Origin of the sequence: Enterobacter sp. A103 (genome assembly GCF_034427535.1) — a bacterium.
Classification (GTDB): domain Bacteria; phylum Pseudomonadota; class Gammaproteobacteria; order Enterobacterales; family Enterobacteriaceae; genus Enterobacter; species Enterobacter asburiae_B.
This window is the reverse complement of the sequence record NZ_JAXQPQ010000010.1, coordinates 1-57,671: the sequence shown is the minus strand read 5'-3', so window position 1 is coordinate 57,671 and position 57,671 is coordinate 1. Positions and strand designations below refer to the sequence as shown.

Annotated in this window: 51 protein-coding genes and 1 rRNA gene (1 of these 52 running past the window's edge); 15 read left to right on the top strand and 37 right to left on the bottom strand. The window is 57.3% G+C overall.

The window, feature by feature from the left end; translation table 11 throughout:
* Positions 1-1,330 carry the 5' portion of a gamma-glutamyltransferase gene (gene ggt / locus SPH27_RS19665; RefSeq protein WP_182072263.1) on the bottom strand. It extends 416 nt beyond the left edge of the window, so only the first 1,330 of its 1,746 coding nucleotides appear in the window; its start codon is at positions 1,328-1,330; its stop codon lies beyond the left edge, outside the window.
* Between the two features lie 123 nt (positions 1,331-1,453).
* Between ggt and SPH27_RS19660 the strand changes: the two genes are divergently transcribed.
* Positions 1,454-1,831 carry a DUF2756 family protein gene (locus SPH27_RS19660; RefSeq protein ID WP_033144399.1) on the top strand — a complete coding sequence of 126 codons (378 nt, stop codon included), beginning with the start codon at positions 1,454-1,456 and terminating at the stop codon, positions 1,829-1,831.
* Here SPH27_RS19660 and ugpQ read toward each other — a convergent pair.
* From ugpQ to livK, 10 genes are all read right to left on the bottom strand, one after another.
* Complete coding sequence (gene ugpQ / locus SPH27_RS19655) at positions 1,815-2,561, bottom strand: glycerophosphodiester phosphodiesterase (RefSeq protein WP_045888354.1); 747 nt, start codon at positions 2,559-2,561, stop codon at positions 1,815-1,817. The two genes, SPH27_RS19660 and ugpQ, sit on opposite strands and share 17 nt — an antisense overlap.
* Complete coding sequence (locus tag SPH27_RS19650) at positions 2,558-3,628, bottom strand: sn-glycerol-3-phosphate import ATP-binding protein UgpC (RefSeq protein ID WP_182072261.1); 1,071 nt, start codon at positions 3,626-3,628, stop codon at positions 2,558-2,560. Before SPH27_RS19650 ends, ugpQ begins: the two co-directional genes overlap by 4 nt.
* A gap of 1 nt (position 3,629) precedes the next feature.
* Positions 3,630-4,475, bottom strand: a complete 846-nt coding sequence (gene ugpE / locus SPH27_RS19645; protein WP_033144397.1) for a sn-glycerol-3-phosphate ABC transporter permease UgpE — start codon at positions 4,473-4,475, stop codon at positions 3,630-3,632.
* Positions 4,472-5,359, bottom strand: coding sequence for a sn-glycerol-3-phosphate ABC transporter permease UgpA (gene ugpA / locus SPH27_RS19640; protein ID WP_023310026.1), 888 nt, complete (start codon positions 5,357-5,359; stop codon positions 4,472-4,474). Before ugpA ends, ugpE begins: the two co-directional genes overlap by 4 nt.
* Before the next feature lie 125 nt (positions 5,360-5,484).
* Positions 5,485-6,801, bottom strand: a complete 1,317-nt coding sequence (gene ugpB, locus SPH27_RS19635; protein ID WP_023310025.1) for a sn-glycerol-3-phosphate ABC transporter substrate-binding protein UgpB — start codon at positions 6,799-6,801, stop codon at positions 5,485-5,487.
* Positions 6,802-7,152: 351 nt separating this feature from the next.
* Positions 7,153-7,866: a high-affinity branched-chain amino acid ABC transporter ATP-binding protein LivF gene (gene livF / locus SPH27_RS19630; protein WP_008500102.1), complete on the bottom strand. Its 714-nt coding sequence runs from the start codon at positions 7,864-7,866 to the stop codon at positions 7,153-7,155.
* 1 nt (position 7,867) lies between these two features.
* Complete coding sequence (gene livG / locus SPH27_RS19625) at positions 7,868-8,635, bottom strand: high-affinity branched-chain amino acid ABC transporter ATP-binding protein LivG (protein WP_023310024.1); 768 nt, start codon at positions 8,633-8,635, stop codon at positions 7,868-7,870.
* Positions 8,632-9,909 carry a branched chain amino acid ABC transporter permease LivM gene (gene livM / locus SPH27_RS19620; protein ID WP_023310023.1) on the bottom strand — a complete coding sequence of 426 codons (1,278 nt, stop codon included), beginning with the start codon at positions 9,907-9,909 and terminating at the stop codon, positions 8,632-8,634. The genes livG and livM overlap by 4 nt, the downstream gene beginning before the upstream one ends.
* A complete protein-coding gene (gene livH, locus SPH27_RS19615; RefSeq protein ID WP_008500099.1) occupies positions 9,906-10,832 on the bottom strand; it encodes a high-affinity branched-chain amino acid ABC transporter permease LivH in 927 nt (308 codons plus the stop codon). Before livH ends, livM begins: the two co-directional genes overlap by 4 nt.
* 46 nt (positions 10,833-10,878) lie before the next feature.
* Positions 10,879-11,988: a high-affinity branched-chain amino acid ABC transporter substrate-binding protein LivK gene (gene livK / locus SPH27_RS19610; protein ID WP_182072259.1), complete on the bottom strand. Its 1,110-nt coding sequence runs from the start codon at positions 11,986-11,988 to the stop codon at positions 10,879-10,881.
* A gap of 424 nt (positions 11,989-12,412) precedes the next feature.
* Here livK and panM point away from each other — a divergent pair, with 424 nt between their 5' ends.
* Entirely contained in the window at positions 12,413-12,796 is a 384-nt protein-coding gene (gene panM / locus SPH27_RS19605; RefSeq protein WP_033144393.1) for an aspartate 1-decarboxylase autocleavage activator PanM, read from the top strand.
* Between the two features lie 177 nt (positions 12,797-12,973).
* Here panM and livJ read toward each other — a convergent pair whose 3' ends face one another.
* From livJ to ftsY, 6 genes are all read right to left on the bottom strand, one after another.
* On the bottom strand, positions 12,974-14,074 hold the full coding sequence (gene livJ, locus SPH27_RS19600) for a branched chain amino acid ABC transporter substrate-binding protein LivJ (protein WP_072163886.1): 1,101 nt from the start codon (positions 14,072-14,074) through the stop codon (positions 12,974-12,976).
* 197 nt (positions 14,075-14,271) lie between these two features.
* On the bottom strand, positions 14,272-15,537 hold the full coding sequence (locus SPH27_RS19595; RefSeq protein ID WP_182072257.1) for a 4-aminobutyrate--2-oxoglutarate transaminase: 1,266 nt from the start codon (positions 15,535-15,537) through the stop codon (positions 14,272-14,274).
* Positions 15,538-15,673: 136 nt separating this feature from the next.
* The gene (rpoH, locus tag SPH27_RS19590) at positions 15,674-16,531 is read right to left on the bottom strand and encodes an RNA polymerase sigma factor RpoH (protein ID WP_033144392.1); all 858 of its coding nucleotides are present in this window, start codon (positions 16,529-16,531) and stop codon (positions 15,674-15,676) included.
* 251 nt (positions 16,532-16,782) lie between these two features.
* Positions 16,783-17,838, bottom strand: coding sequence for a permease-like cell division protein FtsX (ftsX, locus tag SPH27_RS19585; RefSeq protein WP_032662628.1), 1,056 nt, complete (start codon positions 17,836-17,838; stop codon positions 16,783-16,785).
* Positions 17,831-18,496, bottom strand: coding sequence for a cell division ATP-binding protein FtsE (ftsE, locus tag SPH27_RS19580; protein WP_025758973.1), 666 nt, complete (start codon positions 18,494-18,496; stop codon positions 17,831-17,833). Before ftsE ends, ftsX begins: the two co-directional genes overlap by 8 nt.
* Before the next feature lie 2 nt (positions 18,497-18,498).
* A complete protein-coding gene (gene ftsY / locus SPH27_RS19575; RefSeq protein ID WP_096150240.1) occupies positions 18,499-19,959 on the bottom strand; it encodes a signal recognition particle-docking protein FtsY in 1,461 nt (486 codons plus the stop codon).
* Positions 19,960-20,086: 127 nt separating this feature from the next.
* Here ftsY and rsmD point away from each other — a divergent pair, with 127 nt between their 5' ends.
* Entirely contained in the window at positions 20,087-20,689 is a 603-nt protein-coding gene (gene rsmD, locus SPH27_RS19570) for a 16S rRNA (guanine(966)-N(2))-methyltransferase (RefSeq protein WP_047059431.1), read from the top strand.
* Positions 20,673-20,954, top strand: a complete 282-nt coding sequence (locus SPH27_RS19565; RefSeq protein WP_010436509.1) for a DUF1145 family protein — start codon at positions 20,673-20,675, stop codon at positions 20,952-20,954. Before rsmD ends, SPH27_RS19565 begins: the two co-directional genes overlap by 17 nt.
* A 60-nt stretch (positions 20,955-21,014) precedes the next feature.
* Here the strand turns inward: SPH27_RS19565 and SPH27_RS19560 are convergent, their stop codons facing one another.
* Entirely contained in the window at positions 21,015-21,371 is a 357-nt protein-coding gene (locus tag SPH27_RS19560; RefSeq protein ID WP_182072255.1) for a DUF2500 domain-containing protein, read from the bottom strand.
* A 129-nt stretch (positions 21,372-21,500) separates the two neighbouring features.
* Here SPH27_RS19560 and SPH27_RS19555 point away from each other — a divergent pair, with 129 nt between their 5' ends.
* Together SPH27_RS19555 and zntA are read left to right on the top strand one after the other, a co-directional pair.
* Positions 21,501-22,127, top strand: coding sequence for a lysoplasmalogenase (locus SPH27_RS19555; protein ID WP_029741976.1), 627 nt, complete (start codon positions 21,501-21,503; stop codon positions 22,125-22,127).
* Between the two features lie 76 nt (positions 22,128-22,203).
* A complete protein-coding gene (gene zntA / locus SPH27_RS19550) occupies positions 22,204-24,375 on the top strand; it encodes a Zn(II)/Cd(II)/Pb(II) translocating P-type ATPase ZntA (RefSeq protein ID WP_182072253.1) in 2,172 nt (723 codons plus the stop codon).
* 87 nt (positions 24,376-24,462) lie between these two features.
* On the opposite strand, the gene ubiA is transcribed toward zntA, so the two are convergent.
* The 5 genes from ubiA to malK form a co-directional block, all read right to left on the bottom strand.
* On the bottom strand, positions 24,463-25,332 hold the full coding sequence (gene ubiA, locus SPH27_RS19545; RefSeq protein WP_032662636.1) for a 4-hydroxybenzoate octaprenyltransferase: 870 nt from the start codon (positions 25,330-25,332) through the stop codon (positions 24,463-24,465).
* A 12-nt stretch (positions 25,333-25,344) separates the two neighbouring features.
* Entirely contained in the window at positions 25,345-25,842 is a 498-nt protein-coding gene (gene ubiC / locus SPH27_RS19540; protein WP_023334136.1) for a chorismate lyase, read from the bottom strand.
* A 180-nt stretch (positions 25,843-26,022) separates the two neighbouring features.
* Complete coding sequence (gene malM, locus SPH27_RS19535; protein WP_048979406.1) at positions 26,023-26,976, bottom strand: maltose operon protein MalM; 954 nt, start codon at positions 26,974-26,976, stop codon at positions 26,023-26,025.
* A 113-nt stretch (positions 26,977-27,089) separates the two neighbouring features.
* Positions 27,090-28,427: a maltoporin gene (locus SPH27_RS19530; RefSeq protein WP_072210885.1), complete on the bottom strand. Its 1,338-nt coding sequence runs from the start codon at positions 28,425-28,427 to the stop codon at positions 27,090-27,092.
* 71 nt (positions 28,428-28,498) lie between these two features.
* Complete coding sequence (gene malK / locus SPH27_RS19525) at positions 28,499-29,608, bottom strand: maltose/maltodextrin ABC transporter ATP-binding protein MalK (protein WP_023310005.1); 1,110 nt, start codon at positions 29,606-29,608, stop codon at positions 28,499-28,501.
* A 370-nt stretch (positions 29,609-29,978) separates the two neighbouring features.
* Between malK and malE the strand changes: the two genes are divergently transcribed.
* From malE to malG, 3 genes are all read left to right on the top strand, one after another.
* On the top strand, positions 29,979-31,169 hold the full coding sequence (gene malE, locus SPH27_RS19520; protein WP_033144384.1) for a maltose/maltodextrin ABC transporter substrate-binding protein MalE: 1,191 nt from the start codon (positions 29,979-29,981) through the stop codon (positions 31,167-31,169).
* 125 nt (positions 31,170-31,294) lie between these two features.
* A complete protein-coding gene (gene malF / locus SPH27_RS19515) occupies positions 31,295-32,839 on the top strand; it encodes a maltose ABC transporter permease MalF (RefSeq protein ID WP_029740622.1) in 1,545 nt (514 codons plus the stop codon).
* 14 nt (positions 32,840-32,853) lie between these two features.
* Positions 32,854-33,744, top strand: a complete 891-nt coding sequence (malG, locus tag SPH27_RS19510; RefSeq protein WP_023310002.1) for a maltose ABC transporter permease MalG — start codon at positions 32,854-32,856, stop codon at positions 33,742-33,744.
* A gap of 98 nt (positions 33,745-33,842) precedes the next feature.
* Here malG and psiE read toward each other — a convergent pair whose 3' ends face one another.
* The 6 genes from psiE to pgi all read right to left on the bottom strand — a co-directional run bounded on the left by psiE (position 33,843) and on the right by pgi (position 40,174).
* Positions 33,843-34,253 (bottom strand): phosphate-starvation-inducible protein PsiE, encoded by a 411-nt coding sequence (gene psiE, locus SPH27_RS19505; RefSeq protein ID WP_000202963.1) that lies wholly within the window; start codon positions 34,251-34,253, stop codon positions 33,843-33,845.
* Between the two features lie 129 nt (positions 34,254-34,382).
* Positions 34,383-36,479 (bottom strand): YjbH domain-containing protein, encoded by a 2,097-nt coding sequence (locus SPH27_RS19500; protein ID WP_039264160.1) that lies wholly within the window; start codon positions 36,477-36,479, stop codon positions 34,383-34,385.
* Positions 36,479-37,216: a capsule biosynthesis GfcC D2 domain-containing protein gene (locus SPH27_RS19495; protein WP_182072251.1), complete on the bottom strand. Its 738-nt coding sequence runs from the start codon at positions 37,214-37,216 to the stop codon at positions 36,479-36,481. The genes SPH27_RS19500 and SPH27_RS19495 overlap by 1 nt, the downstream gene beginning before the upstream one ends.
* Positions 37,213-37,851, bottom strand: coding sequence for a YjbF family lipoprotein (locus SPH27_RS19490; RefSeq protein ID WP_047059420.1), 639 nt, complete (start codon positions 37,849-37,851; stop codon positions 37,213-37,215). The genes SPH27_RS19495 and SPH27_RS19490 overlap by 4 nt, the downstream gene beginning before the upstream one ends.
* A gap of 63 nt (positions 37,852-37,914) precedes the next feature.
* Entirely contained in the window at positions 37,915-38,157 is a 243-nt protein-coding gene (yjbE, locus tag SPH27_RS19485; protein ID WP_008503423.1) for an exopolysaccharide production protein YjbE, read from the bottom strand.
* Between the two features lie 367 nt (positions 38,158-38,524).
* Entirely contained in the window at positions 38,525-40,174 is a 1,650-nt protein-coding gene (gene pgi, locus SPH27_RS19480; protein ID WP_048977787.1) for a glucose-6-phosphate isomerase, read from the bottom strand.
* Positions 40,175-40,548: 374 nt separating this feature from the next.
* On the opposite strand from pgi, the gene lysC reads away from it, so the two are divergent.
* The 3 genes from lysC (at position 40,549) to SPH27_RS19465 (ending at position 43,259) form a co-directional block, all read left to right on the top strand.
* Positions 40,549-41,898: a lysine-sensitive aspartokinase 3 gene (gene lysC, locus SPH27_RS19475; protein WP_023309996.1), complete on the top strand. Its 1,350-nt coding sequence runs from the start codon at positions 40,549-40,551 to the stop codon at positions 41,896-41,898.
* Between the two features lie 93 nt (positions 41,899-41,991).
* Positions 41,992-42,936 (top strand): ketopantoate/pantoate/pantothenate transporter PanS, encoded by a 945-nt coding sequence (gene panS / locus SPH27_RS19470; protein WP_096151294.1) that lies wholly within the window; start codon positions 41,992-41,994, stop codon positions 42,934-42,936.
* 50 nt (positions 42,937-42,986) lie between these two features.
* On the top strand, positions 42,987-43,259 hold the full coding sequence (locus tag SPH27_RS19465; protein ID WP_023309994.1) for a DUF3811 domain-containing protein: 273 nt from the start codon (positions 42,987-42,989) through the stop codon (positions 43,257-43,259).
* Here the strand turns inward: SPH27_RS19465 and rluF are convergent, their stop codons facing one another.
* Positions 43,260-44,132, bottom strand: a complete 873-nt coding sequence (gene rluF, locus SPH27_RS19460; RefSeq protein WP_033144377.1) for a 23S rRNA pseudouridine(2604) synthase RluF — start codon at positions 44,130-44,132, stop codon at positions 43,260-43,262.
* Between the two features lie 197 nt (positions 44,133-44,329).
* On the opposite strand from rluF, the gene SPH27_RS19455 reads away from it, so the two are divergent.
* Together SPH27_RS19455 and SPH27_RS19450 are read left to right on the top strand one after the other, a co-directional pair.
* Entirely contained in the window at positions 44,330-44,632 is a 303-nt protein-coding gene (locus SPH27_RS19455; RefSeq protein ID WP_182072249.1) for a type II toxin-antitoxin system RelE/ParE family toxin, read from the top strand.
* Between the two features lie 2 nt (positions 44,633-44,634).
* Complete coding sequence (locus SPH27_RS19450; protein WP_096151293.1) at positions 44,635-44,922, top strand: addiction module antidote protein; 288 nt, start codon at positions 44,635-44,637, stop codon at positions 44,920-44,922.
* On the opposite strand, the gene SPH27_RS19445 is transcribed toward SPH27_RS19450, so the two are convergent.
* Positions 44,919-46,550: a Na/Pi cotransporter family protein gene (locus tag SPH27_RS19445; RefSeq protein ID WP_033144374.1), complete on the bottom strand. Its 1,632-nt coding sequence runs from the start codon at positions 46,548-46,550 to the stop codon at positions 44,919-44,921. The two genes, SPH27_RS19450 and SPH27_RS19445, sit on opposite strands and share 4 nt — an antisense overlap.
* Positions 46,551-46,666: 116 nt before the next feature.
* A complete protein-coding gene (gene metH, locus SPH27_RS19440) occupies positions 46,667-50,350 on the bottom strand; it encodes a methionine synthase (RefSeq protein ID WP_048979395.1) in 3,684 nt (1,227 codons plus the stop codon).
* A gap of 193 nt (positions 50,351-50,543) precedes the next feature.
* Here metH and iclR point away from each other — a divergent pair, with 193 nt between their 5' ends.
* Positions 50,544-51,374 carry a glyoxylate bypass operon transcriptional repressor IclR gene (gene iclR, locus SPH27_RS19435; RefSeq protein ID WP_045888359.1) on the top strand — a complete coding sequence of 277 codons (831 nt, stop codon included), beginning with the start codon at positions 50,544-50,546 and terminating at the stop codon, positions 51,372-51,374.
* 68 nt (positions 51,375-51,442) lie between these two features.
* On the opposite strand, the gene aceK is transcribed toward iclR, so the two are convergent.
* From aceK to rrf, 5 genes are all read right to left on the bottom strand, one after another.
* Complete coding sequence (aceK, locus tag SPH27_RS19430) at positions 51,443-53,182, bottom strand: bifunctional isocitrate dehydrogenase kinase/phosphatase (protein ID WP_207167910.1); 1,740 nt, start codon at positions 53,180-53,182, stop codon at positions 51,443-51,445.
* A 51-nt stretch (positions 53,183-53,233) separates the two neighbouring features.
* The gene (gene aceA / locus SPH27_RS19425) at positions 53,234-54,538 is read right to left on the bottom strand and encodes an isocitrate lyase (protein WP_023309986.1); all 1,305 of its coding nucleotides are present in this window, start codon (positions 54,536-54,538) and stop codon (positions 53,234-53,236) included.
* Positions 54,539-54,569: 31 nt separating this feature from the next.
* A complete protein-coding gene (gene aceB / locus SPH27_RS19420) occupies positions 54,570-56,171 on the bottom strand; it encodes a malate synthase A (protein WP_039264171.1) in 1,602 nt (533 codons plus the stop codon).
* Positions 56,172-56,441: 270 nt separating this feature from the next.
* Positions 56,442-57,371, bottom strand: coding sequence for a homoserine O-acetyltransferase MetA (gene metA / locus SPH27_RS19415; protein WP_024906663.1), 930 nt, complete (start codon positions 57,369-57,371; stop codon positions 56,442-56,444).
* Positions 57,372-57,550: 179 nt separating this feature from the next.
* Positions 57,551-57,666: ribosomal RNA gene (rrf, locus tag SPH27_RS19410) — 5S ribosomal RNA — on the bottom strand.
* Positions 57,667-57,671 lie beyond the last annotated feature (5 nt).

Sequence of the window (57,671 nt, the reverse complement as noted above, 5' to 3'; positions counted from 1 at the left end):
CGTTCGGCACGCCAGGCTTGGCAGAGAAGTCATCCATCTCGTTGTTCAGCAGAATACCGCTGTTGCCCGCCACAATCCCGGTGCCGAAGGTGGTGTTGAGCGTGTACGTCACCGCCACCGCGTTACCGTCTTTATCCACCACCGAGAAGTGGGTGGTCTGGTTGCTTTCGTACGGCGCCAGCTTGCCGGGGCGGATCTCGCTCGACGGTTTGGCCTTGTTGATGTCAATCTGATCGGCAATGGATTTGGCATATGCCTTGTTGGTCAGCGCCTGCCACGGCACCTTCACGAAGTCCGGATCGCCGAGATATTCCGACCGGTCGGCGTAGGCGCGTTTTTCCGCTTCCGCCATCACCTGCATGGCGTCCGCGCTGCCGAAGCCGAACTTGTGCATATCGAAGTTTTCGAGAATATTGAGGATCTGCACGATGTGGATCCCACCGGAAGACGGCGGCGGCATGGAGAAGACCTCGTATCCGCGATAGGTACCGCTAATCGGCTCGCGCTCCACCGCCTTGTATTCCGCAAGATCCGCTTTGGTGATGAGCCCGCCGTTCTTTTGCATCTCTTCCGCAATCTGGTCGGCAATTGCCCCTTTGTAGAAGGCGTCCGGACCGTGCTCCGCAATCAGCTCCAGGCTTTTGGCGAGGTTCTTCTGCACCAGCCTATCGCCCTTCTTCAGGGGCTCACCGTCTTTCCAGAAGATGGCCTTGCTGTTTTCGTGATTCGGAATGACCTCGCTGCCGTAGGTCTTGAGATCGTCCGCCAGCGCATCGTTTACCACAAAGCCGTCGCGCGCCAGCTTGATGGCAGGCTGCACCACCTTGTTCAGCGGCATCGTGCCGTATTTTTCCAGCGCCAGCCAGAAGCCCGCAACGGTGCCCGGCGTGCCGGTGGCGAGGTGCGAAGTCAGGGATTTTTTGCTGTCAGGGTTACCCTGATCGTCGAGGAACATATCGCGGGACGCCTGAGAAGGCGCCATTTCGCGGAAATCGATGGCGGTGGTTTTGCCGTCTTTGGTACGCAGCATCATAAAGCCGCCGCCGCCCAGGTTCCCCGCCTGCGGATGCGTCACCGCCAGCGCATAGCCGACGGCGACCGCTGCATCCACCGCGTTACCGCCCTGCCTGAGAATATCGACGCCCACTTTGGTTGCCAGCGCATCCACCGACGCCACCATGCCATGGGTTGCCCGCACGGGATGAAAAACATCTTCCTCCACGCCGTAAGAGACCGGAGGCGCCGCTGGCGGGTTGGCCGCCACGCTAAATGTACCGCCAGCCATCAGCGCGGCGATGGCGACCCAGCGCAAAAACGTTGGTTTCATCATTATTGTTCTCCAGGTGAAGGGATCCATATTCCCCGCTTAAGCCTGGTTCACAACTCCTAAAAAATCATCGTCATGGTGAAATCGGGGTAAACTTAAGAGAGACCTCAAAAGGAGGAAATGACAATGAAACGCTTATGGATCCTTACGGCGCTGATCCCGTTTGCCGCGCTCGCACAGCCACTCAACACCATGAACAACCCGAACCAGCAGGGTTACGTTATCCCGAGCCAGCAGCGTATGCAGACGGAGATGATGAGCCAGCAACAGCAGCAGAAAGGAATGCTTAATCAGCAGCTTAAAACGCAGACCCAGATGCAGCAGCAAAGCCTGCAAAATCAGATGAACGCCAACACCCAGCGCGTGCAGCAGGGGCAGGTGCGCGAGCAGCCGCTGCCGAATAAAAACGGCGGGATGTTAGGAGGAATGACGTCGTCAGGCAGCGGACAGCAGCACATGCTGCCGCCGCAGTCGAATGGCAGTATGCTTAATCCGCAGAACTAAAGTCCGGGCCGATCAGGTCGATTGCATCGGTACAGATGCTGTCCACGCCCCAGCGCAGCAGTTCGGCTGCGCGCTGGGGTTTGTTAACCGTGTAGACCAGAATATGCAGGCCCGCGTCCTTCAGCATCTTCACCCGCGCCTCATCCAGCAGCCTGTGGTTGAGATGGATAGAAACGCACGCTAAGCGTGTCGTCAGCTCGCGCCAGTCCTCGCGCCACTCGTCAAGCAGCAGCCCGCGCGGCAGCTCCGGTACGGCCGCCTGTGCGGCCTCCAGCGCATCGATTTCAAATGATGACAGCAGCGGTGCGGTCATCCCTTCCCACAGCTCGCGCGCGGCCAGGGCAATGACTTTGCCCGTCAGCGGCCCGGTGCCGGTGGTCGGTTTGATTTCGATATTGGCCATCATGCCGTGCTGGCGACAGCGATCGGCCACTTCCGCCAGCAGCGGCAGCGGTTCACCTTTGAATTCGCCGCTGTACCAGCTTCCGGCGTCCACCTTCAGCAGATCGCGCCACGGCAGCTCGCCCGCCACGCCCCAGCCGTTGCTGGTGCGTTCGAGGTTATCGTCATGCAGCAGGAAAATTTCGCCGTCTTTCGACAGCTTGGCGTCGAACTCGATCATCGTGTGACCGTAGCGCGCGCCAACGTCAATCGCCGCCAGGGTGTTCTCCGGCGCCAGCTTACCGCCGCCCCGGTGGGCGACGACGTGGGGATAAGGCCAGTTGCTCATACTCGTTGTCCTGTTTCACCGTCAAACAGGTGCAGATGGTTTTCCGGCAGGTGCAGCCACAGCGTGCTGCCTGCTTTCGGACGCTCCTGATGCGCCAGGCGCATCACCATTTTTTGTTCGCCCCAGCGCCCGTGCGCCAGGTTATCTGCACCCAACATCTCCAGCGTGTCCATCACCAGCGGCACGCCGCCGTCCGCCTGAGAGGTTAAAACGATATGCTCGGGGCGGATACCGAGCGTCATCTTACGCCCGGCGTAGCCACGATAGTACCAGTTGATCGGCAACGCCATCCCGCTTTCCAGCTCAAAATGCGTGCCCGCGCTGCTGATACGCCCTTCCAGCAAGTTCATTGCCGGGCTGCCGATAAAGCTCGCCACAAAGCGGGTGGCCGGTTTCTCATACACCTCCACCGGGGTGCCAATCTGCTCGGCGATGCCTTTGTTCATCACCATCACGCGCTGGGCGAGGGTCATGGCTTCGACCTGATCGTGGGTCACGTACAGGGAGGTAGTGTTCAGGCGACGGTGCAGCTGCTGCAGCTCAAGACGCATCTGCACGCGCAGCTTGGCGTCGAGGTTAGACAGCGGCTCGTCGAACAGGAATACCGCCGGATCGCGCACGATGGCGCGCCCCATCGCCACGCGCTGGCGCTGGCCGCCGGAAAGCTCGCGCGGGCGGCGCTTCAGCAGTCCGTCCAGCTCGAGAATGCGCGCCGCTTCTTTCACGCGCTCGTCGATATGGCCTTTGCCCATGCCGCGGATTTTCAGCCCCCAGGCCATGTTCTCTTCCACGCTCATGTGCGGATAGAGAGCGTAGTTCTGGAACACCATCGCAATGCCTCTGTCTTTCGGCTCCATTTCGGTGACTCGCTGACGATCAATCCAGATATCCCCGGAGGTCACGCGCTCCAGCCCCGCCACCATGCGCAGCAGGGTGGATTTGCCGCAGCCGGACGGGCCGACCATCACGATGAATTCCCCGTCCGCCACGTCGAGCGTCAGCGGCTGAATCACCTGGGTTTTACCGTCCCAGCTTTTGGTTACTGCCTGAAGTTTTAAACCTGCCATCTTATTTCTCGCTATCGACCAGGCCGCGGACAAACGCGCGCTGCATGGCTAAAACAATGACTACGGGTGGGATAAGGGTGAGCAGCATCGCCGCCATCACCTGGTTCCAGAGGGTGGTGCCTTCGCCAGTGGCGATCATGCCTTTGATGCCCGCCACGGCGGTGCCGAGGTTAACGTCCTGAATAATCAGCAGCGGCCACAGGTACTGGTTCCAGCCGTAGATAAAGGTGATCACAAACAGCGCCGCGAGGTTGGTTTTCGACAGCGGCAGCACGATGTCGCGGAAGAAGCGCATCGGCGACGCGCCGTCGATACGCGCCGCTTCAATCAGCTCGTCCGGCAGGGTCATAAAGAACTGGCGGAACAGGAAGGTGGCGGTCGCCGAGGCCATCAGCGGCAGGGTTAAGCCCGCGTAGCTGTCGAGCAGCTTCAGGTTGGCAATCACTTCTACCGTCGGGAAGATACGCACCTCTACCGGTAGCATCAGGGTGATAAAAATCATCCAGAAGAAGAGGTTACGCAGCGGAAAGCGGAACCAGACGATGGCGAAGGCCGAAAGCATCGACACCGTAATTTTGCCGACCGTAATGCCAAACGCCATGATGAAGCTGTTGAGCATCATCAGCCAGAACGGTGCGCTGTTGGCGCCCACGCCCTGAGTCCAGATGGTCTTCATGTTCTCGAACAGATGCCCGCCGGGGATCAGCGTCATCGGCGTGTCGAACACCGCTTTGGTGTCCAGCGTGGCGGCGACAAACGCCACGTACAGCGGGAAGAGGATGACGATAATCCCTAAAATCAGCATGGTATGGCTGAAAATCGTCAGCCCGCGACGGTTCTCAATCATTGGTAGCGCACCTTGCTTTCGACATAGCGGAACTGCACCACCGTGAGGATGATAACGAGGAACATCAGCACAACCGACTGCGCGGCGGAGGCGGAGAGATCCAGCCCCGCAAAGCCTTCGCGGTAGATTTTGTAAATCAGCGTGGTGGTCGCCTGCACCGGGCCGCCTGCGGTCGCCGCGTCGATCACCGGGAAGGTGTCGAAGAAGGCGTACACGAGGTTAACCACCAGCAGGAAGAAACTCACCGGGGCGATCAGCGGCAGCGACAGCCTGAAGAAGCGACGAATAGGCCCTGCCCCGTCAATCGCCGCGGCTTCCACCAGCGAGCGCGGAATGGACTGCAGCGCGGCAAAGAAGAACAGGAAGTTGTAGCTGATCTGCTTCCACACCGAGGCGAACACCACCAGGAACATCGCCTGACCGCTGTTCTGGGCATGGTTCCAGTCGTAGCCCAGTTCGGCCAGGAAATGGGTAATCAACCCGCGCCCCGGGTTAAACAGAAAGATCCACAGTACGGCGGCGACGGCGGGAGCCACGGCGTAAGGCAGCAGCATCAGGGTTTGATAAATACGGCTGCCGCGCACCACGTAGTCCACCAGCGCGGCGAAAAACAGCGAGGCAACCAGACCGCTGACGGTCACCAGCGCGCTGAACTTCATCGTCGTCCAGAAGGAGTCCAGGTAGTAGCTGTCGTGGAACAGTGCGGTAAAGTTGTCCAGGCCAACAAACTGGCTGGAAAGCCCGAACGGGTCGACGCTTTGTACCGAGTACCACAGCGCTTCGCCCGCAGGCCAGATAAAGAAGATAACGGTAATGACCAGCTGCGGCGCGACCAGAAGATAGGGCAGCCAGCGGGAACGGAACACCGGACGGGATGATGACATAGGTTTGCTCTGTAGGTATTCCCCCTCACCCCGGCCCTCTCCCCAAAGGGGCGAGGGAGAAAAGACGGCTCCGCGCAGTCCCCTCTCCCCTATGGGAGAGGGTTAGGGTGAGGGGCAGGTTTGAATTACGATTTGGTCGACTGCTCAAAGCGGCGCAGCAGCTGATTCCCGCGCTCTACCGCAGAGTCCAGCGCCTGCTGTGGCGTTTTCTTACCGGTCCACACGCTTTCCAGCTCTTCATCCACGATGGTGCGGATCTGCGGCATGTTGCCCAGACGCAGGCCTTTGGTGAACGGCAACGGCGGCTTGTTCAGCATCTGACGCGTCGCAATGTCCGCGCCCGGGTTCTTGCTGTAGAAGCCCTGCTCGCGGGTCAGGTCGTACGCGGCTTTGGTGATCGGCAGGTAGCCGGTCTTCTGGTGCCATTCGGCGGCGTTTTCAGGCTTCGCCAGGAAGTCGAGGAATTCGGCTACGCCTTTGTAGGTGCCCTTGTCTTTACCCTGCATCACCCACAGGCTCGCTCCGCCGATGATGGCGTTCTGCGGTGCGCCCTTCACGTCAGCATCGTACGGCATCATGCCCACGCCGTAGTTGAATTTGGCGTAGTGGCGGATATCCGCCAGCGAACCGGACGAGGCGGTGGTAATGGCGCAGTCGCCGTTGTAGAACTTCTCGGTGGATTCGTCTTTACGTCCGAAGTAGCTGAAGTCGCCCTTCTTGTTCAGATCGGCAAGCAGCGCGATATGCTTCACCTGCTCAGGCTTGTTGAACTCCAGGACCGCGTCGGTGCCGTCGAAGCCGTTGTTTTTGGTCGCAACCGGCAGGCCGTGCCAGGCGCTGAAGTTTTCAATCTGGATCCAGCCCTGCCAGCCGCTGGCGTAGCCGCACTTCATCCCCGCCGCTTTCAGCTTCGCGGTGTACTCCGCCAGGTCCTGCCAGGTTTTAGGCGGCTGCTCCGGGTCTAAACCGGCTTTTTTGAAGGCGTCTTTGTTGTAGTACAGCACCGGCGTGGAGCTGTTAAACGGCTGAGACAGCAGGTGGCCGGTTTTGGAATCGGTGTAGTAACCCGCTACGGTCGGCACGAACTGCGACTCATCGAAGTTGATGCCCGCTTCTTTGAACACTTCATAGACCGGTTTGATGGCTTTGGAGGCCATCATGGTGGCGGTACCCACTTCATAAACCTGCAACAGCGCAGGTGCGTTACCGGTACGGAAGGCGGCGATGCCCGCGCTCAGGCTCTGCTCGTAGTTGCCTTTGTACACCGGCACAATTTTGTAATCCGGATGGGTGTCGTTGAAACGCTGCGCCAGGGAGTCAACTTCTTTACCCAACTCCCCTTCCATGGAATGCCAGAACGGAATGGTGGTGACAGCCATTGCGTTCGTCGCAAAAGCCAGACCCAGTGCCAGACCCAAAGCTGTGTGTCGTAACGATGTCATTGTCATCTCTCTTATTGTGCCGGATGCGCGATATCACGCGTTTTATGCTCGCGAGGTAACATGACATGCTCGAATGACAGAAAAATAACTGTTTGTTTACAGATAAGTGACAGCCAGGCGTCAGGGGGATGATGGTTGTGTGAAAGGGGCTGGGGGGGTGGTTTAGGTGCTGTCTGGTGCCCTCACCCCGCCCCTCTCCCACGGGGAGAGGGAGAAAACATTAAAAAAGGCAACTTGCGTTGCCTTTTTGCTTTTACCTCGTGCGGTCTGGTGCCCTCACCCCGACCCTCTCCCACGGGGAGAGGGAGAAAACATTAAAAAAGGCAACTTGCGTTGCCTTTTTGCTTTTACCTATCCGCCCAGATACGCGCTCCGCACCGCCTCGTTCGCCAGCAGCGCGTCGCCGGTATCCTCCAGCACCACGCGGCCGTTCTCCAGCACGTAGCCACGATCGGCGAGCTTCAGCGCCTGGTTGGCGTTCTGCTCGACGAGGAAGATGGTCATCCCCTCTTTGCGCAGCTGCTCGATGGTGTCGAAGATCTGCTGAATGATGATCGGCGCCAGACCGAGCGACGGTTCATCCAGCAGCAGCAGGCGGGGCTGGCTCATCAGCGCGCGGCCAATCGCCAGCATCTGCTGCTCACCGCCGGACATGGTGCCCGCACGCTGGATGCGGCGCTCCCACAGGCGCGGGAAGAGTTCGTACACCCACTTGATGCGGGTCTGGTATTCATCGCGGTGAGCGAAGAAACCGCCCATCGCCAGGTTCTCTTCCACCGTCATGCGGGAGAAGACGCGGCGCCCTTCCGGAACAATCGCCACCGCCTCGCGCATGATCCTGGCAGTCTGCCAGTCGGTAATGTCTTTACCATCGAACACAATCCGCCCGCTGGTGGCGCGCGGGTCGCCGCACAGGGTGCCGAGCAGCGTGGTTTTGCCCGCGCCGTTGGCGCCAATCAGGGTCACGATTTCACCCTGATTGATGTGCAGGCTGACGTCGTGCAGCGCCTGGATCTTGCCGTAGTGCGCGTTGACCTTGTCGAACGTTAACATCGCTTTTTCCATCTTATGCCTCACCAAGGTATGCGCGGATCACGTCCGGGTTATTGCGGATCTCTTCCGGCGTGCCGTTTGCCAGCGGCGTGCCCTGGTTTACCACGTAGATACGGTCCGAAATGCCCATCACCAGCTTCATGTCGTGCTCAATCAGCAGGATGGTGGTGTCGTGACTGTCGCGCAGCTCGGCAATCAGCTCGTCCAGCTCTTTGGTCTCTTTCGGGTTGAGCCCTGCCGCCGGTTCGTCGAGCATCAGGATTTCCGGCTGCGTCACCATGCAGCGCACGATCTCCAGGCGACGCTGATCGCCGTAGGCCAGGTTGCTCGCCTGACGGTTGGCGTGCTGCAGCAAGCCAATTCGGTCAAGCCAGGTGGCGGCGCGGTCAAGCGCTTCATCCTGCGCGCGGCGGAAGGCCGGGGTTTTCAGCAGGCCGGAGAACAGCCCGGTTTTTAGCTGCTGATGCTGTGCCACCAGCAGGTTCTCAATCACCGTCATCTCGCGGAACAAACGCACGTGCTGGAAGGTACGCACCACGCCCATGCGGGCGATCTGCTGGCCCGGCAGCCCTTCCAGGTGCTGGTCGCGCAGCATGATGGTACCGCCCGTCGGCTTGTAGAAGCCGGTCAGACAGTTAAAGACCGTGGTTTTCCCGGCGCCGTTCGGGCCAATCAGGGAGACAATCTCTTTCTTGTGCAGATCCAGATTCACGTTGTTGACCGCCAGCAGGCCGCCAAAACGCATCATCAGGCCGTTAACGGATAATAATGGCTGACTCATGCCTGCTCTCCTTTCGCTTGCCCGTTCTTCAGCTTCAGCTGTGGACGGGTCATCGGCAGCAGACCCTGCGGACGCCAGATCATCATCAGCACCATCAAACCACCCAGCATCAGCATGCTGTATTCGTTAAAGTCGCGCATCAGCTCGCGGGAGACCACCAGCAGGATGGCCGCGAGGATAACGGCGAACTGCGAGCCCATCCCGCCGAGCACCACAATCGCCAGCACAAAGGCGGATTCGGCGAAGGTGAACGATTCCGGGCTAACGAAGCCCTGACGTGCGGCAAACAGCGTTCCGGCGAAACCGGCAAACGCGGCGCTGATGGTGAACGCGGTCAGCTTGATGCGGGTCGGGTTCAGGCCCAGGGAGCGGCAGGCGATCTCATCCTCGCGCAGCGCTTCCCACGCGCGGCCCAGCGGCATGCGCAGCAGGCGGTTGATCACGAACAGGGTAATCACCACCAGCAGCAGCGCCACCAGATAGAGCCAGATCACGCGGTCGGACGGGTCATACTTCACGCCGAAGAAGTTGCTGAAGGTATCCCAGCCGCCTTCGCGGGCGGTACGGCTGAATTCCAGGCCGAAGAAGGTCGGTTTCGGGATCTGGCTGATGCCGTTCGGGCCGCCGGTCACTTCGGTGTTGTTGAGCAGCAGGATACGGACGATTTCGCCGAAGCCTAAGGTCACAATCGCCAGGTAGTCACCGCGCAGGCGCAGTACCGGGAAGCCCAGCAGGAAGCCTGCTGCGGCAGAGACCAGCCCCGCCAGCGGCAGGCAGGTCCAGAAGCCGAGACCGTAATAGTGGTTCAGCAGCGCGAAGGTATAGGCGCCGATGGCGTAGAAGCCGCCGTAGCCCAGCACCAGCAGGCCCGAGAGCCCCACGACCACGTTCAGACCGAGGCCGAGAATCACGTAGATCATGGTCAGGGTGGCGATATCCACGGTGCCACGTGACACCACGAACGGCCATGCCACGGCGGCCACCAGCAGCGCCACGAGGAACAGCTTCTGCTTAACCGTAGAACCGTCGATTGCCGGCAGGACGAATTTCGGCCCGGAGACGTTTTTCAGCGTCTTCTGGAACAGCGGACGCAGCAGCTGGAACAGGAACACCACGGCCGTACCGATAAATACCCACTGCCAGCGGATGTCAGCAGCGGTATCGACAACCAGTTTGGTGCCATTCAGCTCAAGCTGGACGCCCATAAAGACGCTGGCCAGCACGAAGAACATGGCGGCAGAGAGCAGCGCCATTGCAAAATGCATCGGTTTCATACTTTCTCTACCTCCGGACGGCCCAGAATACCGGTAGGCATCACCAGCAGAACCAGAATCAGCAGGGCAAACGACACCACGTCTTTATACTCCGTGCTCAGGTACGCCGAGGAGAGCGCTTCGGCCACGCCCAGGATCAGGCCGCCGATCATCGCGCCCGGAATACTGCCGATACCGCCCAGAACCGCCGCGGTGAAGGCTTTCATCCCGGCCATGAAGCCGATGTACGGATTGATCACGCCGTAGAACTGGCCGAGCAGGACGCCCGCCACCGCCGCCATCGCGGCGCCAATCACGAAGGTCAGGGCAATCACGCGGTCGGTGTTGATGCCGAGCAGGCTCGCCATCTTCAGGTCTTCCGCGCAGGCGCGGCAGGCGCGTCCCATACGCGAGTAGCGGATGAACAGCGTCAGGGCGAGCATCGCTATAAAGGTCACGACCCAGATAACCAGCTGCATGGTGGTGATAGAGGCCGCGAAGTTTTCGCTGGCCCCCACAATCCACTGGCCGTTAAACAGGCTTGGCAGCGCCACGTCGCGCGAGCCTTCGGTCAGGCTGACGTAGTTTTGCAGGAAGATCGACATCCCGATCGCGGAAATAAGCGCAATCAAACGCTTGGAGCTGCGCACCGGCCGGTAGGCCACGCGTTCAATGCTCCAGCCGTAGGCGCTGGCAATCACGATCGCGCCGACAAACCCGGCGGCGACCAGCAGCCAGCTGCTGTCGATGCCCATCATCATCAGGGCGGCGATAATCATAAAGGAGACGTAGCTACCGATCATGTACACCTCGCCGTGGGCGAAGTTGATCATGCCGATAATGCCGTAAACCATCGTATAGCCGATGGCGATCAGCGCGTAGGTGCTTCCCAGCGTAACGCCGTTAAACATCTGCTGCAGGAAATAGAGAAACTGCTCGGACATATGCAAACCTTTTTATACCCGCCCGTCATGCCGGGCGGTGGGATAATTATTTGGCGACCGAGGATGAACCGTCGGCGTGCCACTTAAAGACACCAAACTCAAATCCCTTCAGATCGCCTTTCTCATCCCAGTTCAGCGGCCCAATCACGGTGTTCGCCCCGTGTGCTTTTAAATCTTTCACCAGATCCAGCGGTTCTTTGCTGCCGGAGCGATCCAGCGCGGTGGCCAGAGACTGTACGGCCGCGTAGGTGATCCAGACGTACGGACCACTCGGATCTTTCTTCTGCGCCTTGAGCGCATCCACGATAGCCTTGTTGGCCGGATCCTGGTCATAGCGTTTTGGCATCGTCACCAGCATGCCTTCGGCAGAATCCCCCGCGATGTTTGACAGGGAGGCATTGCCCACGCCCTCTGGCCCCATAAACTGGGTTTTCAGACCGGTGGCGCGCGCCTGACGCAGCATCTGGCCCATCTCCGGGTAATAGCCGCCGTAGTAAACGAAGTCGATATTCTCTTTTTGCAGACGGGCAATCAGCGCGGAGAAGTCTTTCTCACCGGCGGTAATGCCGTCGAAGAAGACGATGTTCGCGCCGCCTTTTTTCAGGCCGTCCTGCACGGAGCGCGCCAGGCCTTCGCCGTACTGCTGTTTGTCATGAATAATGGCAATGCGCTGTGGCTTAACGGTCTCGAGGATATATTTGGCGGCGGTGGGGCCCTGCGAGGAGTCCAGACCGGCGGTACGCATGATGTGCTGATAGCCGCGCTGGGTCAGTTCCGGGTTCGTTGCGCCTGGGGTGATCATCAGAATGCCTTCGTCTTCGTAGATATCAGACGCCGGCTGCGTGGAGGATGAGCACAGGTGGCCGATCACATACTGAATACCGTCGTTGACGATTTTGTTGGCGACCGCGACGGCCTGTTTCGGATCGCAGGCGTCGTCATATTCCACGCCCACCAGCTTGTCGCCTTTGATACCGCCCTTGGCGTTGATGTCTTTGATGGCCTGGCGCGCGCCGTTGAACTCCATGTCACCCCACTGGGCAACAGGGCCGGACATCGCGCCCACTACCGCAACTTTAATGTCGTCTGCCATAGCGGCATGCGAGATCGACAGTGCGACCATCCCCGCGATTAACGTCTTCGCGTTCCTTTTCATCTCTGAATCCCCATTCGTGATGTCGTGTTTATATTTTGTTTTATTATGGTTAAAAAGCATTCTGTACTTTTAATGAACAACGCTATTTTTACCAGTGCCTTTAATGGTTTAGCGCAGTTTTTTGTCAAAAACCAGACTAAAATCTCTATTTTTCAGGCGATTAAGCAAAGATAATATTCTGAAATCAGGCAGAGATAAACAAATAAAAGTGCAGTTTGCAGCATAAAATAACGGTACAAAGCGCCGAATAAATCACTACCGTTCAGGTTAAAATTCTGCTTATTTTTCGATCCATGTGTTTTCAAACTGCACATCGCGTTGCCAAAAAACTAATCACCTGGTTAATGAGAATAAAAAGAGGAAGCCGCTGAGTGAATAAATTGAGTACACTGCCCCTACTCAATCTGATTTGGACAAGTGGCTAATGAAACTGACTATCGTGCGTCTGGTGACCTTTAGCGACCAGGATCATATCGACCTGGGCAAGATCTGGCCGGAATATTCCCCTTCGTCGCTGCGCGTTGATGAGACCCACCGCATTTATGCCGCGCGTTTTAACGAACGCCTGCTGGCAGCGGTTCGCGTAACCCTGAGCGGTACAGAGGGAGCGCTGGACTCGCTGCGCGTGCGTGACGTCACCCGTCGTCGCGGTGTGGGACAGTATTTAATTGAAGAAGTGATCCGCGAAAACCCGAGCGTGACCTCATGGTGGATGGCTGACGTGGGCGTGGAAGACCGCGGCGTGATGGCGGCGTTTATGCAGGCGTTAGGGTTTACGGCGCAGGATAGCGGGTGGGAGAAGCGCTAAAAGAAAGCCGGGTGGCGGCTGCGCCTTACCCGGCCTACATTCTCCACTGTATTTTCCCAAGCATTTCGTGTTGCAGGAAGGCGGCAAGTTATGAAATCCCCGGGAGCTTACATAAGTAAGTGACCGGGGTTGAATAACGCAGCCAACGCACCTGCGGCGCGAAAGGCGACGGGAAAATTATTTGGCGTCTGTCGCCGTACCGTTAGCATGCCAGTCAAACACGCCGAACTCGAAGCCTTTCAGGTCGCCCTTCGCGTCCCAGGAGAGTGGTCCCATGACGGTCTCGACGGTATTCGCTTTCAGCCAGGTGGCAATCTCAGCCGGATCGGCTGACTGGTTCAGGCCCGCCTGCAGAGACTGCAGCGCCGCGTAGGTGGTCCAGACGAACGCGCCGCTTGGATCCTGTTTCTTCGCCTTGATGGCATCTACGATAGGTTTGTTCGCAGGAACCTGGTCGTAGTTCTTCGGTTTGGTCACCAGCAGGCCTTCGGCTGATTCACCCGCAATGTTAGACAGGGAAACGTTCGCCACGCCTTCCGGGCCCATAAACTGGGTTTTCAGGCCCGCAGCGCGCGCCTGGCGCAGGATCTGGCCCATTTCCGGGTGGTAGCCACCGTAGTAAACGAAATCAATATTCTCTTTCTTCAGACGCGCCACCAGGGTGGAGAAGTCTTTCTCACCGGCGGTGATCCCGTCGAAGAACACCACGTCGGCATTCGCTTTCTTGAGGTTATCCTGCACTGAACGCGCCAGACCTTCACCGTACTGCTGCTTGTCATGAACGATGGCAATGCGCTTCGGCTTCACTTTTTCAACGATGTATTTCGCCGCGGTTGGGCCCTGGTCAGAGTCCAGACCGGTGGTGCGCAGGGTCAGCTTGTAGCCGCGCGCGGTCAGCTCCGGTGCGGTCGCTGCCGGGGTGATCATCAGAATACCTTCGTCTTCGTAGATGTCAGACGCAGGCTGAGTCGAGGAAGAGCACAGGTGACCGATAACGTATTTGATCCCGTCGTTCACCACTTTGTTCGCGACCGCGACCGCTTGTTTCGGGTCACAGGCATCATCATATTTTACGATCTGCAGTTTTTCGCCTTTGATACCGCCCTTGGCATTAATGTCTGCAACCGCCTGCTCAGCGCCGGTAAATTCCTGGTCGCCGTACTGTGCTACCGGACCGGACATTGCGCCAACTACAGCCACCTTGATGTCTGCCTGTGCCATGGTGCTGAATGCCAACGCGATACATCCTGCCAGTAACGCTTTACCCTTCATGTTCATCCTGAGATTCCCCATTATTATGGTTATTACGATTGTTGTGATGTTGTTGTGCAGCGCTTTATGTCAATTATAGGTGTGCTGTCCGCGCTTTTTCAGCATACTCTGCTAAAACATACCCGATTTTTATGATTTTGGAATAGCTAATTTGAAATGAATATATGATAAGCCCGGCAGGGATTTTCGCCGGGCATATGGCTTTAACGTGTCAGCGACGCGGAGATAATGTCCAGCGCTTTACGGAATTGCGCTTCAGGAATAGTCAGCGGATAGAGGAAACGAATGACGTTGCCGTAGACGCCGCAGCTCAGCAGCAGCAGCCCTTCCTGCAACGCGCGCTCCTGCACCTGGCGGGTAAATTCCGGCGAAGGCTGACCCGTTTGCGGGTCGTTAAACTCCACCGCCACCATCGAGCCCTGCGCGCGAATGTCAGCGATATACGGGCAGTGTTCCTTCGCCTTATTCAGCACTTCCACCAGGTGGTGGCCAAGATGCGCCGAGCGCGTGCAGAGATCCTCTTCATCAATCACGTCGAGCACGGCATGTGCCGCCGCAATTGCCAGCGGGTTTCCGGCGTAGGTACCGCCCAGCCCGCCAGGCGCGGGTGCGTCCATCACCTCCGCACGGCCAGAAACCGCCGAAAGCGGCATCCCGCCCGCCAGGCTTTTCGCCATGGTGATCAGATCGGGCTTAACGCAGTGGTGTTCCATCGAGAACAGCTTGCCTGTACGGGCAAAGCCGCTTTGCACCTCGTCGGCAATCAGCAAAATACCGTGGGTGTCGCACAGGGCGCGCAGCGCCTGCATAAAATCAGCTGGCGCAATGTTGAAACCGCCCTCTCCCTGAACCGGTTCGAGAATAATGGCCGCGACCTGGTCGGGTGCGATATCCGCTTTAAAGATACGTTCCAGGCTTTTCAACGCTTCCGCCGTGCTGACGCCGTGCAGTTCATTCGGATACTGCGCGTGATACACCGAACCGGGGAACGGGCCAAAGCCGAGCTTGTACGGCGCAACTTTGCCGGTCAGCGCCATGGTCATAAAGGTGCGGCCGTGGAACGCGCCGCCAAAGGTGATAAGGCCAGGACGTTTGGTGTACGCCCGGGCAATTTTGACCGCGTTTTCGACCGCCTCTGCCCCCGTGGAGAAGAACGCGGTTTTGGCCGGACCGTCAACGGGCACGCGCTGGTTGATGCGCTCGGCAAGCGTCACATAGCCTTCGTACGGCACAATCTGGTACGCCGTATGGGTGAACGCGTGGAGCTGTTTTTCAATGGCGGAAATGACTTTTGGATGGCGATGGCCGGTATTCAGCACCGCGATCCCGGCGGCGAAGTCGATGTACTCGTTACCTTCCACGTCCCACACCGTGGCGTTTTCAGCTTTATCAGCATAGAAGTTACACATCACGCCGATGCCGCGCGGCGTCGCCTGTAAACGCCGGTCGTTCAGTTCGTTATTTTTCACCCTGTCCCCCTGAGAAAGTCGCCTGCTTAGCGCATCAGTAAGTGTTTGCCAGGGGGAGGGAATTCGCCAGAGCGGGCGCTAAAAAAACAAAACCCCCAGACTCTCATCCAGGGGTTCTCGGTGTACTTCGCGAAAATTACGCTTCGATAGCGGCGCGAAGTTTTTTCATGGCGTTCTTTTCAAGCTGACGGACACGTTCCGCAGAAACGCCGTAGCGGTCGGCCAGCTCCTGCAGCGTGGACTTGTTGTCTTCGTCCAGCCAGCGGGCGCGAATAATATCCTGGCTACGTTCGTCGAGGCCTTCCATCGCATGGGTCAGCTTGTTCGCGGCCTGATCTTCCCAGTTATCCTCTTCGATGCCGTCAGCAAAGTTAGAGGTTTTATCCTGCAGATACAGAACCGGCGCCATCGGCTGGCTGTCAGATGCGTCGTCGTCGGAGGACATATCAAAGGTCATGTCCTGCGCGGCCATACGGGATTCCATCTCACGCACGTCTTTGCTGGATACGCCCAGCTCGCGCGCCACCATTTCCACTTCATCCTGGTTGAACCAGCCCAGACGCTGCTTGGCTTTACGCAGGTTGAAGAACAGTTTGCGTTGCGCTTTTGTCGTGGCGACTTTCACGATACGCCAGTTGCGCAGCACGTATTCATGAATTTCTGCTTTGATCCAGTGCACAGCGAAGGAGACGAGTCGCACACCCACTTCCGGGTTAAAGCGACGCACAGCCTTCATCAGGCCGATGTTGCCTTCCTGAATCAAGTCCGCCTGCGGCAGGCCATAGCCCGCATAGTTACGAGCAATGTGAACAACAAAGCGCAGGTGAGACAGGATCAGCTTTTTCGCTGCTTCCAGATCGCCCTGGTAATGCAGCTTTTCAGCAAGCTCCTTTTCTTCCTCGGCCGTTAACATCGGCCAGGTGTTCGCAGCCCGGATATAAGATTCCAGGTTACCAACAGGGGCTAAAGCTAAAGTTTGCATTTCTTTGGTCATTCATTCCTCTCAATGTTTCTTCTGGTCCTGGTCGTCCCCGTCAGGCAACAACCATGCCAAAGCGTTTGAGCAACGAGATTAGCATTCACTCTTTTATCAGACAGTGATTTTATCCACAAGTTCCAGGTGCAACGGTGAATAAATTACGCACAAATTGTGACATGAAGATGATAACAGGGGAAGCGACAACAGGGACGCTTTCCCTGCAGAGCGAGCATCTCGGTGCAGGGAAAGATTATATCACGCTTTTATTAGTCGGGAGTAAAGTGACGTAAATGTTGAACGGTTGCCAGCCAGGCTGCCACCCACCCAATCATCGAACAAACCAGCAGCAGCAACAGACACTCATCGAAGCCTAAGCCACTGATATCAAACTTCGTTCCGAAAACCTGCGCCACTTCAGTGACGGCGGACGAAAGCCGCATCACCAAAATTTCTGACAATATCAGTGAAAGAAATGCACCGGAAAAACCGAGCAATGCGCCACCGTAAAGGAACGGTCGGAGGATGAAACCATCCGTCGCACCAATCAGTTTCTGCACGTTAATGGTATCGCGACGGGCAAAGATGCTCAGGCGCACGCTGTTACCGATGACGAGGAAGACCGCCGCCACCATCAGCACGCCAATCATCGCCGCGACGCGTCCTACCAGCCCGGTCAGGGCAGCAAGGCGCGCAAACCAACTGTCGTCCATGCGCACTTCATCAATGCCCTTAATGCGCGTGATGCGATCGCGCAGGGTGTTAAGCGAATCGGTCCCCTGGAAATCCAGCTTCGGGATCACCACCGCAACGGCGGGCAGCGGGTTCTCTTCGAGCATATCCAGCGCGCCGCCAAAGCCAGACCAGTTACGGAACTCGCCCAGCGCGTCTTCACGTGAGAGATAGTTGACCTTCTCCACGCCCTGCTCGGCCTGGATTTGCCCGACCACCTGCGCGGCGGCGTTATCGTCGAGCGCTTTATCCATATAGACCGTGATCTGCGGCGACGGATAATACTGTGAGGCCGCCTGGTTGACGTTTTTATAGACCATATAGCAGACGCTTGGCAGCGTCAGGGAGATGGCGATCACCATCACCGTCAGGAACGTCGCCAGCGGTTTGCTTTTCAGGTCCTGCAGCGCGCCGTGGAAGGCGTAGCGCACCTGCTCGTTAAACACGTTGGTTTTACGGGAGGCCGGTTTTGGCGCGGCCTTCTGGCGCTTCGGCGCATTACGATTGCCGTCACCACCGCCCTGCGGCTTACGGAAACGGTCAAACCGGTTTCCGAACTGCCGAATCTGGTTTATTGCATCACGCTTATTCACCGTGGCCTCCGTGCAAATGCCCGTCGCTCAGGGTCAGCATGCGGTACGAACGACGGGAAATGAGCCCGATGTCGTGCGTGGCCATCAATACGGTGACTCCTACGCGGTTGAATTCCTCAAACAGACGCAAAATCCCTTCGGACAGAGCATCGTCCAGGTTACCGGTTGGTTCATCCGCCAGCAGTACGGCAGGCTTGTTCACCACCGCGCGGGCGATGCCCACGCGCTGCTGTTCACCGCCGGAGAGCTGGATCGGGAAGTTCTTCGCTTTGTCCAGCAGCCCGACCTTATCCAGCGCCGCAGAGACGCGACGGCGGATATCGTCATAGCTGGCGCCGGCAATAATCAGCGGAATGGCCACGTTATCGAAAACGGTGCGATCCATCAGCAGGTGGTGATCCTGGAAAATCATGCCGATCTGACGACGCAGGAACGGCACTTCGCGGTTTTTCAGGCGGCTGATCTCATGGCCGCCGAAAAAGATTTTCCCGGCGCTTGGCCGCTCGATCCCACAGATAAGCTTGAGCAGGGTACTTTTCCCCGCGCCGGAATGGCCGGTCAGGAATGCCATCTCGCCCGGCTGCAGGTGGAATGTTACCCCCTGCAGCGCTTGTCTCCCACCGAGATAGGCCTTGCTGACGTGTTCAAAGCGAATCATTGTTAGTCCTCTCGGGCAAATAATGCCTCAATAAAGTCGTCCGCCTTAAACGGACGCAAATCCTCAATACGCTCGCCCACACCGATGTAGCGGATAGGAATACCGAACTGATCGGCCACGGAGAAGATCACCCCGCCTTTCGCGGTGCCGTCCAGCTTGGTCAGCGCGATCCCCGTCAGTCCTACCGCTTCATTGAACAGCTTCGCCTGGCTGATGGCGTTCTGTCCGGTGCTGGCATCAATGGTCAGCATAATTTCATGCGGCGCGTCTTCGTCCAGCTTCTTCATGACGCGAACGATTTTCTTCAACTCTTCCATCAGGTGCGATTTGTTCTGCAAACGCCCTGCGGTATCGGCAATCAGCACGTCCACGTTGCGCGCCTTCGCCGCCTGGATGGCATCGAAGATCACGGACGCGGAGTCCGCGCCGGTATGCTGGGCAATCACCGGAATGTTGTTGCGCTGGCCCCAAACCTGCAGCTGCTCAACCGCTGCCGCGCGGAAGGTATCGCCCGCCGCCAGCATCACCGATTTGCCCTGCTGTTCGAACTGACGCGCCAGCTTGCCGATGGTGGTAGTTTTACCCACGCCGTTCACGCCAACCATCAGAATAACAAATGGCGTTTTGCCTTCAATATTAAGCGGTTCGTCAACTTTTGCGAGAATTTCACCCATCTCGTCTTTCAGCAGGCCGTACAGCGCTTCGGCGTCGCGCAGCTGTTTGCGGCTCGCCCCTTCGGTCAGATTAGCGATGATCTTACGGGTGGTTTCCACGCCGACGTCCGCAATCAGCAGCTGTTCTTCCAGCTCTTCAAAAAGATCGTCGTCGATCTTCTTGCCGCGGAACAGACTGATAAATCCGGAACCTAAGTTTTCTTTGGTTTTGAGCAGGCTGCGCTTCAGGCGCGCGAAGAAACCTTCTTTGGTCGGTTTTTCCTGCTCCTGAACGATCTCTTCTTCCGGCTGTTCTTCCACCGGCACGACGATGACCGCCTCTTCCGCGGCTTCTGCCGCCAGCGCCTGGGCTTCCAGCTCTTCGTCGGTCAGCTCTGGCTCGAGTGCCGCTTCTTCTTCCACCGCCTCAACAATTTCAACGGTTTCCGCTTCCGCCTGCCACTCTTCGGCAGAAACCTCTTCGGCTTTCACCTCTTCCGGCAGCGGCAGCTCTTCGTGCTCGATTACGGCCTGCGGCGCTTCGGCAAGGGCCTCAATGACAACCGGCTCTGGCTTCTCGCTCTCCTGAACCTGTTCCGTGACCTCAACCACCTCTTCAGCAAAGGATTCAATCTCTTCTTTGCTGTGCGCCGTTTCTTCCGCTTCGACAACCGCGGCGGTTTCTACAGGCGTTTCAGGCTGTGACTGCTCTTCAACGGCTTGTTGCTCTTCGGTTTTCTGTTCTGTTTCTTGCTCTTTTTCACCGAAGCCCAGCCAGGAAAAGAAGCCACGTTTTTTTTGTTTTGCCATCTGCGACTACACTCCTCGCGGCGCTATATACATGGAAGCTAAAAAAATGATGAAATAGTCTAACACTTTACTTAATTGACATCACCGCCCGCAATCGCAGGCCAATTGTTAACAGAGCTTTCCTGAGATGAAGAAACCCAACCGCGCCCCGGCCGGTCAAATTCGTATTATCGGCGGTCAGTGGCGAGGCCGGAAATTACCGGTGCCGGACAGCCCCGGTTTACGCCCTACTACCGACCGCGTGCGCGAGACGCTGTTTAACTGGCTGGCCCCGTCAATGGTAGACGCCCACTGCCTGGACTGCTTCGCCGGAAGCGGCGCGCTCGGCCTGGAAGCGCTGTCGCGCTATGCCGCCAGCGCCACGCTGCTGGAGATGGAGCGCGGCGTGGCGCAGACGCTGCAGCAAAATCTGGCGACGCTGAAGGCGGGCAACGCCAAAGTCGTGAACACCAATACGCTGAGTTTTCTTGCGCAGAAAGGCACGCCGCATAACGTGGTGTTTGTCGACCCGCCGTTCCGCAAGGGGCTGCTGGAAGAGACGTTATGCCTGCTGGAACAAAACGGCTGGCTGGCGGATGACGCGCTAATTTACGTTGAAAGCGAAGTGGAAAACGGTTTACCGCCGGTTCCCGCCCACTGGGATCTGCACCGCGAAAAGGTCGCCGGCCAGGTCGCTTATCGTCTTTATCACCGTCAGGCACAAGGAGGCTCCGATGCCGGTACTGATTAACCTGGGACGTTTGCTGATGCTGGGCGTCTGGGCGTTTTTAATTCTCAACCTGGTACACCCCTTCCCGCGCCCGATGAATATTTTCGTTAACGTCGCGCTGATTTTCACGTCGTTTATGCATGCCCTGCAGATGGTGATGCTGAAAAACGGCCTGCCGAAAGACGGCCCGCAGATGACGGGCTGGCAGCAGCTGCGCGTGTTTATTTTCGGCGTGTTTGAACTGCTGGTGTGGATGAAGAAGTTTAAGGCGCAGGTGAAGAAGTAAGGCGCGGCCTGATGCCCTCACCCTAACCCTCTCCCACAGGGAGAGGGGACCGTTCATGCATTATTCCGTCCTGAACCCTTCAAACCGCGTCCCTTTGTAGCTCAACGTCCCTTTCTCCCCTACCGTCAGCTGATGATACTGCTGCGCCTCCAGGCGGAAGGTCATCTCAAGGCCGCCCGTTTCCGGCTTAAAGCTCGCTTCATAGCGCATTGTTGTGCCCGCAGGCGTCACCTGCTGCTGGCGCGAGCGGCGGTCATTGAGCGGTTTTTCGCGTTTGTTCGTCACCACCACGCGCTTTTGCATCAGCGGTGCGGCATCGTTATCCGCCTTCTCGCGGCGCTGCTGCACGAAACGAAACGAGGCGGCAATGACGATAATCGCCACCACGATAATGAAAAAAAGCGGCATCTTGCTCATTGAAAAATCCCATCAGATTATGCGGAATTCAGGATACCTTGCCTTCCCCACCATTGCCAAACGCCCGCCCGCGTCACTACACTGGATCAGAAACTGATTATTCAGGCTTAACAGATACAGGGAGTTAATATGCTTTGGTCATTTATCGCTGTCTGTTTTTCCGCATGGCTTTATGTCGATGCGTCGTACCGTGGTCCCACCTGGCAGCGCTGGTTGTTTAAACCGGTCACGCTGTTGCTCCTGCTGCTGCTGGCCTGGCAAGCGCCAATGTTTAACGCCGTCAGCTATCTGGTGCTCGCCGGGCTGTGCGCCTCTCTGATTGGCGATGCCCTGACCCTGCTGCCGCGCCAGCGCCTGCTGTATGCCGTAGGGGCATTTTTCCTGTCGCATCTGCTGTATACCATCTACTTCGCCAGCCAGATGACGCTCTCTTTCTTCTGGCCGCTGCCGCTGGTCCTGCTGGTGATTGGCGCCCTGCTGATCGCGGTGATCTGGTCGCGTCTGGAAGAGATGCGTTTGCCGGTTTGTACGTTTATCGCCATGACGCTGGTAATGGTATGGCTGGCAGGTGAACTGTGGTTCTTTCGTCCGACCGCTCCGGCGATGTCCGCGTTCTTCGGCGCCGCGCTGCTGCTGATCGGGAATGTCGTCTGGCTGGGCAGCCACTATCGCCGCCGCTTCCGGGCGGATAACGCGATAGCCTCCGCGTGTTACTTTGCCGGGCATTTCCTGATTGTGCGTTCGCTGTACATCTAAATAGCGCTTGACTCTGGAGTCGACTCCAGAGTGTATGCTGCGGTTAATGAGAAAATTATCATTGCCGGAGACTGCCATGTCGACTCCAGAAATACCTAAAAAAGTTCCTCAATTCTCGGCACTTAAGCTCAGCCCGGCTCCGTCGAAAGACGACTGCTGCTGCGAAGGCGCGTGCGAAACGCCAACTCAACCCCTTCCTGAAAGCGGCAACCGCTACAGCTGGGTCGTCAACGGCATGGACTGCGCGGCCTGCGCCCGCAAGGTGGAAAACGCCGTCAAGCAGGTGCCGGGCGTGAGTCACGTTCAGGTGCTGTTCGCCACCGAAAAGCTGCTGGTCAGCGCCGATAGCGACGTCAGCAAACAGGTTGAAGCCGCCGTCAGCAAGGCGGGCTATACCCTGCGTAGCGAAACGGCGCCCGTTGAAAAAGCCTCCTCCCTGAAAGAAAACCTGCCGCTCATTACCCTCATCATCATGATGGCCCTGAGCTGGGGTCTGGAGCAGATTAACCATCCGTTCGGCAATCTGGCGTTTATCGCCACCACGCTGGTCGGGCTGTTCCCGATTGCCCGTCAGGCGCTTCGCCTGATGAAAAGCGGCAGCTGGTTTGCCATCGAAACGCTGATGAGCGTGGCGGCAATCGGCGCACTGTTCATTGGCGCGACGGCAGAAGCGGCGATGGTGCTGCTGCTGTTCTTAATCGGCGAACGCCTTGAGGGCTGGGCGGCGAGCCGGGCGCGTAAAGGGGTCAGCGCGCTGATGGCGCTGAAGCCGGAAACCGCCACTCGCGTGATAAACGGCACGCGTGAAACGGTCGCCATCAATACGCTGCGCCCGGGCGACGTGATTGAAGTGGCCGCAGGGGGGCGTCTGCCCGCAGACGGCGCGCTACTTACCGCCACCGCGAGCTTTGATGAAAGCGCCCTGACCGGGGAATCCATTCCGGTAGAGCGTGCCGCAGGTGAAAAAGTGCCTGCTGGTGCCACCAGCGTCGACCGTCTGGTGCAGCTCACCGTGCTTTCAGAGCCGGGCGACAGCGCCATCGACCGTATCCTGAAGCTGATTGAAGAGGCAGAGGAACGCCGCGCGCCGGTCGAACGCTTTATCGATCGCTTCAGCCGGATTTATACCCCTGCCATCATGCTGGTTGCCCTGCTGGTCACCGTCGTCCCGCCGCTGTTCTTTGGCGCGCCGTGGGAGGGCTGGATTTATAAAGGGCTGACGCTGCTGCTGATTGGCTGCCCGTGCGCGCTGGTGATTTCCACCCCGGCGGCGATTACCTCAGGTCTGGCGGCGGCGGCGCGTCGCGGCGCGCTGATTAAGGGCGGCGCGGCGCTGGAACAGCTGAGCCAGGTTCAGCATATCGCCTTCGATAAAACCGGTACGCTGACCGTGGGCAAGCCGCAGGTGACCGGCGTCTATCCGCAGGACATCAGTGAAGATGAGCTGCTTACACTGGCCGCCGCCGTTGAACAGGGGTCCACTCACCCGCTGGCGCAGGCGATTGTGCGAGAAGCGCAGTCGCGCGGGCTGAACATCCCTCCGGCAACCGCCCAGCGAGCGCTGGTCGGGTCAGGGATTGAGGCCACCGTTGACGGTAAAAATGTGCTGATTGTCGCGGCAGGCAAGTCTTCCAGTCCAGAGGTTGAGGCGTTAGAACAGACCGGACAAACCGTCGTGACCGTCCTGCAGGACGGTGTCGCGAAGGGAATGCTGGCGCTGCGCGATACCCTGCGCGATGACGCCAAAGAAGCCGTAGCGGCGCTGCACAAGCTGGGCGTGCAGGGCGTTATTCTTACCGGTGATAACCCTCGCGCGGCGGCAGCGATTGCCGGTGAGCTGGGGCTGGAGTTTAAAGCCGGACTGTTGCCTGCGGATAAGGTCAGCGCCGTGACGGCGCTGAACGCCCGCGCGCCGCTGGCAATGGTCGGTGACGGGATTAACGATGCCCCGGCGATGAAAGCGTCCACCATTGGTATTGCAATGGGCAGTGGTACCGACGTGGCGCTGGAAACGGCCGACGCGGCGCTGACCCACAACCGCCTGACCGGCCTGGCGCAGACGATCGCCCTGGCGCGCGCGACGCGGGCCAACATCCGTCAGAACATCGGCATTGCGCTCGGTCTGAAGGGGATTTTCCTGGTGACGACCCTGCTCGGCATGACCGGACTGTGGCTGGCGGTGCTGGCGGATACCGGGGCAACGGTGCTGGTGACGGCGAACGCGCTTCGGCTGCTGCGTCGCCGATAAAAAAAGCCCGGTGGCGCTAACGCTTACCGGGCCTAGATGTCCTGCTAACTCGTAGGTCGGGTAAGGCGAAGCCGCCACCCGACTTTTTTATAAGAAATAGCTCATCGCCAGGCCTAAAAACAGCACCAGACCGACATAGTTGTTGTTCATAAACGCTTTAAAGCAGGCGTCGCGTTCACGCTTAGCAATCAGCTTTTGCTGATAAGCAAACAGCAGTCCCGCCACCAGCACGGACCAGTAAAACTCCCAGTTCAGCCCGTTCAGGCGACCGATCGCAACCATCAGCGCCAGTACCGCGACCTGCAGGATGCCGATAATCAGCTTGTCCTGACGACCAAAGAGGATGGCGGTGGATTTAATGCCAATCTTCAGGTCATCGTCGCGGTCTACCATCGCGTATTGCGTGTCATACGCCACGGCCCAGAGAATGTTCGCCAGGAACATCAGCCAGCAGCTGAGCGGTAAGGACTCACTAACCGCCGCAAACGCCATCGGAATCGACCAGCCAAACGCCGCGCCCAGCACCACCTGAGGCAGGTGGGTATAGCGCTTCATAAAGGGATATACCCAGGCCAACGCCAGCGCCGCAACGGAAAGCAGAATGGTCATGGTGTTGAGGGTTAACACCAGCAGGAAAGAGAGCAGCACCAGAACAATGAACAGCACGCGGGCTTCTTTCCCGGTGACCTGCCCGCTGGGTAACGGACGTCCGGCAGTACGCTTAACATGACCGTCGAATTTACGATCGGCATAGTCATTCACCACGCAGCCCGCAGCGCGCATCAGCCAGACGCCGGCAACGAACACGGCCAGGATCCACAGCGGCGGCACGCCTGGCGTGGCGAGCCACAGCGCCCACAGGGTCGGCCACAGCAGCAGTAACGCGCCAATGGGTTTATCGGTACGCATTAAGCGGTGATACGCCAACAGCTTATTCTGCGTCAGGCTCCACTCCATTTTTTCTTCCTCTTAGTACAACGGTGATGCCGGTAAAAAAAGCTCCGTCAGAATTAACGGTTTACCGCTCAGGCGAAGGCGGGAACGACGCCCCCAGAGTTCGGCATCACGACCAATCTCAATGAAATCCCGGGTAAGCTCAGACGAGGTGAAAAGGTAGCGCCCCAGCGGCGTTTTCCCCAGACGTTGCAGCGCGAGCTCTGGCCCGGAAAGGGTGGACTCGGGGACCACCGTCCGCCCGGCAAGCCACGGCTCACCATCAGCACAGAGTAAAATTTCGCGCAGCCAGTAGCGTGGCTCTTGCGGCAGCAGCGGCAGCTCGCTGGCGATCTCATCGCCAGAGACAAACCCTTCCTGAATCAGGGTCACCGTGACCGTTTTACCCTGTTGCTCAAAACGTTTCGTCATGGAATCTTCCAGCAACAGCCAGTCCAGTTGCTGCGGATCAAGCGCAGGTATTTGGTCGAAATAGCGCAGCGCACGCAGTTGCGTTAGCGCAGGGTGTGACATGCCAGACTCTCCGATACATAACGTAATGGCATTGTATCGCAGAAACACGGATTGAGGGGGGCCAAACGTTATTTAACGATCACGATCGCAACATGGGCGCAACAGCCTGGCGGATACGAAAAAAAGTGCGCCCACTCAGGCGCACCAAACTACTAACAAATCAGCACTGTGGGGAAACGGTTACCCCTTGCCTTTTACACTGCTGATAAAGGTGGAACGGGCAGTGGTTGAACCTAAACGTTCGGCTTCATCAAGCAGTTTCAGCGCCTTATCGACATCGCCGCGCTTCACCGCCTGCTTAATGGCGTTGTTGAAGTACTCTTCGGTGTCGTTCAGTACCGGCTCGGCTTTCTTCGCCGGGGCAGGAGTTGCGGTCGCTACCGGTGCGGCTGCCGTGGCAGCTGGCGCGGTATAGGCAGGAGCTGCTGTGTTACCTACAGTGACAGGGCCGGAACCGGAAGAGCCAAACAGCGGGCCGACCAGCACGCTTGAACCGCTGTTCGTTTTCACCTTCAGCTTTAACGTTCCGTCGGTGACGTGACGAGCAATCGGGTCTGGAATATCAGGAATCGCGTTACCGGTACCTTTTGCGTAGGCTTTAGCCGGATCGAGCAACGTGGTGGTCTTCTGAAGATCTTGCTCAGTGGTAAAGACCAGAACGTAGAGTTTTTGCTGGCCCAGCGCTGGCGTAAGGCGCATGACGCCTTCCAGACGGTCGGCGCTCATCACGCCGGGCTCCTGATACGTAAAGTATTCACTTGGGAAAAAGGCAGATGGCGTCATGTTCTGATCGAGAATTAACACGTTTGGTGCAAATACACTCGTCTGCTTATTAACTTCACTGGTCAAGGTAATGGCCAGTTCACCAATATTGGCGGGTACGCTATACGCAGCGACAGGGCCGGTAATACCCGGAACATTAAGTGACTGACCAGCCGTTGAGAGCTGGGTGGTCTGGGTTTTAGACTGATCGACAGGGGTCCAGACAAGCTGTTGCAATGCCGCTGTCGGAATGGCTGGCGCGGATGTTGTGTTTTGCGGAACGAAATTGACGTTAGCGAGCGTTACAGCAGGCGCGCTTGCCAGCAGCCCTGCGGTTAAACAAAGGGCAAGGAGAGTTTTGTTCATTTTCATTGTTATCACCTCAAAATGCACAGGTTCAGCGGTAGCCAGGCAATAGCGCGCCGTCCCAAGGATTGAGGGGCTTGCGCCCCTCAGTTTGGTCATTACGTCAGGTTAAGACGGGATTACCACCAGATTTCCATCTGGGCGCCGAAGGACCACTCATCGTTGTCGCCGCGGCTGAAGCTTTTCGCAGTGGTATCGCTATAGGCCATGCCTGGGGTGTAACCCGCAACGGAGTTTTTACCTGAAGGCGCATAACCCCATTTCTCATCCCACTTGGCATAGGTGGCGAAGACGCGGATTGCTGGACGTGACCAGATGCTGTCGCCAGCCTGCCACTGTTGTGCCAGGGTGATTTTATACTGGTTGTTGGTTTCGCCAGTTTCCTGAGATTTGACGTTGTCGTAGCCCACTTCAAGCAGAGTGCTCATGATAGGCGTCCATTTGTACATAGGACGAACGCCTACGGTCCACCATTTAGTACCGTTGTTGTTATCCCAGTTGATATCCTGGTACATACCGACGTACATCAGATCCCAGCTATCGCCCAGCGAGATAGCACCGTGGTCAAGTACGCGCCACAGGTGCCCGTTGTTGTTGATGCCGTAGTTGATATCGTCAGTGGTGCCAATGTTCGAACCTTGCGACAGACCTTTACCCTGAGAGGTCATAGAGTCAGTTGCATATTGCAGAACAAATTTGTTGTAGCCTTTCAGCATGCTCTGCGTGTGTTCAGCGGTGAACATCCAGCCATCTTTAGATGCGCCGTCGATCAGGTGATAATCATCACGTGGGTTTGCACGGCCGTAATCAGCCCCCAGCTCCAGGGTACCGCCCGGGTTAATTTCCATCTGGGCTAAACGCACGTCAAAGACATCATTCGCCGTGCGAGTGGTGTAGTCATAAACGCTGTTGCTGGCGAAGGATGAAGAACCGCCGGCTTCAGAAGAACGGGTTGCAGCCAGAGAGAGCTTACCAAAACCTACGTCGATGTTTTCAAGACCTGCACCAGGACCTGAAATATCCCAGTAGTAGAAGTCGATCATGTGGACGTCATGACGCTGATAGAAGCGCTTACCGGCCCAGATAGTCGAACCTGGCAGCCACTCAATCAGGTTTTTACCCTGCACGTTGGCTTCACGGAACGCCGGGTCAGTGGCCTCCCAGTCGTTCTGTTGCGCCACGGAATACGCAACGTTGGTGTCGAAGTAGAAGCTCTTATCGCCTTCTTTCCACACTTCCTGGCCCAGTTTCAGTTCCGCATAGGTTTCACATTCGTTACCCAGACGGTATTTACTTTGAGCACCGGTTGCCTGGAAGCACTGTTGTTCGCCGCCACTACCCGTCCAGCCGATACCGGAACGAGCATAACCATGGAAATCCACGGCCATTGCCTGAGCAGACATTACGCCCGCTGCGACGGCAACTGCCAGAGGAAGTTTGCGCAGAGTAATCATCATTCTATCTCCTGAGATCATTGCTTTTCTTTGAACACTTCACCTGTCGGTTTCGTGTCTTCTTTTGGGATTGCTTAAACGCCTGGCTCTTTGTGCAACCGACGACATGCAGTGCCATCCTCACGGAACAGATGGCAACGCTCTGGCGGCAAGCCGATAGCGAATGTGGCACCCTCTTCTACCAACACCACGTCGTTCTGGCGGTAGACCAGGTTCTGACGGATGGCGGGGATCTGGATATGAATCTGTGTTTCGTGACCAAGCTGTTCGACGACCTGAACGTCACCTTCCAGGGTCACATCAGCGATGTGGCTCGGCAGCAGGTGCTCAGGACGAATACCGAGGGACATGTTTGCCCCGACCTGTACGTTGGCGCTGTCGACCGGCAGCCAGACCTGCTGGCGGTTTGGCAGCTCCACCTGTACCTGTTCAATGGCTGTCGCGGTCACTTTGACGGGCAGGAAGTTCATCTTTGGCGAGCCAATGAAGCCCGCAACAAAGCGGTCTGCCGGGTAGTGGTACAGCTCCAGCGGTTTACCCACCTGCGCCACGCGGCCGGCATCCAGCACCACGATTTTGTCGGCGAGGGTCATCGCTTCCACCTGATCGTGGGTGACGTAAATCATCGTGCGGCCAAGACGCTTGTGCAGACGGGAGATTTCAATACGCATCTGGACGCGCAGGGCGGCATCCAGGTTAGAGAGAGGTTCATCGAGCAGGAACACGCGCGGTTCGGCCACCAGCGTACGGCCAATCGCCACACGCTGACGCTGACCACCGGAAAGCGCTTTTGGTTTACGCTCCAGCAGGTGGGCCAGCTGTAACACTTCCGCCACCTGCGTCACGCGCTGGTTAATGACCTCTTTCTTCGCGCCGGCCAGCTTCAGGCCAAAGGACATATTTTCGGCAACGGAAAGGTGTGGATAGAGTGCATAAGACTGGAACACCATACCGACGCCACGTTCGGCAGGCGGGATGTCGTTCATTCGGGTATCACCAATCAGCAGGTCGCCGCTGGTAATCGTTTCAAGACCGGCAATCATACGCAGCAGAGTAGATTTACCGCAGCCTGATGGGCCAACAAACACCACGAATTCGCCTTCGTTGATGTCCAGATTGATGTCTTTCGACACCACAACGTCACCCCAGGCTTTCGTTACATTACGCAGCTGTACGCTCGCCATGCCCTTCTCCCTTCGTTACAACCTGTCACCGACAGAAACATTCAAGATAAGTTCACTATGGGGTATCCATTACTTTCCCGAATCCTCCACCCCCCGCCTTTTTTATGGGGGAGGAGGCGGGAGGATGAGGGAGCAGGCTCTGCGACCGCCGTGGGCGTGCTGCGGCAAAATTCGTGAAGCCGCCTGCAAAATTCGGTGGGTTTTTATGTGCGCCAGCACTCATAACTTAAATTTATGCAACGGAGATCACACAAACGGGGGGTGGGGCGTAGGGGTTGGGAGGATGGAAAGAGGATGTCAAATAAGGAGACTGAGTCACGTTGAACCACCTTATGTATCCACGAGCACATCACCAAAAAGGATGGCAGATATGAATATCAAGACTGGCGCACGCGTTTTCGCATTGTCCGCCCTTGCAGCAATGATGGTTTCCGCACCGGCGCTCGCCAAAATTGAAGAAGGCAAACTGGTTATCTGGATTAACGGCGACAAGGGCTATAACGGCCTGGCCGAAGTGGGCAAAAAATTCGAAAAAGATACCGGCATCAAAGTTACCGTAGAACACCCTGACAAGCTGGAAGAGAAGTTCCCGCAGGTTGCAGCAACCGGCGACGGCCCGGACATCATCTTCTGGGCGCATGACCGTTTCGGGGGTTACGCGCAGTCTGGCCTGCTGGCAGAAGTGACGCCAGATAAAGCCTTCCAGGACAAACTGTTCCCGTTCACCTGGGATGCCGTTCGCTATAACGGCAAGCTGATCGCTTACCCTATCGCCGTTGAAGCCCTGTCTCTGATTTACAACAAAGACCTGGTACCAAACCCACCGAAAACCTGGGAAGAGATCCCGAAACTGGATAAAGAGCTGAAGGCGAAAGGTAAATCCGCGCTGATGTTCAACCTGCAAGAGCCGTACTTCACCTGGCCGCTGATTGCTGCCGACGGCGGTTACGCGTTCAAGTTTGAAAACGGCAAATATGACGTGAAAGACGTGGGCGTGGACAACGCTGGCGCGAAAGCGGGTCTGACCTTCCTGGTTGATCTGATCAAGAACAAACACATGAACGCGGATACCGACTACTCCATCGCGGAAGCGGCGTTCAACAAAGGCGAAACCGCGATGACCATCAACGGTCCGTGGGCCTGGACCAACATCGACAAGAGCAAAGTCAACTACGGCGTGACGCTGCTGCCAACCTTCAAAGGCAAGCCGTCTAAACCGTTCGTTGGCGTGCTGAGCGCGGGCATCAACGCCGCCAGCCCGAACAAAGAGCTGGCGAAAGAGTTCCTGGAAAACTACCTGCTGACCGATCAGGGTCTGGATGAAGTGAACAAGGACAAACCGCTGGGCGCCGTCGCGCTGAAATCCTTCCAGGATCAGCTGGCGAAAGACCCACGTATCGCGGCCACCATGGATAACGCCCAGAAAGGCGAAATCATGCCGAACATCCCACAGATGGCTGCGTTCTGGTACGCCACGCGTACCGCGGTCATCAACGCTGCAAGCGGTCGTCAGACTGTCGATGCCGCGCTGAAAGATGCTCAGGGTCGTATTACTAAGTAATGACGTAGTCCCCTCTCCCTTCGGGAGAGGGTTAGGGTAAGGGTTGGCGCTATCCGCACGCCCTCACCCCGGCCCTCTCCCCCAGGAGAGGGAGAAAAGATCAAACGTTGTAGAGGAAAAACCCCATGGATGTCATTAAAAAGAAACGCTGGTGGCAAAGCGACGCGCTGAAGTGGTCAGCGATCGGTCTGCTGTGTCTGCTGGTGGGTTACCTTGTTGTTTTAATGTACGTACAAGGGGAATATCTGTTTGCCATCATGACGCTGATTTTAAGCTCTGCTGGCCTGTATATTTTCGCTAATCGTAAAGCCTATGCCTGGCGCTATGTTTACCCGGGCGTGGCCGGGATGGGGCTGTTTGTCCTGTTCCCGCTGATTTGTACCATCGCCATTGCGTTTACCAACTACAGCAGCACCAACCAGCTTGCGCAGGAACGCGCGCAGCAGGTCCTGCTGGATCGCTCATATCAGGCAGGCAAGACCTTTAACTTCGGCCTGTATCCTGCCGGTAACGAGTGGAAGTTAGCGCTTACTGACGAAGCAAGCAGCAAATACTATGTCTCCGACGCGTTCAAATTTGGCGGCGAGCAGAAGCTGGCCTTAAAAGAGGCACAGGCCCTGCCGGAAGGTGAACGTGCCAACCTGCGCGTTATTACCCAGAACCGTCAGGCGCTGACACAGCTCACCGCCGTGCTGCCAGACGAAAGCAAGGTGACCATGAGCTCGCTGCGCCAGTTCTCCGGCACGCAGCCGCTGTATACCCTGGCGGACGACGGCACGCTGACCAACAACCAGAGCGGCGTGAAATATCGTCCGAATAACGACATTGGTTTCTATCAGTCCATTACTGCCGACGGCAAATGGGGTGATGACAAGCTCAGCCCGGGCTATACCGTCACCATCGGCTGGGACAACTTTACCCGCGTGTTTACCGACGAAGGCATTCAGAAACCGTTCTTCGCCATCTTCGTCTGGACGGTGGTCTTCTCGGTGCTGACGGTGATCCTGACCGTGGCCGTGGGCATGGTGCTGGCCTGTCTGGTCCAGTGGGAATCCCTGAAAGGCAAAGCGATTTACCGCGTGCTGCTGATCCTGCCGTATGCCGTACCGTCGTTTATCTCGATTCTGATTTTCAAAGGGCTGTTTAACCAGAGCTTCGGTGAAATCAACATGATGCTGAGCGCCCTGTTCGGCATCAAACCGGCCTGGTTCAGCGACCCGACCACCGCTCGCTCGATGATTATCATCGTGAACACCTGGCTCGGTTATCCGTACATGATGATCCTGTGCATGGGCCTGCTGAAGGCTATCCCGGACGATCTGTACGAAGCCTCGGCGATGGACGGCGCTGGCCCGTTCCAGAACTTCTTTAAAATTACGCTGCCGCTGCTCATTAAGCCGCTGACGCCGCTGATGATTGCCAGCTTCGCCTTTAACTTTAACAACTTCGTGCTGATTCAGCTGTTGACCAACGGCGGCCCGGACCGCCTTGGCACCACGACGCCAGCAGGCTATACCGACCTGCTCGTGAGCTACACCTACCGTATCGCCTTCGAAGGCGGCGGCGGCCAGGACTTCGGTCTGGCGGCGGCGATTGCCACCCTGATCTTCCTGCTGGTAGGCGCTCTGGCGATTGTGAACCTGAAAGCCACACGTATGAAATTTGATTAAGGAGGGCATCAATCATGGCAATGGTACAACCCAAATCTCAAAAGTTGCGCCTCCTGGCGACGCACTTAGGCCTGCTGATTTTCATCGCGGCGATCATGTTCCCGCTGCTGATGGTTATCGCCATCTCCCTGCGTTCGGGTAACTTCGCGACAGGGAGCCTGATCCCGGACGAAATCTCCTGGGAGCACTGGAAGCTCGCGCTGGGCTTCAGCGTGGAACACGCGGATGGCCGCGTCACGCCGCCGCCGTTCCCGGTCCTGCTGTGGCTGTGGAACTCGGTGAAAATCGCAGGCATTACCGCCATTGGTATCGTGGCGCTTTCCACCACCTGTGCTTATGCCTTCGCCCGCATGCGTTTCCCGGGCAAAGCGACGCTGCTGAAAGGGATGCTGATTTTCCAGATGTTCCCCGCCGTGCTGTCGCTGGTGGCGTTGTATGCCCTGTTTGACCGTCTGGGCCAGTACGTACCGTTTATCGGCCTGAACACCCACGGCGGCGTGATCTTCGCCTATCTTGGCGGTATCGCACTGCATGTATGGACCATTAAAGGCTATTTCGAAACCATCGACGGCTCGCTGGAAGAAGCGGCCGCGCTGGATGGCGCAACCCCGTGGCAGGCGTTCCGCCTGGTGCTGCTGCCGCTGTCGGTGCCGATTCTGGCGGTAGTGTTTATTCTGTCGTTTATCGCTGCGATCACCGAAGTACCGGTTGCCTCACTGTTACTGCGTGATGTGAACAGCTACACCCTGGCCGTAGGTATGCAGCAATACCTCAACCCGCAAAACTACCTGTGGGGCGACTTTGCCGCGGCGGCCGTACTTTCCGCCATCCCGATTACCGTGGTGTTCCTGCTGGCGCAGCGCTGGCTGGTCAACGGCCTGACGGCGGGCGGTGTGAAAGGTTAAGTTTCATTTTGTTATGCCACTGCAACCCTCAACTTTAGACGTATTGTATTGACCCAACTTGTGACTGTTGTTAGGCGCTCTTCGGAGCGCCATTTTTTTTATTCGCGTTTCAGCCGCTTCGAGTTGCACAGCCAGAGGGTGATCACCAGCAGCAGGATCGCCGCCGAGTAGATCAGCACGTCGAGCGGGGACTTATGATCGACGATGATCAGCCGCACTATCGCAGTGATCCCAATGTAGACAAAATAACGCAGCGGGAAGTGAAAGCCGGACTGAAAGTACTTCACAATCAGGGCGATAAATTCAAAGTAGAGAAAGTAGACCACCAGGCCTTCCACCAGCGCATATTTGCTGGTTTGTTCAGGGGCGAACAGTACATCCGCAAGATGCACCGTCTCTTTACCCAAAAAGACGACCAGTATCAGGCCAAGGCTCAACAGACCGAGGTTCAGCACGGTCTGGAGGATCGTTGAGATAAACTCAACGCGCGGGCGAGTCAGGGATGTCATACAGCACCTCATTCTCCAGGGCGAGGTTCCTGTATAACGCAAAAATGTGACGGGGATCTATATTTTTTGTTTATGTTTGACGCAATGGAGAGGATTCCCCTCTCCCCTTAGGGGAGAGGGTGAGGGGCATCAGCGGAAGTTAATGTTCTTATCGCTCGTCATGTCATACAGCTGGAACTTACGTCCAAGCTGCTGACCCCCGTCACGCGTCAGCGGCGTCCAGCCCACTGCCGCACGGCTGCGGGTTGGGCCTGACGAGAACAGATCCAGCGGAATCGACACGTAGACCCCTTTGGTGAAGTCCCCTTCCCCGTACTCGTCCGGCGAAACGTTGGTGATAGTGGCGTAGCCACCCACCACGACGCCGCTGTCGAAGTGTTTAGAGATATCGAGCGTGCCGCCCTTATCGCCCGCCAGGTACTGGCCGACGCTGGCTTTCACCAGCACGTCAGGTGCGAACGACGGCGTCCAGTAAGCGGTCAGATGGCCCGTTTTGACGCTGTAGTCGGTGAATTTCATCATGTCCTGCGCGCTGCGCCAGTCACGCTGTTTGACGTAGTTGGCATCCACCCCGAACGCCCAGTTGCTGTCGACAGGACGATAAAGCACTTCCGCCCCCGCGCCGCCGTACATGGTTTCCAGATACCCGCCGTACACCTGGCCGTAGAAGCCGTTGCCGAAGTACTGGAAGTAGTTGGCCTGCAGGTTATTCACGTAGGCATCGTTTTGTACGTACTCACGCACGCGGGTACGCACGCGCGGCAGCGCCGAGTCTTTTGGCGGGTTGGTGTAGTTGAACTTGTCGTAGTTATTGGCGATGTTGCCGAACAGGCTGCCGGTGGTCAGCAGGTGGTCGGTGAGCCACAGATCCGCCGTCGCCATGACGCCCAGCTGATACATGTAGAAGTTTTCAGGCCCGCCCACGGACTGGTTCAGCACCGGATCGATATGGAAATCGAAGCGCGATTTGTCGATATACCAGCCCTGCTCGGTGGTTTCCGGCACGATCGGCTCTACGCGTTTTTGCACCAGCTCGGTTTCATGCCCTAGCGGCTCGCCTTCCAGATGGCGCTTGAGGCTGGCAACGTCCGTTTCGGTTGTGACCTGCGGCAGGTTGAGACGGTTCTCCGTCACGCGGATCGTGCGGATCCCCTCCGGCAGATCGTTCATAACGATCCGGTTAGCGCGTTCGATCCCTTCGCGCGAGTCGCGGTATTTCACCTGCTCGCCGGTCACGTACAGCGTATCGCCTTTCACCTGAATTTTCGGATCCGCCAGGCCGGCATTGTATTTCAGCAGCGTCAGCTGGTTTGCCACCACGGAGTGCTGCAGAATCGCATCCTGCGGCTCCGGCTGGTATGCAGGGCGCGCGTTATCATTGTAGTGCGGCCGCATGTCGTTAAAGTTGGTGCGCAGCGTGAAGCCAAACATCACCGTATTGCCGCGCTCGTAGCTGAGGTTAACGTCGGCCCAGTCGGTGACGCGATAAATGGCGCCGACGTTAAACTTGCTCTTCTGCTCAATCTTTCCGGCGAAGTCCTGCGAGTAGTCATTCCCCTCATATTCCAGCTTCAGGCGCAATGGCTGCCAGGGCGTTTGATACTCCACGCCGCCAAACAGCGATGCCGGACCGTGGAACATCTGGTCTCCGTTGATGGAGCCCGCTTTCTTATAGCTGTTATCGCGGTAGCAGTATTTATCGCTGTAGGAGCAAAACGGGTTTTTCACGTTTCCGCTGGTGCCGAGATAGCCCCATCCCAGACCGAGCGAGAAGTCGAACGGCCCCCAGGCTTTACTGGCCACGATGTATTCCGCATCAAACAGACCGGTACCACCGATATCTTTGGCGCCCACGGACACCTGCGGCATCCAGTAGCTCTCTTCCCACAGGCGCAGCTTGACGTCGAAGGCTTTATCTTTGTAGGTCTGATCGCCGGAGAACGCCTCTACGCTGCTGTATTGTTTCGTACGCACGTCGGTATAGCGCAGCGTGGTTTCAAGCCACGGGAACAGCTGCACCGAGGCGGAGTAGTAGCGATACTGGTCGTTATCACGGTAGTTAAGGCTAATTTCGCCTTCGCGCGCCATCCGCGCGGTGGGCGTTTGCAGTAAACCGACACCGCCGAAGTCTGACTGAGACGGGCCAATGGGTGCCGGATACGTTTCTGCATGGCAGGCGGCACTCACGCAGAGCGCCAGCATGCTGTAGAGATAGGTTCTTTTCATTATTCCGGTATCCGCTGAATCAGGGAGTGAAGGATATCGGCGTTAAGCCCGTCATACGCCTTCGTCCAGAAATGGTCGGCAAAACCGACAAAAATGATGCTGCCCGGCATAGGTTCGATATGCCGTTTATTCCAGTAAGCGACGGGGGCTTTTTGTGTGTGCCCGTCTGGGTAAACCACCCAGGCGTAGCTGTTATCGGCACCGCTCAGCAGGCTCTGCTCGTCGAGGTAGCTCGCCACGTCACGACCGGGCGTAAAGGGCTTTTTACCCGGGCTGCTGATAAGCCCCACTACGGTCACCGTCGTCGGCTTCTCCGGCAGCCAGAGCGTATACTCCCCTTCAAGCGTGGGATTTCCCTTTTCCGTGACGCGCACTTCGTCGGGATCAAGGTTCACGTTCTGACGGCCCGTCACCTTCAGCGCCTGCAGCTGCTGGCGAACGCTGTTAATCGCCGCCGCGTCGTCGCCATCTTCCTGCTCCGCTAATCCCGTCAGCCTGGCAAGAAGCGCCTTGTGCTGTTGTTCCGCTTCAGCCGTCTTCTGCCGCTCAGCGATCACTGCCCCCGGCCACCAGCTGTTGGCGAGCCTTGGCTGTCCGACGAGATCGAGCAGATGCTCAGCGTGGGTTAAGGTTTTGGGTTTTTCACTGTCCGGCGTGTAGACCTTCACCGTCCCTGCGGACCATGCCAGCGGTGCGGCAAGGCTGGCGAGAAGCGCAACGTGGATGAGCGTTTTCATGATTTCGCCGCCTTGATCAGGGTGGTTTTCACCGGGAAGAATCCGGCACCAAGATACTGCAGGGACTGGCGGATCTGCCCTTCCTCGTCGATCCAGAAGCGGTTGTGCCAGGTGGCCTGGTCGGTGGTGACTTCTTCATCCAGCACGCGAACCTGCGTTTCGTCGCTGCCGACTTTCACGCTGTCCGTGCCGTCCCAGCGGAAGGTCGAGCGTGCCGTGGCGTAACGCACCTGCTTATGTTCGGTCCAGCCCATCGTGCGCGTCCAGCTTGCGCCGTCGGCGATCTGGTTCGGCTTGATCAGCGGATCGGCAGCGATGTTATTCACCTCCAGCAGGTTGTCGCCGCCCAACAGGGTTTTCACGATACGACCATGCTGCGTCACGATGGTGGCCTGATCCTGCGTCACCCATTTCTGCTGCCCGTTTTCATCGAAAGCGAGCACCACAAACAGCTGCGGGCCATCGTTTAGCTGCATGTACTGACTGGCATAGGGCATGTTTTGAAGTTCGTCATCGGTCAAATGCACGCCCGGTGTGCCGAACATGCTTTCCCACAGTGAGTTTCCCAGCCCTTTGGTGGTGGCCGAGCACGCCTGCAGCAGCAGGCAAATCAGAATGATTGCAGGTCGCTTCACGACTCTTCTCCGAAGGGGCGAAATAACCACACCGAAGTGTGGTTATGATTAAAACACCCGCTACTACTGGGTGCTGGTTGTCGTGGTGGTCGTGGTTCCGGTATTGGAGCCATCACCGCCACCGGTTGCCGCCAGCGCGACACCCACGGCTGAACTTACGGTGCTGGCGCTGGCTGCGGTAGAACTTCCCGCAGACGCAGACGTCGCAGCCGAACCTGCCGCTTCCCCGACCTGAACCGGAGCTGCATAGACAGATGTCGCCGCAAGCGCAGATATGGCAAAAATGCCATACAGTACTTTCTTCATAACAATTTCCCTTCAATGAATGAATGGAGATTTGCCCGAAAAGAATTTCAGGCGGAATCGAGTATACACAACTAGTGCCGTGGGTTTGCCGTAAGGGGAAATAGGGAGAGGGTTTTCGGACTAATGGTTAAAATGGAAATAAAAGGCAAATAACACAAATATATAATTAATAAAAATCAATAAGTTATAATATATCAATATTAATGAACCACTACGTATTTTCTTAAAATAAACCGCAGCAATTAACGGGTTAAGCGTCCTTTTCGGATTAAACTCAGATTCAGAATTTGAGTTAACTAACAGACATCAGGAATTATCCGATAAAAAAATGCCGGCATTAAGCCGGCACGTTTTCATGACGCTTTAATTACGCACGCCAGGCTTTATAACGGTTGATCAAACCATTTGTCGAGCTGTCATGGCTGGCAATCGCTTTATCGTCACCCAGCTCTGGCAGAATACGGTTTGCCAGCTGTTTGCCCAGCTCAACGCCCCACTGGTCAAAGGTGAAGATGTTCAGGATGGCGCCCTGCGTGAAGATCTTGTGCTCGTACAGGGCAATCAGCGCGCCCAGGCTGAACGGCGTAATTTCGCGCAGCAGGATGGAGTTGGTTGGGCGGTTGCCTTCGAACACTTTGAACGGCACCACGTGATCCAGGGTTGCCGGATCTTTACCCTGGTCACGGTATTCCTGCTCAACCACTTCGCGGGATTTACCGAACGCCAGCGCTTCGGTCTGCGCAAAGAAGTTGGACAGCAGCTTCGGATGGTGGTCGGACAGCGGGTTATGGGTGATAGCCGGGGCGATGAAATCGCACGGTACCATTTTGGTGCCCTGGTGGATCAGCTGGTAGAAGGCATGCTGGCCGTTGGTGCCCGGCTCGCCCCAGATGATTGGGCCAGTCTGGTAATCCACCGCGTTGCCGTTACGGTCAACGTACTTACCGTTGGATTCCATGTTGCCCTGCTGGAAGTAGGCTGCGAAGCGGTGCATGTACTGGTCGTATGGCAGGATCGCTTCGGTCTCAGCGCCGAAGAAGTTGTTGTACCAGATACCGATCAGCGCCAGCAGTACCGGCAGGTTTTTCTCTGGTGCGGTGGTGGAGAAGTGTTTGTCCATCGCGTGCGCGCCGGAGAGCAGCTCGACGAAGTTGTCGAAGCCCACGGACAGGATGATGGACAGACCGATCGCAGACCACAGGGAGTAGCGGCCGCCAACCCAGTCCCAGAACTCGAACATGTTCGCGGTATCAATGCCGAACTCGCTGACCGCTTTGCCGTTGGTAGACAGCGCCGCGAAGTGTTTCGCCACGTGCTTGTTGTCGCCCGCGGTTTTCAGGAACCAGTCGCGCGCGCTGTGGGCGTTGGTCATGGTTTCCTGAGTGGTGAAGGTTTTGGACGCAACCAGGAACAGGGTGGTTTCCGGGTTCACGTTCTTCAGCACTTCGGCGATGTGGGTACCATCGACGTTAGACACAAAGTGCATATTGAGGTGGTTTTTATACGGGCGCAGCGCTTCGGTCACCATGAACGGGCCGAGGTCAGAACCGCCGATACCGATGTTAACCACGTCGGTGATCGCTTTGCCGGTGTAGCCTTTCCAGCTACCGGAGATGATCGCTTCGGAGAAGGTTTTCATCTTTTCCAGCACCGCGTTCACTTCCGGCATGACGTCTTTGCCGTCAACGATGATTGGCGTATTGCTACGGTTACGCAGGGCCACGTGGAGCACGGCACGGTCTTCGGTACGGTTGATCTTCTCGCCGGAGAACATGGATTTGATGGCGTCGGCAAGCTCAGTCTCTTTCGCCAGATCCTGCAGTTTTGCCAGCGTTTCTTCGGTAATGCGGTTTTTGGAGAAATCCACCAGCATCAGGTCGTCGAAGGTTGCGGAGAACTTAGAGAAACGATCGGCATCTTTCGCGAACAGATCCGCGATGGTGACGTCTTTCATTTCATCAAAATGTTTCTGGAGTGCCTGCCAGGCAGCGGTCTGCGTTGGGTTGATGTTTTTCATTAGCAATACTCTTCTGATTTGAGAATTGTGACTGCGGTCGATTGTAGCGCCTGCAAATAAAAATTGTGATGGTTTTTATGCCATTGCCCTGGCCTGCATCAAACACAGGTGAAAAGACCCGAAAAGTATAGCTGCTGAAGCGCCCTCCCGGGGCGGCGAAATGTCGGTCAAAAAGCCCTAAAACGGAGCATAAAATCTGGCGCTGTTATAAGTCCTGTTTCTCAGGGGTACCCCCCCATAAAAAATCCGCATAATCCCAGCATTGACAGGACCTCCCCCGCATTTTATTTATAGGGCCGTATTTTGCGCCTGCACCTGTTTTCGTTTCACTCTTGTGCCAAGGTCGCTTATTCATTCCCTGACACGAGGTTGTTATGACGAGTTTTGTGGTCGCCAAATTTGGCGGCACCAGTGTGGCCGATTACGATGCCATGAACCGCAGCGCCGATGTGGTGCTGGCCGATCCGAATACCCGCCTGGTGGTGCTGTCTGCCTCCGCCGGCGTGACGAACCTGCTGGTTTCTCTGTCTGAAGGACTGGAAGCGACAGAACGTTTCGTGAAGCTGGATGCACTGCGCAAAATTCAGTTCGACATCCTTGAACGTCTGCAGAACCCAAACGTCATCCGCGAGGAAGTGGAACGTCTGCTGGAAAATATCACCACTCTGGCAGAAGCGGCGTCTCTGGCTACCTCCACCGCCCTGACCGACGAACTGGTCAGCCACGGCGAGCTGATGTCTACCCTGCTGTTTGTTGAAATCATGCGCGAGCGTAACGTTCAGGCGCAGTGGTTTGACGTGCGTAAAGTGATGCGTACCAGCGATCGCTTTGGCCGCGCCGAGCCGGACGTTGAGGCGCTGGCGGAGCTGACCAATCAGCAGCTGGCACCACGCCTGGCAGACGGTATCGTGATTACCCAGGGCTTTATCGGCAGTGAAGCGAAAGGCCGCACCACCACGCTTGGCCGCGGCGGCAGCGACTACACCGCCGCGCTGCTGGGCGAAGCCCTGCATGCAACGCGCGTGGATATCTGGACGGACGTTCCGGGCATTTACACCACCGACCCGCGCGTCGTTTCTGCGGCTAAACGTATTGATGTGATCGCCTTTGAAGAAGCGGCTGAAATGGCCACCTTCGGTGCGAAAGTGCTGCACCCGGCAACGCTGCTGCCGGCCGTACGCAGCGATATTCCGGTCTTCGTCGGCTCCAGCAAAGATCCGAAAGCGGGCGGGACGCTGGTCTGCAAGAAAACGGAAAACCCACCTCTGTTCCGCGCCCTGGCCCTGCGCCGTCGCCAGACGCTGGTGACGCTCCACAGCCACAATATGCTGCATTCACGCGGTTTCCTGGCGGAAGTGTTTGGCATTCTGGCGCGCCACAATATTTCGGTGGATCTGATCACCACCTCTGAAGTGAGCATTGCGCTAACGCTGGACACCACCGGCTCGACCTCCACCGGCGACACGCTGCTGACGCAGTCGCTGCTGATTGAGCTGTCTGAGCTGTGCCGCGTGGAAGTAGAAGAAGACCTGGCGCTGGTTGCCATCATCGGCAACAAGCTGTCACGCGCCTGCGGCGTGGGTAAAGAGGTGTTCGGCGTGCTCGACCCGTTCAGCATCCGCATGATCTGCTACGGCGCATCCAGCTACAACCTCTGCTTCCTGGTGCCTGCCGATCAGGCCGAGCAGGTCGTGCAGAAACTTCATCAGAATTTGTTTGAATAAAATTCGTTAGCAGGATAAACAATACCTATAAGCCGGGCACAGACCCGGCTTTTTCATAACTAAACAACACGACAATACTGCAAGGAATCCACTATGTTATCCGCCGTTACGCGGCTGTTCCCGTTATGGGCGCTGCTGCTCTCCGTACTCGCGTATTACACCCCCGCCACCTTCACGGGCATTGGTCCGTGGGTCGCCACGCTGCTGATGCTGATCATGTTCGGTATGGGCGTGCATCTGAAAATCGACGACTTCAAACGCGTGCTGTCTCGCCCTGCGCCCGTCGCGGCAGGGATCTTCCTGCACTACCTGGTGATGCCGCTTGCGGCGTGGCTGCTGGCGATGGCCTTTAAGATGCCGCCCGATCTCTCCGCCGGGATGGTGCTGGTGGGCAGCGTGGCCAGCGGCACGGCCTCCAACGTCATGATCTACCTGGCAAAAGGCGACGTGGCGCTCTCCGTCACCATCTCCTCCGTTTCAACGCTGGTTGGCGTCGTTGCCACGCCGCTGTTAACCCGCCTGTACGTGGACGCGCATATTCAGGTGGACGTGATGGGCATGCTGCTCAGCATTCTGCAGATTGTGGTGATCCCGATTGCGCTGGGGCTGGTCATTCACCATCTTTTCCCGCGCGTGGTGAAGGCCGTTGAGCCGTACCTTCCCGCGTTTTCGATGGTCTGCATTCTGGCGATCATCAGTGCCGTGGTGGCGGGTTCCGCATCGCACATTGCTTCCGTGGGCTTTATCGTGATCATCGCCGTGGTGCTGCATAACACTATTGGCCTGCTGGGCGGCTACTGGGGCGGGAAGCTGTTCGGTTTTGACGAATCGACCTGCCGCACGCTGGCAATCGAGGTAGGCATGCAGAACTCCGGCCTGGCGGCGGCGCTCGGTAAAATTTACTTCTCCCCGCTGGCGGCCCTGCCTGGCGCGCTGTTCTCCGTCTGGCATAACCTCTCCGGCTCGCTGCTGGCGGGCTACTGGTCCGGCAAACCGATTGATGAACAAACGAAAAAAGATGCGGTGAAGCAGGGTTAATTTACGCGGCTTGCTTTACACTGAAGCCTCTCTATCAGGAGGCTTCAGCAATGGCTACACCACGTTTGACCCAGAAAGACATGACGGAAGCCGAGCAGCGCGAACTGAAAACGCTTCTCGACCGCGCCCGTATCGCACATGGCCGCACGCTGACGAACGCCGAAACCAATCAGGTGAAAAAAGAGTACATCGATAAGCTGATGGCGCAGCGTGACGCCGCGGCGAAAAAAGCCCGCAAGCTTAAAAAAGAGCAGGCTTATAAACCCGATGCAGAGGCGACCTTTTCCTGGTCCGCCACAACGTCTACCCGTGGAAGGCGCTAATCAGCGCCCTTTCTTTTTGCGCCCCGGCTGGGTAAAGCGTTTTCCATTACCCGGCTTGCCTCGCCCCTTATCTTCCGCCTGAGGCGCCTTCACCACCGGGCGCTTAATCGCCTGGGTTTTCGGTTTGGCTTTGGCCTTCGGCTTCGCTTCGGACGAGGAGTTCTCGATAAGCTTGAAGAGCTCAATCAGCTCGTCATCCGTTAAATCGCGCCACTCGCCCAGCGGGATACCGGACAGGCTGACGTTCATGATGCGCGTGCGTTCCAGCTTCGTCACTTCATAACCGAAGTGCTCGCACATACGGCGGATCTGGCGGTTTAAGCCCTGCACCAGCGTAATGCGGAACGCGAACGGCGCTTCTTTCTTCACCTTACACTTTTTCGTGACGGTACCGAGGATCGGCACCCCGGCGCCCATGCCACGAATAAATTCGTCCGTCACTGGCTTGTTCACCGTAACGACATACTCTTTCTCGTGGTCATTACCGGCACGCAGAATTTTGTTGACCAGATCGCCGTGGTTGGTGAGAAAAATCAGCCCCTGAGAGTCTTTATCCAGACGGCCAATCGGGAAGATACGGCTGCTGTGGTTCACGAAATCAACGATGTTGTCCCGCTCACCGTCTTCCGTGGTGCTGACAATCCCAACCGGTTTGTTCAACGCGATAAACACCAGGTCTTCAGCATCACGCGGTTCGATGACCTGACCATTCACTTTAACCACATCGCCAGGGACCACCTGGTCGCCGATGGTGGCGCGTTTGCCGTTAAGAAACACGTTACCTTGTTCAATGTAACGATCAGCCTCGCGACGTGAGCAGATCCCGCTCTCGCTAATGTATTTGTTTAATCGGGTTGATTGAGTTGGCAGCATAGTTTCTCCTGTGAAGGGCGAAATATACCTTAGGTATGGGCTGGAAAAAAAGATTAGCCGACGGTTACTGAGACGGGTTTTTTATTTTGCGAGACGCTTTCAGGATTTAGCGTCAGGCCATTTATCCTTGAGCTACCTCCTTTTAGCTTTACTCTCCAGAGACAATTATTTGTAGTTTATAAATCACATTGAGTAATATGAAGGAGATCGTTCAGACAGAATCCTTCCAACGCTGGGAGCAAAACTTAAAAGATCGGCGAGCGAAGACCATTATCGCTTCCCGCCTCTTTCGGTTGGCAAATGGTTTAGCGGGCGACATTAAACCCGTGGGCGAAGGTATAAGTGAGCTGAGGATCCACTATGGTCCGGGCTATAGACTCTATTTTAAAGACCAGGGCAATTGCATCATCGTGCTGTTGTGTGGTGGTGACAAAAGCAGCCAGGCCAGAGACATACTTATGGCAAAAATGCTGAGCAATCCCAATGGCAGGAGTGAATGAGCATGCATAAATTAACACCCTACGATCCAGCCAATGCGCTGGTGGATGACGAGGAAATCGCCGTGTTTATGGCTGATGCCTTAGAAACGGGCGACTCAGCGTATATTGCTAAAGCTCTGGGCGTCATCGCGCGAGCGAAAGGAATGTCGACCATTTCACAGCAAACTGGCCTATCACGAGAGCAACTGTATCGATCGTTCAGTGATAAAGGAAACCCAACGCTTAAAACCACTCTGGCGGTCATGAAAGCATTGGGTCTTGGGCTAACAATCAAACACGCCGAAGATTAATACTCATCCCGCTCGTCGTCTTCATCCGGCTGTTCCATCACGCTGTACGCCACCGCGCAGAACAACGAGTTGAGACGCTTCATATCCCCCAGCAGCCCCAAGTGCAGCGAACTGGTCTCGATACTCTGCACGTTCTGCTGGTGCAGACGCTCAACGTGGGCGTGCGAATAGCGGCGGTTCAGAATGCGGAAACGATGCTTGTTGCGGCGCAGGCGGCGCGCGCTCGGCACGTCGCTGGAGAAGAAGACCAGCATCGCCAGCTTGAGGTTGCTGACCAGCTGTTCGTGCAGCGCTTCCAGCTCCTTCAGGCCTTCACCTGAAAACGCACGACGCGCGGCAAGGGATTTGTCGGCGATCTCGCTGCCCATACGCTCCACGATATCCGAGGCCTGCTCAAGGTTAAGCGACATCTCGATGATTTCCGCCCAGCGGCGGGACTCCTCTTCCGCCAGCTCGTCCTGCGGCATACGCGCCAGGTAAAGCTTAATGGCGGTATAGAGCACGTTGATATCGTCGGCCAGTCTGCGCAGTTCTTTCTCTTCACGCGGCTCGCCGTGCATCACCTTTTGCAGGCCTTCGAGCATGGTTTCCATTGCGTCGCCCATGCGCAGCGTCTCGCGCGCGGCATTCGCCAGCGCCAGCGCCGGGGTATCCAGAGCGGACGTATCCAGGTGCTTCGGCTTCAGGCGCGCATCCAGCTCCGGTTCGTCCTGAATGAGACGCTCGCAGAAGCGGGCCATCGGCCCGGCAAAAGGCACCATCGCCAGGCAGCGCACCAGGTTGTAGAACACGTGGAAGTAGATCACCAGCTCCGCCTTCGGCAGCGGGAGATTGTCCATCAGGTTCGCCAGCGGGTGGATAAAGGGCAGGATAATCAGGCTGCCCACCAGCTTAAACAGCAGGCTGCCCAGCGCCACGCGGCGGGCGGCGGCGTTGGCGGCGCTGTTGTTAAGCATCGCCAGCAGGCCTGAGCCGAGGTTGGCCCCGATCACCAGACACAGCGCTACCGGGAAGGAGATCGCCCCGGCGGCGGTAAGCGTGGCCGTCAGCAGAACCGCCGCCAGGCTGGAGTAGCTGACGATAGCAAACACCGCGCCAATGAGCGCGTCCAGCATGATGTCCCCGGTCAGGGAGGCGAAGATGACCTGAACGCCATTGGCCTCGGTGATTGGCGTGACCGCCTGCACAATCAGCTCCAGCGCCAGCAGGATCAGCCCGAGGCCAATTCCTACGCGCCCGAGCTGCCCGGCGCGCGTCTGTTTGCGGCCGAGGAAGAAGATGACGCCGAGAAAAATCAGCAGCGGCGACAGCCAGGAGAGATCGAAGGTCAGAACACGCGCCATCAGCGCGGTACCTACATCCGCACCCAGCACAATCACCAGCGCCGGGGCCAGCGCCACCAGATCCTGCGCCACAAAGGAGGTCACAAGCAGTGTCGTGGCGTTACTGCTCTGCACCAGTGCCGTTACGCCAATGCCCGCGCAGAAGGCGAGCGGCTTCTTCTCAACGCTGCTGCTGAGAACGGTACGTAAGCGCGCGCCAAATACGCGCATCACGCCGGTACGGACGATATGGGTGCCCCATACGAGCAGGGCGACTGCAGAGAGCAGGTGTAACAGTGTCAGCACGGAAGTTTTTCCTCCTTATCGTTATTCGTTTTCCATAGGTCCAGTATAAGGGTTTAAACGTAAGAAAGAGACAGGGCGCCCCATGAGCGCCCTGTTTGTTGTAAGGAAAAGTGATTTTAATCGGCGTCGTAGCCAAGATTAGGCGCCAGCCAGCGCTCCACTTCAGACACGCTCATGCCTTTGCGCAGGGCGTAATCTTCAATCTGATCCCGCTGCAGCTGCGCCACGGCAAAGTACTTGCTGTCCGGATGGCTGAAGTACCAGCCGGAAACGGACGCGCCTGGCCACATGGCGAACGACTCGGTGAGCTTCATCCCGGTATGGGTTTCCACGTCCAGCAGCTTCCAGATGGTGCCTTTTTCGGTGTGCTCCGGACAGGCCGGATAGCCCGGCGCCGGGCGAATGCCCTGGTAATTTTCGCGGATCAGATCCTCATTGCTGAGGTTTTCATTCGCCGCGTAGCCCCAGTGCACCTTACGCACGCGCTCGTGGAGGTACTCGGCGAAGGCTTCCGCCAGGCGGTCGGCAATCGCTTTCACCATGATTTTATTGTAATCATCGTGCTGCGCTTCGAACGCGTCCGCCAGCGCGTCTTCCTCCAGACCGCCGGTCACCGCAAAGGCGCCGATATAGTCGGCTTTACCACTCAGCTTCGGCGCGACAAAATCGGCCAGGCAGTAGTTGGCAAAGCCCACTTTCTCGGTTTGCTGGCGCAGATGACGGCTGACCGCCAGCACGTGGGTGCGGGTTTCATCGCGATAGATTTCGATGTCGTCGCCCACGCGGTTCGCCGGGAACAGGCCCACCACGCCGCGCGGGTTTAGGGTTTTCTCTGCGCTCAGCGTGTCGAGCATGTCGTTGGCGTCTTTAAACAGGCGCTTCGCCTCCTCGCCGACCACCTCATCTTCCAGGATGCGCGGATATTTACCCGCCAGCGACCAGGTCATAAAGAACGGCGTCCAGTCGATGTAGTTGCGCAGCGTCTCGATGCTGGCCGTCACGTCCTGCACGCCCAGACGGTGTGCGACCGGCGGCGTGTAGCTGGACCAGTCGAAGGCCAGATCGTTGTCGCGCGCCGCCTGAAGCGAAACAGGCGGGGTGCGCGGCTTCTTACGGCCGTGCTGGATGCGAACGGTTTCGTACTCTTTGCGGGTGCGCGCCACAAAATCGTCGCGCTGGGTGTCGGAGAGCAGCGCGGAGACCACGCCCACGGTGCGCGAGGCGTTCTGCACGTAGACCGTCGGGCCGCTGTAGTTCTGCTCGATTTTCACCGCCGTGTGCGCTTTCGAGGTGGTCGCCCCGCCAATCAATAGCGGAATGGTGAAGCCCTGTCGCTCCATCTCTTTTGCCACGTTGACCATTTCGTCGAGCGACGGCGTAATCAGGCCAGAGAGGCCTATCAGGTCGGCGTTCACTTCGCGCGCGGTCTTGAGGATTTTGTCCGCCGGGACCATCACGCCAAGGTCGATAATTTCGTAGTTATTACACTGCAGCACTACGCCAACGATGTTCTTGCCGATGTCGTGCACGTCGCCCTTCACGGTGGCGATAACCATCTTGCCGTTGCTGGAGCCTTTCTCTTTGCTGGCTTCGATGTAGGGCTCCAGATAGGCCACTGCCTGCTTCATCACGCGGGCGGATTTCACCACCTGCGGCAGGAACATTTTGCCCTCACCGAACAGATCGCCGACCACGTTCATGCCGTCCATCAGTGGGCCTTCGATAACCTCAATCGGGCGGGCTGCCTGCTGGCGCGCCTCTTCGGTATCGAGCTCGATAAATTCGGTGATGCCTTTGACCAGAGAATATTCCAGACGCTTTTTCACGTCCCAGGAACGCCACTCGGCCTGCTGAACGTTTGCCGCCTCATCCGATTTGCTGCCGCGGTATTTCTCCGCCAGGTCCAGCATGCGCTCGGTGGCGTCGTCGCGGCGGTTAAGGATCACGTCCTCTACGGCATCGCGCAGCTCGGCGGGGAGGTCGTCGTAAATCGCCAGCTGGCCGGCGTTAACGATCCCCATGTCCATGCCGTTGCGGATGGCGTAGTAGAGGAACACGGCGTGGATCGCTTCGCGCACCGGGTCGTTGCCGCGGAACGAGAACGACACGTTCGATACGCCGCCGGAGATCAGCGCATGCGGCAGCTCGCGCTTGATGTCTTCACATGCGCCGATAAAGTCCTGGGCGTAGTTGTTGTGCTCTTCAATCCCGGTAGCGACGGCGAAGATATTCGGGTCAAAGATAATGTCTTCCGGCGGGAAGCCCACCTCTTCGGTCAAAATCTTGTACGCGCGGCGGCAAATCTCGATTTTGCGCTCGCGGGTATCGGCCTGACCCACTTCGTCAAAGGCCATCACCACCACGGCGGCACCGTAGCGGCGGACCATCTTCGCGTGGTGGATAAAGATATCAACGCCCTCTTTCATCGAGATAGAGTTGACGATGCCTTTACCCTGGATGCACTTCAGCCCTTTTTCGATGACTTCCCACTTGGAGGAGTCAATCATGATCGGCACGCGGGCAATGTCCGGCTCACCGGCAATCAGGTTGAGGAAACGCACCATCGCCGCTTCGGCGTCGAGCATCCCCTCATCCATGTTGATATCGATAATCTGCGCGCCGCTTTCTACCTGCTGGCGGGCAACGTCCAGCGCTTCGCTGTACTTCTCTTCTTTAATCAGGCGTTTGAACTTTGCGGAACCGGTGACGTTAGTACGCTCACCCACGTTCACAAACAGGCTGTCGTCGCCGATGGTCAACGGCTCCAGGCCGGACAGACGACAGGCAACCGGAAGCTCGGGCAGCTTGCGCGGCGGCAGACCGGCTACGGCGTTGCTCATAGCCGCGATATGCTCCGGCGTGGTGCCGCAGCAGCCGCCGACGATGTTCAGGAAGCCAGACTCGGCCCACTCGCGGATTTGCGCCGCCATGGTGTCGGCATCGAGATCGTATTCACCAAACGCGTTTGGCAGACCGGCGTTCGGGTGGGCGGTGACATAGCATTCCGCGATACGGGAAAGCTCCTGCACGTACTGGCGCAGTTCATCCGGCCCCAGCGCGCAGTTCAGGCCAAAGGAGAGCGCTTCGGCGTGGCGCAGGGAGTTATAAAACGCTTCGGTTGTCTGGCCGGACAGGGTACGGCCGGAGGCGTCGGTGATGGTGCCGGAAATCATGATTGGCAGGTCAACGCCGAGCGCTTCAAACTCCTCTTTCACCGCGTAAATCGCGGCTTTGGCATTGAGGGTATCGAATACGGTTTCAATCAGGATCAGATCGGAACCGCCTTCCACCAGCGCTTTGGTCGATTCACGGTAGGCCGCGACCAGCTGATCGAAGGTGATATTACGAAACGCCGGGTCGTTGACGTCCGGTGAAATCGACGCGGTGCGGTTCGTCGGGCCAAGCACCCCGGCAACGTAGCGAGGCTTGTCCGGCGTGCGGGCCGTCCACTCGTCGGCGCAGGCGCGCGCCAGCTTCGCGGCTTCCAGGTTGATTTCCGCCGACAGGGATTCCATCTGGTAATCCGCCATGGCGATAGTTGTCGAGTTAAAGGTGTTGGTTTCAACGATATCCGCACCCGCTTCGAAGTAGGCGTTGTGGATATCCTTAATAACGGACGGCTTGCTGAGCACCAGCAGGTCGTTGTTCCCTTTCAGGTCGCAGGGCCAGTCGGCAAAGCGTTCGCCGCGGAAATCGTCTTCACTCAGACGATACCCCTGGATCATGGTGCCCATGCCGCCGTCCAGCACCAGAATTCGTTCATTTAACTGCGCACGCAGTTGCTCTACTTTGCTGCTCACACTTGCTCCCGACACCGCTCAACAAGGCCATAAGGCTGCGTTCCATACTGGCACAATCTCGCAGGGTGGAAAAGCCGCACAGCGGTAACATGAGACATGTTCACCATCACTCCTCCGATCAGTCAGGATAACGGTTGCAAATTCACCAAATAAAACGAAAATGATTTCCACGATACAGAAAAAGGAGATCGTCATGGTCGCGACCGTTCCCGCTAAACGCGGCAGAAAACCTGCTGCCACCACCGCCGCCGCACAACAGGGCGGACAGGTTCAATCGCTCACGCGCGGTTTGAAGCTGCTGGAGTGGATAGCCGAGTCGCACAGCAGCGTGGCCCTGACGGAGCTGGCCCAGCAGGCTGGCCTGCCGAACTCCACGACGCACCGCCTGCTGACCACCATGCAGCAGCTGGGCTTTGTCCGCCAGGTCGGCGAGCTGGGGCACTGGGCGGTGGGCGCGCATGCGTTTATCGTCGGCAGCAGCTTCCTGCAGAGCCGCAACCTGCTGGCGATTGTGCACCCGATTCTGCGCAAGCTGATGGAGGAGTCCGGCGAGACCGTAAACCTGGCGGTGCTGGACCAGAGCGATCATCAGGCGATTATCATCGACCAGGTGCAGTGCACGCAGCTGATGCGTATGTCCGCACCGATTGGCGGCAAGCTGCCCATGCACGCCTCCGGCGCGGGTAAAGCGTTTCTCTCGCAGCTGAGCGAAGAACAGGTGACGGGACTGCTGCACCGTAAAGGGCTGCACGCCTATACCCACGCCACGCTGGTGTCGCCCGTGCATCTGAAAGAAGATCTGGCCCTGACCCGCAAGCGCGGCTATTCGTTTGATGATGAAGAACATGCCCTGGGCCTGCGCTGCCTCGCGGCCTGTATTTTTGACGAGCACCGCGAGCCGTTTGCCGCCATCTCCATCTCCGGGCCGATTTCGCGCATGACCGACGACCGCGTGACCGAGCTGGGCGCGCTGGTGATTAAGGCGGCGAAAGAGGTGACGCTGGCGTATGGTGGGATTCGTTGAGATTGAGTGCGGCCTGATGCCCTCACCCCGGCCCTCTCCCGCAGGGAGAGGGAGAAAATCTGATGCCCTCACCCTGCTAGAGAGGGTGCAAACCTAATGCAAAACCTCTGCTTGCGGCGGTAAGCGTACACATCTTCGACATGCCCATTTTTGATGCGCGTTTGCAGTCCGCGCCAGTAGCTGGCGCGGAACAGATCCTCATGCATCTCTTCAAATAACGGCCCGATGCGCGGGTCGGCACACAGCCAGTGGCGAAACTCCTCCGGAAACACATCGCCCGGCGAGACGCTGTACCACGGCTCGCCGGAAAGCTCATCTTCCGGGTAGCGGGGCTGTGGTATATCGCGGAAATTCACTTCGGTCATGTAGCAAATTTCGTCGTAATCGTAGAACACCACGCGCCCGTGACGGGTGACGCCGAAGTTTTTAAACAGCATGTCGCCCGGGAAAATATTGGCGGCGGCAAGCTGGCGAATCGCGTTGCCGTATTCTTCGATGGCATCCCGCAGCGCCTGGCCTTCGGACTGCTCAAGCCAGATATTCAGCGGCACCATGCGGCGTTCGATGTAGAGATGGCTAATGGCAATTTTGTCGCCAAGATCGGTGATTTTCGCAGGCGCTTCCTGCATTAACAGCGCCATGAGCGCCGGGTCGATCTGCTGTTTATCCAGCACAAAGTTTTCGAATTCCTGGGTATCCGCCATGCGCCCGACGCGGTCGTGCTCTTTCACCAGCTGATAGCAGGCGCGAACGTGTGCGGCGGTCATCTCTTTCTGCGGCGCGAATCTGTCTTTAATCACCTTAAAGACCCGGTCAAAGCCCGGCAGCGTAAACACCAGCATCACCATGCCGCGAATGCCGGGCGCTTCGATAAACTGCTCGTCGGCGGCGGTGACATAGCGCAGGTACTCCCGGTAGCTTTCCGTTTTGGCGTGCTTCTGGCAGCCAATGGCCATATACAGCTCGGCGGTGGTTTTGCCCGGCAGGATCTCGCGCAGCCACTCCACCAGCGCGGCAGGCAGCGGGGCGTACACCATGAAATAGGAGCGGGCGAAGCCAAACACGATGCTGGCCTCGGCGCCGGTGGTCAGGCAAGTATCGACAAACAGTTCCCCGTCGTCGGTACGGTGAATGGGCAGCAGAAACGGCACAATGGCGGTCGGCGTAACCAGTTTGCCCACCAGCCAGGCGGCTTTATTGCGGTAGAAAAGCTCGTTGGCAACCTGCAAATGGCTGTGGCTGAGCACCTCCGCGCCGAAGGTTTCGTTGAGATGGGCGTGGACATAGCCGATATCCCGGGTTTTATTCTCCCAGGGCAGGCGCAGCGGCAGATCCGTTAGCACGCGGTGCAGGAGCTTTTCCCATCCGCGATCGGGAAAGAAATCTTTCGCCAGCGGACGGGGAATGGTTCGAAAGCGTCGCTCGGGCTGGGAGCTGAAGATAAATAACCGCTCAGGAGATAGTGAGCGGTGGTCAAATAACCGGCAATAGACGGAGTTGAAAAAGCTCTCCGCAATCTCGAAGCGCGGGTAATCGGGTAACAAATGGGTGTAGTGCTCCTTCACGCGCAGTAAAAATTCCGCGTCCGGACTTTTACCGTCGGTAATACAGCGCAGCTGCTCCACCACCAGACCCACGTGGTGGTCATAGAGATGGATACGTTGCTTCATAGCCTGCTGAACCGCATGCCAGTCTGCATGTTCGAAGCGCTGCTGCGCGCCGGATGTCACTTCAAGAAAACGACCATACTGGGCATCGAAGCCCTGCAAAATAGTTTGGGCAATCAGCAATTCCAGGCCACGCGACATATATTCCCCCTCACCCCAACCCTCTCCCCGAGAGGGGAGAGGGGGAAAAGATTAGAACTGTGCTTCTTCCGTTGAACCCGTTAAGGCGGTGACGGAGGAGGTTCCGCCCTGGATAATCGTGGTCACATTGTCAAAGTAGCCGGTTCCCACCTCCTGCTGGTGAGACACGAAGGTGTAACCGTCTTTGCCCGCCGCAAACTCCGGCTGCTGCACCTTCTCAACGTAGTGCTTCATGCCCTCACCCTGCGCATAGGCGTGCGCCAGGTCGAACATGTTGAACCACATGCTGTGGATACCGGCCAGGGTAATGAACTGGTATTTGTAGCCCATGTCGGACAGCTGCTGCTGGAAGCTGGCGATGGTTTTGTCATCCAGCTTTTTCTGCCAGTTGAAGGACGGCGAGCAGTTATAGGCCAGCAGTTTGCCCGGATACTTCGCGTGGATGGCGTCGGCAAAGCGTTTTGCCAGCGCCAGATCCGGCGTGGAGGTTTCACACCAGACCAGGTCCGCATAAGGCGCGTACGCCAGGCCGCGGCTGATCGCCTGTTCAATGCCGGCATGGGTGCGGTAGAAGCCTTCACTGGTACGCTCGCCGGTGATGAACTCGCTGTCATACGGGTCGCAGTCAGAGGTGATCAGGTCCGCCGCGTCGGCATCAGTACGGGCAATCACCAGCGTCGGCACGCCGAGCACGTCCGCGGCCAGACGCGCGGCAACCAGCTTCTGTACGGCTTCCTGTGTAGGAACCAGCACCTTACCGCCCATGTGTCCGCATTTTTTCACTGACGCCAGCTGGTCTTCGAAGTGAACGGCCGCTGCACCGGCCTCAATCATCGATTTCATCAGCTCGAAGGCGTTCAGCACGCCGCCGAAGCCCGCTTCCGCATCCGCGACGATCGGCAGGAAGTAGTCAGTAAAGCGCGGATCGCCAGGTTCGATACCTGCGGCCCACTGGATCTGATCCGCACGGCGGAAGGTGTTGTTGATCCGATCCACCACCGACGGCACGGAGTTAGCCGGATAGAGCGACTGATCCGGGTACATGCTGGAGGCCAGGTTGGCGTCCGCCGCGACCTGCCAGCCGGAGAGGTAAATCGCCTCAATACCGGCCTTCGCCTGCTGCAGCGCCTGACCGCCGGTCAGCGCGCCGAGGCTGTTGATGTAGCCCTTTTTAGAGCCACCGTGCAGCAGCTTCCACATTTTCGCCGCACCGTTCTGTGCCAGCGTGCATTCCGGATTGACCGAGCCGCGTAATTTCACCACTTCCTCCGCGCTGTAAGGACGGCGGATGCCTTCCCAGCGAGGCTGTGTCCACTCTTTCTTCAACTCTTCGATTTGTTGGGTACGGGTTTTCATGTGCAGATGCTCCATATTGTTATGTGGTGAGTTACGCCAGGAAGCGGTAGCCCGGCAGGGTCAGGAAGTCGATTAAGTCATCTGATGTGGTGATTTGCTCCATCAGGCGCGCGGCGTCGTCAAAACGTCCGCTGCTGAAGCGGTGCTCGCCCAGCTCGTCCTGGATCACCCGCATCTCTTCGGCCAGCATCTGGCGGAACAGGGTCTTGGTCACCGGTTTGCCGTTGCTGAGCGTTTTTTGATGGTGGATCCACTGCCAGATGGAGGTACGTGAAATCTCCGCCGTCGCGGCATCTTCCATCAGGCCGTAGATAGGTACGCAGCCGTTGCCGGAGATCCACGCTTCGATGTACTGGACCGCGACGCGGATATTGGCACGCATGCCCTCTTCCGTACGCTCGCCCGCGCACGGTGCCAGCAGCTGTTCTTCAGCCGTTGGGGCATCGTCTTCACGCGTGACAAACAGCTGGTTTTTGTTGTCGCCGAGAACGCGGTTAAAGACCTCCATCGCCGTATCGGCCAGGCCGGGATGGGCAATCCACGTGCCGTCGTGACCGTTACGCGCTTCAAGCTCTTTGTCGGCCTTCACCTTGTTGAGCACCTGATTGTTGCGCTCTGCGTCTTTGCTCGGGATAAATGCCGCCATGCCGCCCATCGCAAAGGCGCCGCGCTTGTGGCAGGTTTTGATCAGCAGGCGCGAGTAGGCGCTCAGGAACGGTTTATCCATGGTCACGACCTGGCGATCCGGCAGTACGCGGTCGGGATAGTTTTTCAGGGTTTTGATGTAGCTGAAAATATAGTCCCAGCGCCCGCAGTTCAGGCCGACGATGTGGTCGCGCAGGGCGTGCAGAATTTCATTCATCTGGAACACGGCAGGCAGCGTTTCAATCAGCAGCGTGGCTTTGATGGTGCCGCGCGGCAGGTTGAAACGATCTTCCGCGTAGCTAAACACCTCGCTCCACCAGGCCGCTTCCTGCCAGGCCTGCGTTTTTGGCAGATAGAAATAAGGGCCGCTGCCTTTTGCCAGCAGGTTCTTGTAGTTGTGGAAGAAATAGAGTGCGAAATCAAACAGGCTGCCTGGAATGGCTTCCCCACGCCAGGTGACATGTTTTTCAGGCAGGTGCAGGCCGCGCACGCGACAGATCAGCACCGCAGGGTTTGGTTTGAGCTGGTAAATTTTGCCGGCTTCGTTGGTATAGCTGATGGTGCCGTTCACGGCGTCGCGCAGGTTGATCTGCCCCTCGATGACCTTACGCCAGTCCGGCGCCAGAGAGTCTTCAAAATCGGCCATGAAGACTTTAACGTTGGCGTTCATGGCGTTGATCACCATTTTGCGCTCTACCGGGCCGGTGATCTCAACGCGACGATCCTGTAAATCTTCAGGGATGCCGCGGATTTTCCACTCACCGCGACGAATGGAAGCGGTTTCCGAAATGAATCCAGGCAACTTGCCATCGTCAATTTCCTGCTGCTGATGAATGCGTGCCGCCAGCAGCTTATTACGCTGCGGTGTAAAGCGGGTCACCAGTTCAGTCAGAAATTCTACCGCTTCCGCCGTCAAAACTTGCTGTTCTTGCTCGCCATACGGCTGGGTAAAGGCCAGTTCATCGACCGTCGTTGCCTGTTGAGTCATTACTCTGCTCCTCATCAAAGATCCAAAATCACGCCCCCGATGCGAACGAAAGATCGTTGGGTAGTTTTCGCTCAGCAGAATTAAGACTATCTATATTTTTTCTAAAATCAAAAACAATTTCCATTTTAATTATTAATTGTTATTAATTGATTGATTTCATTGAGATTAAAGTTGGATCGAACGGTGAGTGACATTTCGGAAATAAAAAAGGCACCCGAAGGTGCCTGATTTGAATAGCTGAAACGCTTTAGGATCGTTTAGTGCAGAAGATTACTCCAGCGTCGGATTCATGTGACGCAGATCGTATGGCGTTATCTGGTAGACGTAATAGTTGAGCCAGTTAGTGAAAAGCAAATTTCCGTGGCTGCGCCAGGTTGCTCTCGGTTTGTTTTGCGGATCGTCTTTCGGGAAATAGTTGTACGGTACATCCGGATTAAGACCCGCTTCGACATCACGGAAATACTCTGATGCGAGGGTATGCGGATCGTACTCAGGATGTCCGGTCACAAAAGCAATGCGTTTATCCTTGCTGGCAAACAGGTAAGCATCTCCGTCTTCCGTTTCGGCCAGGATCTCCAGATCGGTGTAATCACGAATCAGCTGGGCCGGGAAATCGGCGTAGCGAGAATGCGGGGCCAGGAAAGAGTCATCGAAACCGCGCGTCAGCAACGCATGTGGATGAAGAATATGGTGTTCGTATACGCCGGAGAGCTTTTCAGTGCGGGTTTGCTTGGGGATGCCATAAAGAATATTCAGTGCGGCTTGTACCGCCCAACAGACAAACAATGTGGAGGTAACGTGATCTTTTGCCCACTCCAGAACCTGTTTGATCTGCGGCCAGTAGGCGACATCGTTAAATTCAACCAGGCCGAGCGGCGCGCCGGTCACGATCAGTCCGTCGAAGTTTTCCCCCTGAATGTCATCGAAGTTACAGTAGAAGTTGTTCAAATGCTCAGATGGCGTGTTACGTGATTCACGGGCATCGATTCGCAGCAACTGGATATCCACCTGCAGCGGGGAGTTCGACAGAAGACGCAGGAACTGGTTTTCTGTTTCGATCTTTTTTGGCATCAGATTGAGAATAAGCACCTTCAGCGGGCGAATTTCCTGACCTGTCGCACGCGAAGCCGTCATGACGAAGACGTTTTCTTCACGCAAGAAATTGACGGCTGGTAGCTCGTCCTGCACCCGAATCGGCATAGCTTTATATCCTCACAGCATACGTATAAACGTTTAGACATCCAGACAGCTAACGATACCCAGAAACGGGCATAATGTCGAGCCTGCAAGCGGAAGGTGAGAAAGTTTCAAGGAGGGAAAGAGGGAAAAACAAAAGCAAAAAACCCCGCACCTTTCGGTACGGGGTTCTTCTAATTTATGCCTGGCAGTTCCCTACTCTCACATGGGGAGACCCCACACTACCATCGGCGCTACGGCGTTTCACTTCTGAGTTCGGCATGGGGTCAGGTGGGACCACCGCGCTAAAGCCGCCAGGCAAAT

Coding starts and splice junctions, on each gene's coding strand:
- livK (WP_182072259.1), bottom strand. CDS start 11,988: ATGAAAAGGAACGCGAAGACGTTAATCGCGGGGATGGTCGCACTGTCG.
- SPH27_RS19465 (WP_023309994.1), top strand. CDS start 42,987: ATGGCTACACCACGTTTGACCCAGAAAGACATGACGGAAGCCGAGCAG.
- malE (WP_033144384.1), top strand. CDS start 29,979: ATGAATATCAAGACTGGCGCACGCGTTTTCGCATTGTCCGCCCTTGCA.
- pgi (WP_048977787.1), bottom strand. CDS start 40,174: ATGAAAAACATCAACCCAACGCAGACCGCTGCCTGGCAGGCACTCCAG.
- aceB (WP_039264171.1), bottom strand. CDS start 56,171: ATGACTCAACAGGCAACGACGGTCGATGAACTGGCCTTTACCCAGCCG.
- livF (WP_008500102.1), bottom strand. CDS start 7,866: ATGGAAAAAGCGATGTTAACGTTCGACAAGGTCAACGCGCACTACGGC.
- livH (WP_008500099.1), bottom strand. CDS start 10,832: ATGTCCGAGCAGTTTCTCTATTTCCTGCAGCAGATGTTTAACGGCGTT.
- aceA (WP_023309986.1), bottom strand. CDS start 54,538: ATGAAAACCCGTACCCAACAAATCGAAGAGTTGAAGAAAGAGTGGACA.
- psiE (WP_000202963.1), bottom strand. CDS start 34,253: ATGACATCCCTGACTCGCCCGCGCGTTGAGTTTATCTCAACGATCCTC.
- ugpA (WP_023310026.1), bottom strand. CDS start 5,359: ATGTCATCATCCCGTCCGGTGTTCCGTTCCCGCTGGCTGCCCTATCTT.
- livJ (WP_072163886.1), bottom strand. CDS start 14,074: ATGAACATGAAGGGTAAAGCGTTACTGGCAGGATGTATCGCGTTGGCA.
- iclR (WP_045888359.1), top strand. CDS start 50,544: ATGGTCGCGACCGTTCCCGCTAAACGCGGCAGAAAACCTGCTGCCACC.
- malK (WP_023310005.1), bottom strand. CDS start 29,608: ATGGCGAGCGTACAGCTGCGTAATGTAACGAAAGCCTGGGGTGACGTT.
- panM (WP_033144393.1), top strand. CDS start 12,413: ATGAAACTGACTATCGTGCGTCTGGTGACCTTTAGCGACCAGGATCAT.
- rsmD (WP_047059431.1), top strand. CDS start 20,087: ATGAAGAAACCCAACCGCGCCCCGGCCGGTCAAATTCGTATTATCGGC.
- rluF (WP_033144377.1), bottom strand. CDS start 44,132: ATGCTGCCAACTCAATCAACCCGATTAAACAAATACATTAGCGAGAGC.
- aceK (WP_207167910.1), bottom strand. CDS start 53,182: ATGTCGCGTGGCCTGGAATTGCTGATTGCCCAAACTATTTTGCAGGGC.
- SPH27_RS19530 (WP_072210885.1), bottom strand. CDS start 28,427: ATGATGATTACTCTGCGCAAACTTCCTCTGGCAGTTGCCGTCGCAGCG.
- SPH27_RS19450 (WP_096151293.1), top strand. CDS start 44,635: ATGCATAAATTAACACCCTACGATCCAGCCAATGCGCTGGTGGATGAC.
- malG (WP_023310002.1), top strand. CDS start 32,854: ATGGCAATGGTACAACCCAAATCTCAAAAGTTGCGCCTCCTGGCGACG.
- SPH27_RS19565 (WP_010436509.1), top strand. CDS start 20,673: ATGCCGGTACTGATTAACCTGGGACGTTTGCTGATGCTGGGCGTCTGG.
- ugpQ (WP_045888354.1), bottom strand. CDS start 2,561: ATGAGCAACTGGCCTTATCCCCACGTCGTCGCCCACCGGGGCGGCGGT.
- ugpB (WP_023310025.1), bottom strand. CDS start 6,801: ATGACATCGTTACGACACACAGCTTTGGGTCTGGCACTGGGTCTGGCT.
- livG (WP_023310024.1), bottom strand. CDS start 8,635: ATGAGTCAGCCATTATTATCCGTTAACGGCCTGATGATGCGTTTTGGC.
- ftsE (WP_025758973.1), bottom strand. CDS start 18,496: ATGATTCGCTTTGAACACGTCAGCAAGGCCTATCTCGGTGGGAGACAA.
- SPH27_RS19660 (WP_033144399.1), top strand. CDS start 1,454: ATGAAACGCTTATGGATCCTTACGGCGCTGATCCCGTTTGCCGCGCTC.
- rpoH (WP_033144392.1), bottom strand. CDS start 16,531: ATGACCAAAGAAATGCAAACTTTAGCTTTAGCCCCTGTTGGTAACCTG.
- SPH27_RS19650 (WP_182072261.1), bottom strand. CDS start 3,628: ATGGCAGGTTTAAAACTTCAGGCAGTAACCAAAAGCTGGGACGGTAAA.
- lysC (WP_023309996.1), top strand. CDS start 40,549: ATGACGAGTTTTGTGGTCGCCAAATTTGGCGGCACCAGTGTGGCCGAT.
- zntA (WP_182072253.1), top strand. CDS start 22,204: ATGTCGACTCCAGAAATACCTAAAAAAGTTCCTCAATTCTCGGCACTT.
- malM (WP_048979406.1), bottom strand. CDS start 26,976: ATGAAAATGAACAAAACTCTCCTTGCCCTTTGTTTAACCGCAGGGCTG.
- ftsY (WP_096150240.1), bottom strand. CDS start 19,959: ATGGCAAAACAAAAAAAACGTGGCTTCTTTTCCTGGCTGGGCTTCGGT.
- livM (WP_023310023.1), bottom strand. CDS start 9,909: ATGAAACCGATGCATTTTGCAATGGCGCTGCTCTCTGCCGCCATGTTC.
- SPH27_RS19560 (WP_182072255.1), bottom strand. CDS start 21,371: ATGAGCAAGATGCCGCTTTTTTTCATTATCGTGGTGGCGATTATCGTC.
- malF (WP_029740622.1), top strand. CDS start 31,295: ATGGATGTCATTAAAAAGAAACGCTGGTGGCAAAGCGACGCGCTGAAG.
- ubiA (WP_032662636.1), bottom strand. CDS start 25,332: ATGGAGTGGAGCCTGACGCAGAATAAGCTGTTGGCGTATCACCGCTTA.
- metA (WP_024906663.1), bottom strand. CDS start 57,371: ATGCCGATTCGGGTGCAGGACGAGCTACCAGCCGTCAATTTCTTGCGT.
- SPH27_RS19500 (WP_039264160.1), bottom strand. CDS start 36,479: ATGAAAAGAACCTATCTCTACAGCATGCTGGCGCTCTGCGTGAGTGCC.
- SPH27_RS19495 (WP_182072251.1), bottom strand. CDS start 37,216: ATGAAAACGCTCATCCACGTTGCGCTTCTCGCCAGCCTTGCCGCACCG.
- ubiC (WP_023334136.1), bottom strand. CDS start 25,842: ATGTCACACCCTGCGCTAACGCAACTGCGTGCGCTGCGCTATTTCGAC.
- yjbE (WP_008503423.1), bottom strand. CDS start 38,157: ATGAAGAAAGTACTGTATGGCATTTTTGCCATATCTGCGCTTGCGGCG.
- panS (WP_096151294.1), top strand. CDS start 41,992: ATGTTATCCGCCGTTACGCGGCTGTTCCCGTTATGGGCGCTGCTGCTC.
- SPH27_RS19555 (WP_029741976.1), top strand. CDS start 21,501: ATGCTTTGGTCATTTATCGCTGTCTGTTTTTCCGCATGGCTTTATGTC.
- ugpE (WP_033144397.1), bottom strand. CDS start 4,475: ATGATTGAGAACCGTCGCGGGCTGACGATTTTCAGCCATACCATGCTG.
- SPH27_RS19455 (WP_182072249.1), top strand. CDS start 44,330: ATGAAGGAGATCGTTCAGACAGAATCCTTCCAACGCTGGGAGCAAAAC.